At 73.4% G+C, this 52,597-nt stretch carries 59 protein-coding genes (2 of these 59 cut by a window edge); 32 read left to right on the forward strand and 27 right to left on the reverse strand.

What is annotated here, in order from left to right:
• The 3 genes in view from ACYF6T_RS01330 to ACYF6T_RS01340 are tightly spaced (at most 34 nt apart) and all read right to left on the reverse strand, a layout consistent with a single transcriptional unit that may run on beyond the window.
• Positions 1-240: the 5' end (the start) of an aldehyde dehydrogenase family protein gene (locus tag ACYF6T_RS01330; RefSeq protein ID WP_461692655.1), read on the reverse strand. Its footprint begins 1,197 nt before the window's first position; the window shows 240 of its 1,437 coding nt (coding positions 1-240); it begins with the start codon at positions 238-240; its stop codon lies beyond the left edge, outside the window.
• Positions 241-274: 34 nt separating this feature from the next.
• Positions 275-1,453 (reverse strand): 4-hydroxybenzoate 3-monooxygenase, encoded by a 1,179-nt coding sequence (locus tag ACYF6T_RS01335; RefSeq protein WP_461692657.1) that lies wholly within the window; start codon positions 1,451-1,453, stop codon positions 275-277.
• A gap of 16 nt (positions 1,454-1,469) precedes the next feature.
• A complete protein-coding gene (locus ACYF6T_RS01340; protein WP_461692659.1) occupies positions 1,470-2,504 on the reverse strand; it encodes a LacI family DNA-binding transcriptional regulator in 1,035 nt (344 codons plus the stop codon).
• Positions 2,505-2,611: 107 nt separating this feature from the next.
• Here ACYF6T_RS01340 and ACYF6T_RS01345 point away from each other — a divergent pair, with 107 nt between their 5' ends.
• Together ACYF6T_RS01345 and ACYF6T_RS01350 are read left to right on the forward strand one after the other, a co-directional pair.
• Positions 2,612-3,304, forward strand: coding sequence for a TetR/AcrR family transcriptional regulator (locus ACYF6T_RS01345; protein WP_461692660.1), 693 nt, complete (start codon positions 2,612-2,614; stop codon positions 3,302-3,304).
• Positions 3,301-4,434 (forward strand): FAD-dependent oxidoreductase, encoded by a 1,134-nt coding sequence (locus ACYF6T_RS01350; protein ID WP_461692661.1) that lies wholly within the window; start codon positions 3,301-3,303, stop codon positions 4,432-4,434. Before ACYF6T_RS01345 ends, ACYF6T_RS01350 begins: the two co-directional genes overlap by 4 nt.
• Positions 4,435-4,505: 71 nt before the next feature.
• Here ACYF6T_RS01350 and ACYF6T_RS01355 read toward each other — a convergent pair whose 3' ends face one another.
• Positions 4,506-5,186 carry a TetR/AcrR family transcriptional regulator gene (locus tag ACYF6T_RS01355; RefSeq protein ID WP_461692663.1) on the reverse strand — a complete coding sequence of 227 codons (681 nt, stop codon included), beginning with the start codon at positions 5,184-5,186 and terminating at the stop codon, positions 4,506-4,508.
• 99 nt (positions 5,187-5,285) lie between these two features.
• On the opposite strand from ACYF6T_RS01355, the gene ACYF6T_RS01360 reads away from it, so the two are divergent.
• Positions 5,286-5,849 carry an NAD(P)H-dependent oxidoreductase gene (locus ACYF6T_RS01360; protein WP_461692664.1) on the forward strand — a complete coding sequence of 188 codons (564 nt, stop codon included), beginning with the start codon at positions 5,286-5,288 and terminating at the stop codon, positions 5,847-5,849.
• Positions 5,850-6,207: 358 nt separating this feature from the next.
• Here ACYF6T_RS01360 and ACYF6T_RS01365 read toward each other — a convergent pair whose 3' ends face one another.
• Positions 6,208-7,113, reverse strand: coding sequence for a LysR family transcriptional regulator (locus ACYF6T_RS01365; RefSeq protein WP_461692666.1), 906 nt, complete (start codon positions 7,111-7,113; stop codon positions 6,208-6,210).
• Positions 7,114-7,230: 117 nt separating this feature from the next.
• Here ACYF6T_RS01365 and ACYF6T_RS01370 point away from each other — a divergent pair, with 117 nt between their 5' ends.
• Positions 7,231-7,422, forward strand: coding sequence for a hypothetical protein (locus ACYF6T_RS01370; RefSeq protein ID WP_461692668.1), 192 nt, complete (start codon positions 7,231-7,233; stop codon positions 7,420-7,422).
• 27 nt (positions 7,423-7,449) lie between these two features.
• Here ACYF6T_RS01370 and ACYF6T_RS01375 read toward each other — a convergent pair whose 3' ends face one another.
• Positions 7,450-8,331, reverse strand: a complete 882-nt coding sequence (locus ACYF6T_RS01375; RefSeq protein WP_461692669.1) for an LLM class F420-dependent oxidoreductase — start codon at positions 8,329-8,331, stop codon at positions 7,450-7,452.
• A 318-nt stretch (positions 8,332-8,649) separates the two neighbouring features.
• Between ACYF6T_RS01375 and ACYF6T_RS01380 the strand changes: the two genes are divergently transcribed.
• Positions 8,650-9,618 carry an alpha/beta hydrolase gene (locus tag ACYF6T_RS01380; RefSeq protein WP_461692671.1) on the forward strand — a complete coding sequence of 323 codons (969 nt, stop codon included), beginning with the start codon at positions 8,650-8,652 and terminating at the stop codon, positions 9,616-9,618.
• A 61-nt stretch (positions 9,619-9,679) separates the two neighbouring features.
• Here ACYF6T_RS01380 and ACYF6T_RS01385 read toward each other — a convergent pair whose 3' ends face one another.
• Together ACYF6T_RS01385 and ACYF6T_RS01390 are read right to left on the reverse strand one after the other, a co-directional pair.
• A complete protein-coding gene (locus tag ACYF6T_RS01385) occupies positions 9,680-10,759 on the reverse strand; it encodes an endonuclease/exonuclease/phosphatase family protein (protein ID WP_461692673.1) in 1,080 nt (359 codons plus the stop codon).
• Positions 10,760-10,782: 23 nt separating this feature from the next.
• Positions 10,783-11,433: a M15 family metallopeptidase gene (locus ACYF6T_RS01390; RefSeq protein WP_461692675.1), complete on the reverse strand. Its 651-nt coding sequence runs from the start codon at positions 11,431-11,433 to the stop codon at positions 10,783-10,785.
• 87 nt (positions 11,434-11,520) lie between these two features.
• On the opposite strand from ACYF6T_RS01390, the gene ACYF6T_RS01395 reads away from it, so the two are divergent.
• The 3 genes from ACYF6T_RS01395 to ACYF6T_RS01405 are packed head-to-tail and all read left to right on the forward strand — an operon-like array spanning position 11,521 to position 14,412.
• Complete coding sequence (locus ACYF6T_RS01395) at positions 11,521-12,216, forward strand: response regulator transcription factor (protein ID WP_461692677.1); 696 nt, start codon at positions 11,521-11,523, stop codon at positions 12,214-12,216.
• On the forward strand, positions 12,209-13,348 hold the full coding sequence (locus ACYF6T_RS01400; protein WP_461692678.1) for a sensor histidine kinase: 1,140 nt from the start codon (positions 12,209-12,211) through the stop codon (positions 13,346-13,348). The genes ACYF6T_RS01395 and ACYF6T_RS01400 overlap by 8 nt, the downstream gene beginning before the upstream one ends.
• Positions 13,349-13,398: 50 nt before the next feature.
• A complete protein-coding gene (locus tag ACYF6T_RS01405; RefSeq protein ID WP_461692680.1) occupies positions 13,399-14,412 on the forward strand; it encodes a helix-turn-helix domain-containing protein in 1,014 nt (337 codons plus the stop codon).
• Between the two features lie 24 nt (positions 14,413-14,436).
• On the opposite strand, the gene ACYF6T_RS01410 is transcribed toward ACYF6T_RS01405, so the two are convergent.
• Positions 14,437-14,976 carry a 2'-5' RNA ligase family protein gene (locus ACYF6T_RS01410; protein WP_461692682.1) on the reverse strand — a complete coding sequence of 180 codons (540 nt, stop codon included), beginning with the start codon at positions 14,974-14,976 and terminating at the stop codon, positions 14,437-14,439.
• 139 nt (positions 14,977-15,115) lie between these two features.
• On the opposite strand from ACYF6T_RS01410, the gene ACYF6T_RS01415 reads away from it, so the two are divergent.
• Entirely contained in the window at positions 15,116-15,574 is a 459-nt protein-coding gene (locus ACYF6T_RS01415; protein ID WP_461692683.1) for a MarR family winged helix-turn-helix transcriptional regulator, read from the forward strand.
• 167 nt (positions 15,575-15,741) lie between these two features.
• On the forward strand, positions 15,742-16,956 hold the full coding sequence (locus ACYF6T_RS01420; RefSeq protein WP_461692685.1) for an MFS transporter: 1,215 nt from the start codon (positions 15,742-15,744) through the stop codon (positions 16,954-16,956).
• Positions 16,957-16,969: 13 nt separating this feature from the next.
• Here ACYF6T_RS01420 and ACYF6T_RS01425 read toward each other — a convergent pair whose 3' ends face one another.
• On the reverse strand, positions 16,970-17,881 hold the full coding sequence (locus ACYF6T_RS01425; protein WP_461692687.1) for a LysR family transcriptional regulator: 912 nt from the start codon (positions 17,879-17,881) through the stop codon (positions 16,970-16,972).
• A gap of 77 nt (positions 17,882-17,958) precedes the next feature.
• Here ACYF6T_RS01425 and ACYF6T_RS01430 point away from each other — a divergent pair, with 77 nt between their 5' ends.
• The 6 genes from ACYF6T_RS01430 to ACYF6T_RS01455 all read left to right on the forward strand — a co-directional run bounded on the left by ACYF6T_RS01430 (position 17,959) and on the right by ACYF6T_RS01455 (position 23,245).
• Positions 17,959-19,281: an MFS transporter gene (locus tag ACYF6T_RS01430; RefSeq protein ID WP_461692689.1), complete on the forward strand. Its 1,323-nt coding sequence runs from the start codon at positions 17,959-17,961 to the stop codon at positions 19,279-19,281.
• Entirely contained in the window at positions 19,278-19,547 is a 270-nt protein-coding gene (locus ACYF6T_RS01435) for a hypothetical protein (protein WP_461692690.1), read from the forward strand. Before ACYF6T_RS01430 ends, ACYF6T_RS01435 begins: the two co-directional genes overlap by 4 nt.
• 113 nt (positions 19,548-19,660) lie before the next feature.
• Complete coding sequence (locus ACYF6T_RS01440; RefSeq protein WP_461692691.1) at positions 19,661-20,131, forward strand: hypothetical protein; 471 nt, start codon at positions 19,661-19,663, stop codon at positions 20,129-20,131.
• Positions 20,128-21,318 carry a CaiB/BaiF CoA transferase family protein gene (locus ACYF6T_RS01445; RefSeq protein ID WP_461692692.1) on the forward strand — a complete coding sequence of 397 codons (1,191 nt, stop codon included), beginning with the start codon at positions 20,128-20,130 and terminating at the stop codon, positions 21,316-21,318. Before ACYF6T_RS01440 ends, ACYF6T_RS01445 begins: the two co-directional genes overlap by 4 nt.
• Positions 21,319-21,345: 27 nt before the next feature.
• On the forward strand, positions 21,346-22,512 hold the full coding sequence (locus ACYF6T_RS01450) for an acyl-CoA dehydrogenase family protein (protein WP_461692693.1): 1,167 nt from the start codon (positions 21,346-21,348) through the stop codon (positions 22,510-22,512).
• Positions 22,505-23,245 carry a GntR family transcriptional regulator gene (locus ACYF6T_RS01455; RefSeq protein WP_461692694.1) on the forward strand — a complete coding sequence of 247 codons (741 nt, stop codon included), beginning with the start codon at positions 22,505-22,507 and terminating at the stop codon, positions 23,243-23,245. Before ACYF6T_RS01450 ends, ACYF6T_RS01455 begins: the two co-directional genes overlap by 8 nt.
• Positions 23,246-23,260: 15 nt before the next feature.
• Here the strand turns inward: ACYF6T_RS01455 and ACYF6T_RS01460 are convergent, their stop codons facing one another.
• Positions 23,261-23,968 (reverse strand): SDR family NAD(P)-dependent oxidoreductase, encoded by a 708-nt coding sequence (locus ACYF6T_RS01460; protein ID WP_461692696.1) that lies wholly within the window; start codon positions 23,966-23,968, stop codon positions 23,261-23,263.
• A gap of 103 nt (positions 23,969-24,071) precedes the next feature.
• Here ACYF6T_RS01460 and ACYF6T_RS01465 point away from each other — a divergent pair, with 103 nt between their 5' ends.
• The gene (locus ACYF6T_RS01465; RefSeq protein ID WP_461692698.1) at positions 24,072-24,920 is read left to right on the forward strand and encodes a helix-turn-helix transcriptional regulator; all 849 of its coding nucleotides are present in this window, start codon (positions 24,072-24,074) and stop codon (positions 24,918-24,920) included.
• Positions 24,921-24,927: 7 nt separating this feature from the next.
• On the opposite strand, the gene ACYF6T_RS01470 is transcribed toward ACYF6T_RS01465, so the two are convergent.
• The 3 genes from ACYF6T_RS01470 to ACYF6T_RS01480 are packed head-to-tail and all read right to left on the reverse strand — an operon-like array spanning position 24,928 to position 27,487.
• On the reverse strand, positions 24,928-25,605 hold the full coding sequence (locus ACYF6T_RS01470; RefSeq protein ID WP_461692700.1) for a 3-oxoacid CoA-transferase subunit B: 678 nt from the start codon (positions 25,603-25,605) through the stop codon (positions 24,928-24,930).
• Positions 25,602-26,297, reverse strand: coding sequence for a 3-oxoacid CoA-transferase subunit A (locus ACYF6T_RS01475; RefSeq protein ID WP_461692702.1), 696 nt, complete (start codon positions 26,295-26,297; stop codon positions 25,602-25,604). Before ACYF6T_RS01475 ends, ACYF6T_RS01470 begins: the two co-directional genes overlap by 4 nt.
• Complete coding sequence (locus ACYF6T_RS01480; protein ID WP_461692703.1) at positions 26,294-27,487, reverse strand: thiolase family protein; 1,194 nt, start codon at positions 27,485-27,487, stop codon at positions 26,294-26,296. The genes ACYF6T_RS01475 and ACYF6T_RS01480 overlap by 4 nt, the downstream gene beginning before the upstream one ends.
• Before the next feature lie 70 nt (positions 27,488-27,557).
• Between ACYF6T_RS01480 and ACYF6T_RS01485 the strand changes: the two genes are divergently transcribed.
• Positions 27,558-28,457: a LysR substrate-binding domain-containing protein gene (locus tag ACYF6T_RS01485; protein ID WP_461692705.1), complete on the forward strand. Its 900-nt coding sequence runs from the start codon at positions 27,558-27,560 to the stop codon at positions 28,455-28,457.
• Between the two features lie 25 nt (positions 28,458-28,482).
• On the opposite strand, the gene ACYF6T_RS01490 is transcribed toward ACYF6T_RS01485, so the two are convergent.
• Positions 28,483-29,505, reverse strand: a complete 1,023-nt coding sequence (locus ACYF6T_RS01490; protein WP_461692707.1) for a LacI family DNA-binding transcriptional regulator — start codon at positions 29,503-29,505, stop codon at positions 28,483-28,485.
• Between the two features lie 230 nt (positions 29,506-29,735).
• Between ACYF6T_RS01490 and ACYF6T_RS01495 the strand changes: the two genes are divergently transcribed.
• The 5 genes from ACYF6T_RS01495 to ACYF6T_RS01515 are packed head-to-tail and all read left to right on the forward strand — an operon-like array spanning position 29,736 to position 36,477.
• Positions 29,736-31,652, forward strand: coding sequence for a glycoside hydrolase family 127 protein (locus ACYF6T_RS01495; protein WP_461692708.1), 1,917 nt, complete (start codon positions 29,736-29,738; stop codon positions 31,650-31,652).
• A 53-nt stretch (positions 31,653-31,705) separates the two neighbouring features.
• Entirely contained in the window at positions 31,706-32,932 is a 1,227-nt protein-coding gene (locus ACYF6T_RS01500; RefSeq protein WP_461692710.1) for a sugar ABC transporter substrate-binding protein, read from the forward strand.
• 7 nt (positions 32,933-32,939) lie between these two features.
• The gene (locus ACYF6T_RS01505; RefSeq protein ID WP_461692712.1) at positions 32,940-33,899 is read left to right on the forward strand and encodes a carbohydrate ABC transporter permease; all 960 of its coding nucleotides are present in this window, start codon (positions 32,940-32,942) and stop codon (positions 33,897-33,899) included.
• A complete protein-coding gene (locus ACYF6T_RS01510; RefSeq protein WP_461692714.1) occupies positions 33,896-34,705 on the forward strand; it encodes a carbohydrate ABC transporter permease in 810 nt (269 codons plus the stop codon). The genes ACYF6T_RS01505 and ACYF6T_RS01510 overlap by 4 nt, the downstream gene beginning before the upstream one ends.
• Positions 34,706-34,746: 41 nt before the next feature.
• A complete protein-coding gene (locus ACYF6T_RS01515; protein ID WP_461692715.1) occupies positions 34,747-36,477 on the forward strand; it encodes an RICIN domain-containing protein in 1,731 nt (576 codons plus the stop codon).
• Positions 36,478-36,490: 13 nt separating this feature from the next.
• Here ACYF6T_RS01515 and ACYF6T_RS01520 read toward each other — a convergent pair whose 3' ends face one another.
• The 3 genes from ACYF6T_RS01520 to ACYF6T_RS01530 all read right to left on the reverse strand — a co-directional run bounded on the left by ACYF6T_RS01520 (position 36,491) and on the right by ACYF6T_RS01530 (position 38,964).
• Positions 36,491-37,066, reverse strand: coding sequence for a PadR family transcriptional regulator (locus ACYF6T_RS01520; RefSeq protein ID WP_461692717.1), 576 nt, complete (start codon positions 37,064-37,066; stop codon positions 36,491-36,493).
• A gap of 40 nt (positions 37,067-37,106) precedes the next feature.
• Positions 37,107-37,877 carry an SGNH/GDSL hydrolase family protein gene (locus tag ACYF6T_RS01525; RefSeq protein WP_461692719.1) on the reverse strand — a complete coding sequence of 257 codons (771 nt, stop codon included), beginning with the start codon at positions 37,875-37,877 and terminating at the stop codon, positions 37,107-37,109.
• A gap of 223 nt (positions 37,878-38,100) precedes the next feature.
• Positions 38,101-38,964 carry a fructosamine kinase family protein gene (locus ACYF6T_RS01530; RefSeq protein WP_461692720.1) on the reverse strand — a complete coding sequence of 288 codons (864 nt, stop codon included), beginning with the start codon at positions 38,962-38,964 and terminating at the stop codon, positions 38,101-38,103.
• A gap of 204 nt (positions 38,965-39,168) precedes the next feature.
• Here ACYF6T_RS01530 and ACYF6T_RS01535 point away from each other — a divergent pair, with 204 nt between their 5' ends.
• Positions 39,169-39,795 carry a DedA family protein gene (locus ACYF6T_RS01535; RefSeq protein ID WP_461693229.1) on the forward strand — a complete coding sequence of 209 codons (627 nt, stop codon included), beginning with the start codon at positions 39,169-39,171 and terminating at the stop codon, positions 39,793-39,795.
• A 10-nt stretch (positions 39,796-39,805) separates the two neighbouring features.
• On the opposite strand, the gene ACYF6T_RS01540 is transcribed toward ACYF6T_RS01535, so the two are convergent.
• Complete coding sequence (locus ACYF6T_RS01540) at positions 39,806-40,453, reverse strand: phosphoribosyltransferase (protein WP_461692722.1); 648 nt, start codon at positions 40,451-40,453, stop codon at positions 39,806-39,808.
• Positions 40,454-40,601: 148 nt separating this feature from the next.
• On the opposite strand from ACYF6T_RS01540, the gene ACYF6T_RS01545 reads away from it, so the two are divergent.
• Complete coding sequence (locus ACYF6T_RS01545) at positions 40,602-40,886, forward strand: hypothetical protein (RefSeq protein ID WP_461692723.1); 285 nt, start codon at positions 40,602-40,604, stop codon at positions 40,884-40,886.
• Between the two features lie 48 nt (positions 40,887-40,934).
• Positions 40,935-41,390, forward strand: a complete 456-nt coding sequence (locus tag ACYF6T_RS01550) for an archease (RefSeq protein WP_461693230.1) — start codon at positions 40,935-40,937, stop codon at positions 41,388-41,390.
• Between the two features lie 3 nt (positions 41,391-41,393).
• On the opposite strand, the gene ACYF6T_RS01555 is transcribed toward ACYF6T_RS01550, so the two are convergent.
• The 7 genes from ACYF6T_RS01555 to ACYF6T_RS01585 form a co-directional block, all read right to left on the reverse strand.
• Positions 41,394-42,158 carry a hypothetical protein gene (locus ACYF6T_RS01555; RefSeq protein ID WP_461692724.1) on the reverse strand — a complete coding sequence of 255 codons (765 nt, stop codon included), beginning with the start codon at positions 42,156-42,158 and terminating at the stop codon, positions 41,394-41,396.
• A 63-nt stretch (positions 42,159-42,221) separates the two neighbouring features.
• Entirely contained in the window at positions 42,222-43,736 is a 1,515-nt protein-coding gene (locus ACYF6T_RS01560; RefSeq protein ID WP_461692726.1) for an FAD-dependent monooxygenase, read from the reverse strand.
• Positions 43,733-44,200: a TIGR03668 family PPOX class F420-dependent oxidoreductase gene (locus ACYF6T_RS01565; protein ID WP_461692727.1), complete on the reverse strand. Its 468-nt coding sequence runs from the start codon at positions 44,198-44,200 to the stop codon at positions 43,733-43,735. The genes ACYF6T_RS01560 and ACYF6T_RS01565 overlap by 4 nt, the downstream gene beginning before the upstream one ends.
• Positions 44,201-44,218: 18 nt before the next feature.
• Positions 44,219-45,094: a universal stress protein gene (locus ACYF6T_RS01570; RefSeq protein WP_461692729.1), complete on the reverse strand. Its 876-nt coding sequence runs from the start codon at positions 45,092-45,094 to the stop codon at positions 44,219-44,221.
• Positions 45,095-45,141: 47 nt separating this feature from the next.
• The gene (locus tag ACYF6T_RS01575) at positions 45,142-45,687 is read right to left on the reverse strand and encodes an NUDIX hydrolase (protein WP_461692731.1); all 546 of its coding nucleotides are present in this window, start codon (positions 45,685-45,687) and stop codon (positions 45,142-45,144) included.
• A 33-nt stretch (positions 45,688-45,720) separates the two neighbouring features.
• On the reverse strand, positions 45,721-46,152 hold the full coding sequence (locus ACYF6T_RS01580; RefSeq protein WP_461692733.1) for a hypothetical protein: 432 nt from the start codon (positions 46,150-46,152) through the stop codon (positions 45,721-45,723).
• 522 nt (positions 46,153-46,674) lie between these two features.
• The gene (locus tag ACYF6T_RS01585; protein WP_461692735.1) at positions 46,675-47,202 is read right to left on the reverse strand and encodes a DUF2231 domain-containing protein; all 528 of its coding nucleotides are present in this window, start codon (positions 47,200-47,202) and stop codon (positions 46,675-46,677) included.
• Positions 47,203-47,304: 102 nt separating this feature from the next.
• Here ACYF6T_RS01585 and ACYF6T_RS01590 point away from each other — a divergent pair, with 102 nt between their 5' ends.
• Complete coding sequence (locus tag ACYF6T_RS01590; protein ID WP_461692736.1) at positions 47,305-48,030, forward strand: helix-turn-helix transcriptional regulator; 726 nt, start codon at positions 47,305-47,307, stop codon at positions 48,028-48,030.
• Between the two features lie 216 nt (positions 48,031-48,246).
• Here ACYF6T_RS01590 and ACYF6T_RS01595 read toward each other — a convergent pair whose 3' ends face one another.
• Complete coding sequence (locus ACYF6T_RS01595) at positions 48,247-48,474, reverse strand: hypothetical protein (RefSeq protein ID WP_461692738.1); 228 nt, start codon at positions 48,472-48,474, stop codon at positions 48,247-48,249.
• A 301-nt stretch (positions 48,475-48,775) separates the two neighbouring features.
• Between ACYF6T_RS01595 and ACYF6T_RS01600 the strand changes: the two genes are divergently transcribed.
• The 5 genes from ACYF6T_RS01600 to ACYF6T_RS01620 all read left to right on the forward strand — a co-directional run.
• Entirely contained in the window at positions 48,776-48,934 is a 159-nt protein-coding gene (locus tag ACYF6T_RS01600; RefSeq protein WP_461692739.1) for a hypothetical protein, read from the forward strand.
• Positions 48,931-50,232 (forward strand): copper resistance CopC/CopD family protein, encoded by a 1,302-nt coding sequence (locus tag ACYF6T_RS01605; protein WP_461692741.1) that lies wholly within the window; start codon positions 48,931-48,933, stop codon positions 50,230-50,232. Before ACYF6T_RS01600 ends, ACYF6T_RS01605 begins: the two co-directional genes overlap by 4 nt.
• A gap of 62 nt (positions 50,233-50,294) precedes the next feature.
• Entirely contained in the window at positions 50,295-51,356 is a 1,062-nt protein-coding gene (locus ACYF6T_RS01610) for a cupredoxin domain-containing protein (protein WP_461692742.1), read from the forward strand.
• 105 nt (positions 51,357-51,461) lie between these two features.
• Entirely contained in the window at positions 51,462-51,965 is a 504-nt protein-coding gene (locus tag ACYF6T_RS01615; protein ID WP_461692744.1) for a hypothetical protein, read from the forward strand.
• Positions 51,953-52,597, forward strand: partial view of a cupredoxin domain-containing protein gene (locus ACYF6T_RS01620; protein ID WP_461692746.1) — the 5' portion only. Its footprint extends 27 nt past the window's final position; 645 of the gene's 672 nt are visible here — the first part of the coding sequence; its start codon is at positions 51,953-51,955; the stop codon falls past the right edge of the window. The genes ACYF6T_RS01615 and ACYF6T_RS01620 overlap by 13 nt, the downstream gene beginning before the upstream one ends.

Here is a 52,597-nt window from a genome sequence, read left to right on the forward strand (position 1 = left end):
CTCGTCGGCGTGCGCGGCGAACAGGTCGCCGGCCCGGCGCAGCACCCCGGCGCGGACGAAGTGCGGGGCGCGGGCCCATTCCGTCTGGGCGGCGCGGGCGGCCTGCGCGGCGGGGGCGACGTCCTCGGCGGCGGCCAGGGTGACCGAGCCGAGCGTGTCGCCGGTGGCGGGCTCGGTGACGGTGTGTGCGGCGCCCGACAGGGTGCGGGGCTGCCAGGTCTTCGGGTCGAGCAACGGCATGACGGCTCTCCGATCGATCACCGGCGGGACGGGCTCACAGGGTGAGCGGGAGTCCCGTGTAGTTCGCCGCCAGTTCGGCGGCCGCGTGACGGGATGCGGTGATCCGGCGCAGACGTGCGATCTGCATCCGGTGCTCGAACGCGTCCCCGTCTGGTTGAGCGTGCAACATCTTAGTCATGTCATACGAGAAACGCGTGGCCTGCCACACGCGTTCCAGGCACATCTGCGAGTAGCGGTCGAGGAGGTGTCCGGAGCCCGTGCGGTGCAGTTCGGTCAGGGCGCGGGCGAGAACCCGGACGTCGGAGACGGCCAGGTTGAGGCCCTTGGCGCCGGTCGGCGGCACGATGTGGGCGGCGTCGCCGGCCAGCAGGAGCCGGCCGTGCCGCATCGGTTCGTGGACGTGACTGCGCATCGGGGTGACGGACTTGGCGGTGATGGGGCCGCGGTGCAGGGTCCAGTCGGCGTCGACGGCGAAGCGGGCGTCGAGTTCGTCCCAGATGCGGTCGTCGGGCCAGTCGGCGGGGGCGGTGTCGTTGGGGACCTGGAGGTAGAAGCGGGAGACGCGCGGGGTGCGCATGGTGTGCAGGGCGAAGCCGCGCTCACCGCGGGCGTAGATCAGTTCGTCGCAGGAGGGCGCGACGTCGGCCATGATGCCGAGCCAGGAGTAGGGGTAGGTGCGCTCGTACGTCCGGCCCACCGCCGCCGGGACGGTGGGGCGGGCGATGCCGTGGAAGCCGTCGCAGCCGGCCACCCAGTCGCAGGTCAGGGTCTGTTCGCGGCCTTCGTGCAGGAAGCGCACGACGGGTGTGTCGCTCTCCGGTTTCTCGATCGCGAGCGCCTCGGCCTCGAACAACAGCGGTGGTCCGCCGGCCAGTTGGAGGGCGATGAGGTCTTTGACGATCTCCGTCTGGGCGTAGATGGTGACGGTGCGGCCGCCGGTGAGGGCAGGGAAGTCGATGTGGTGGCGCTCGCGCTCGAAGCGCAGCTCGATGCCCTGGTGCGTCATCCCCTCGGCGGCGAGCCGCTCGCCGGCGCCGCACGCGCGCAGGGCGTCGACCGTGCCCTGCTCCAGCATGCCGGCGCGCTGGCGCCGCTCGCAGTACTCCCGGGTGCGGGCCTCCAGGACGACGCAGTCGACGCCCTCGCGGTGCAGCAGCCGGGCGAGGAGCAGTCCGGCGGGGCCGCCGCCGATGATGCCGACCGTGGTGCGCATGGGCGCCTCCCTGGCTTCAGCTGGACTCGCGGTGCACCACCGTGGCTCCCAGCACCTTGTGCGTCTCGGGCGCGGCGCCGGGGTTGCGCACCGCGCGGTCGACGAGTGCGGCGAGGTCGCGGCCCGAGGGCAGTTCGATGTGGACCGTGCTCAGCCGCGGCCGCAGCAGCCGGCCGAGCATCAGGTCGTCGGCGCCGATCACGGCCGTGTCCGCCGGGATCCGTACGCCCTCGTCCTGCAGGGCGCGCATCAGCAGCATCGCGTACTCGTCGTTGTACGCGAACACGGCGTCGAGGTCGAGGTCGCGCCAGCGGGCGGCGAGCCGTGCGGCGCTCTCCTCCGTGTAGGCGAGGGGCAGTTCGGTGACGGTGGCGTCCGTGCCGTGCAGGGCGGCGCGCACGCCGGCCAGGCGGGGCAGGGAGAAGGTCTCCAGGCCCTGTTCCTCGGGGACGACGACGCCGATGCGGCGCCGGCCGCGGTCGTGGAGGTGGCCGCCGGCGCAGTGCCCGACCGCCTCGTGGTCCATGAGCAGGGCGTGGGCGCCCTCGACGGACTCGGGGCCGAGGGTGACGACGGCGCGGGCGCCCGAGCGCTTGAGGACCGTCACGCCCTGCGGGCCGAGCCCGGCGCCGGGCACCAGGACGGCGACGGGGCGCAGTTCGGCCCAGGCGCGGGCGGCCTCGTCGCCGTGCAGGCCGACGGTGCCGTACTGGACGACGGTGTAGTCGAGGCGGCCGAGCGCCCACTGGAGTTCGTTGATGAACTGGCCGTAGAGCGGGCCGACGGGGACGCTCGGGGCGGGCATCAGCACCATGCGGCTGTGGCCGGCGCGCAGACTGCGGGCGGCGGCGTGCGGCACGTAGCCGAGTTCCTTCGCGGCCTCGTGGACGCGGCGGCGCGTGGGTTCGCTGATCCGTACGGCGCTGGTGTTGTTCAGGACGTAGGAGACGGTCGCGCGCGAGACGCCGGCCAGGCGGGCCACGTCGGCGCTCGTGGGCACCGGGCTCGACGCGGCGGACGCGGGCGAGGACGGGTTCGGTATCTGCACCATGACGTACGGCATCTTTCCAGAACCTGTGGCCCGGACCACACCCAGGCCACACCGAACACGTTCGTGACGAACTTGTTCGCAACGAACACGTTCGTTACAGTCGACGTATGAGCGACCGCCCCGACACCCCCCGCAGCCGCCGCGAACGCCCCGCGAAACCCGCCCTGACCAGGGAGGGCATCGTGTCCGCCGCCGTCGCCATCCTGCGCGCGGAGGGCCTCCAGAAGGTGACCATGCGCCGGCTGGCGCAGGAGCTCGACACCGGACCCGCCTCGCTGTACGTCTACGTCCGCAACACGGCGGAACTGCACGCGGCCGTCCTGGACGAACTGCTCGGCACGGTCGGTCCCGCACCGGCCGAGGGCACCTGGCAGGAGCGGCTGGAGAAGGTGCTCACCGCCTACACGGCGATGCTGTACGAGCACCCGGGCCTCGCCCGTTCCGCCCTGACCGCACGGCCGAGCGGCCCGCACTACCTGAACCTGATCGAGACGCTGCTGGCCCTGCTCGACGAGGGCGGCGTCCCGCCCGCGCAGGCCGCGTGGGGCGTGGACCTGCTGCTGCAGACGGCCACCGCGACCGCCGCGGAGCACGTCGACGAGGCACCGGAGGAGGACTGGGACGCCCTGCGGCGCGCCCTGCACGACGCCGGGGCGCACGACCGTCCGCACATCGCCGCGCTCGCCGGCCACCTGCTGTCCGGCTCCGGACCCGAGCAGCGCCTGCCCTGGGCGTTCCGGGTGCTGATCACCGGCATCGAGCGGACCCCGTACCCGACTGACCCACAGGAGCATCCATGACCCCGCACCACCCCCTCGCGATCGTCGGCGCCGGTCTCGGCGGTCTCACTCTCGCCCGTGTGCTGCACGTGCACGGGATCGAGGCGGCCGTCTTCGACCTGGACGCCTCCCCCGCCGCGCGCACCCAGGGCGGCATGCTCGACCTGCACGAGGAGTCCGGCCGGCACGCGCTGCGCACCGCCGGTCTGTACGAGGAGTTCCGCGCCCGCGTCCACCGGGGCGGCGAGGCCATGCGCGTGCTCGACAAGGACGCCGTGGTCCGCATGGAGGAGGCGGACGACGGCACCGGCGGGCGCCCCGAGATCGACCGCGGCGACCTGCGCGAGGTGCTGCTGGCCTCGCTGCCCGAGGACGCCGTCCGCTGGGGCGCGAAGGTCGCCGCGGCCCGCCCGCTGGGCGGGGGCCGGCACGAGGTGGCGCTCGCCGACGGCACCGCCTTCACCACGGACCTGCTGGTCGGGGCCGACGGCGCCTGGTCGCGGATCCGCCCCCTGCTCTCCCCCGCCGTGCCCGCGTACACCGGCGTCTCGTTCGTCGAGGCCGATCTGCGGGAGGCGGACGTACGCCATCCGGTGAGCGCCCAGGTCGTCGGCGGCGGCATGCTCTTCGCGCTCGGCGCCGGGCGGGGCTTCCTCGCCCACCGCGAGACCGACGGCAGCCTGCACGTGTACGCGGCCCTGGAGGCGCCCGAGGAGTGGCTCGACGGCATCGACTTCGGTGACACCGAGGCGGCCAAGGCGGCCGTGCTGGAGCACTTCGCGGACTGGGACAAGAGCCTGCGGGCGCTGGTCGCGGACGCCGACGGCGCGCTGGTGCCGCGGCGGATCCACGCCCTGCCCGTCGGGCACCGCTGGGAGCGCGTGCCGGGCGTGACACTGCTCGGGGACGCGGCGCACCTGATGTCGCCGTTCGCGGGCGAGGGCGCCAACCTCGCCATGCTCGACGGGGCGGAACTGGGCCTGGCGCTCGCGGCGCACCGGGGCGACACGGAGGCCGCGCTGGCCGCCTACGAGGACGAGCTGTTCCCGCGCAGCGAGCGCGCCGCCGCCGAGTCGGCCGGCAACGGTGTCCTGCTCTTCCGTGCCGACGCCCCCCAGGGCCTGGTCGACGCGTTCACGGCCTGGCGCTGAACGGGGCGAGCGGGCGCCCGGCGTCGCGAGTCAGCGGGCGAGGACGGGGCTGAGCGAAGTGGGTGTGCGGCTCAGTGAGGCGGCTCGGTGGCCGTCACCCGGGCCACCAGGTCCACCCACCCGGCCTCCAGCCGCTCCAGCGGCATCCCGCAGTCCTTGGTCAGGTGGTGGATCAGGGCGGGGTCGAGGTATCCCAGCAGCGTCCGCGCGAGCAGGTCGCAGTCGGCTTCCGGGGTGATCTGCCGCAGCAGGATCGTCACGTGGGTGCTCAGCGCCCGCACCGACGGGTGGGCGTAGCGACGGGTCGGCTCCGACTGGGCGGCCAGCTGCAGTTCCAGCTGCTCGGCCGAGCGGTAGAGCACCGCCACGCCGAACGCCCGCAGCCGCTCCAGGGGCGGCGCGCCGGGCCCCAGCGGCGGCGGGCCGCCGAGGAAGTCGGCCTGGAGCTGCCGGGCGGAGTGGTCCAGGAGCGCCATCAGCAGCCCGGTGCGATCGCCGAAGCGGCGGAAGACGGTTCCCTTGCCCACCTGGGCGGCGGCCGCCACGGCCTCCATGGTCACCCCGGCCACGCCGTGCTCGGCGATCAGCCGCGCCGCGGCCTCCAGCAGCCGGGCCCGGTTGCGCGCGGCGTCCGCGCGCAGGCACGGCTCCTCCTCGTGCGTGCTGAGCTGCAGCAACTCGGCCTGACCCAAGGGCTCTTGCGGCGTCGGGAAGGGCGGCAGGGTGGCGGACATGAAGACAGCGTAAAGCATCGGGAACAAAACTGGACCGCGGTCCGGTTAGGGTGCTAGAAATTAAACGGACCCCGGTCCGGATCGTTACGGCAGTGTTTCAGCATCTTGGAGTTCCGCATGTCTGTTCGCATCCTTGCGCTCGTCGGCAGTCTTCGCGCCGGTTCGCACAACCGCCAGCTCGCCGAGGCGGCCGTCAAGCTCGCCCCCGAGGGTGCCGAGGTCGTGCTCTTCGAGGGCCTGGCCGACATCCCCTTCTACAACGAGGACATCGACGTCGAGGGCAACGTCCCCGCCGCCGCGGCCAAGCTGCGTGAGGCCGCCCAGGCGTCCGACGCGTTCCTGCTCTTCTCCCCCGAGTACAACGGCACCATCCCCGCCGTCCTGAAGAACGCCATCGACTGGCTGTCGCGTCCGTACGGCGCCGGCGCCTTCGGCGGCAAGCCGGTCGCCGTGGTCGGCACCGCCTTCGGCCAGTACGGCGGCGTGTGGGCCCAGGACGAGACCCGCAAGGCCGTGGGCATCGCCGGCGGCAAGGTGATCGAGGACCTCAAGCTCTCCATCCCGGGCTCCGTCACCCGCTTCGCCGAGACCCACCCGGTCGACGACGCCGAGGTCGCGGCCCAGCTGACCGAGGTCGTCGCCCGTCTGCACGGCCACGCGGGCGAGGCCGCCGCCGCCTGATCCCACGCACCAAGGGGTCCCGAAGGGGCCGGAGCCGACACGCTCCGGCCCCTTTCCGCCGTCACATACGGGACGGGAGCCGACACAACCCGACATCCAGACCCACCGCCACCGCCGCACGACCGCACCCGGCTCACCGCCGCCAAGGTATGGCCGCGTCTCATCCACCGCCGTCGGCTCACTCCGCACCCGTGGACGAGAGCCGGCCGCCCCGGCACCAGAGCGCGTCTGACACGGCCCCCGTAGCAGGGCTGCATCTCACGCCACCGCCACCGCCACCGACGTACGACCGCGCCCGGCTCACCGCCACCGCCGTACGACCGCGTCTCGTCCACCGTCGCCCACGCGAAGTCGTGTCTCAGGCCACCGCCGCCGATGCCAGTTCGCGTAGCTGTTCCAGCGCCGCTGTCACCGCGGGGCGGGTCCGGCCGCCCTCGCGGGTGCAGGTGAGGAGGCTGCGGTGCAGGTTGCCCGTGCAGCGCACGCGGACGATCGGCAGGTGGGGGGTGAGCTGGGCGAGCCGCGGGATCAGGGCGACGCCGAGCCGGTGGGCGACCAGGCCGGCGATGACGTTCCAGTCCAGGGCGTGGTGGACCACCGCGGGGCTGAAGCCGGACTGACCGCACGCGGACAGCACATGGCGGCTGCACGGGCTCTCCGGCACCGGGGCGATCCAGTCCTCGTGCGCCGCCTCGACCAGGTCGATGCGCTCGCGTCCGGCGAGGGCGTGATCCTCGGGTACGACGAGGTCGAACGGGTCGTCCAGCAACGGCTGCTGGTCGAAGCGGGCGTCGCTCAGGGGCGGGTTGTCGGGGGTGGCCTCGACGACCGCGAGGTCGGTCTGCCCCTCGAAGAGCAGGTCGAAGCTCTCCAGCACGCCGGTCTCCTGGATGTGCACGGACAGCCGCGGATGACGCTCGTGCAGCCGGACCGCCATCGGGGCCAGCAGCACCGACACGGCCACCGGGAAGCCGCTGACGCGCAGGGGTCCGGCGGGGGCGCCCTGATCCGCGCGCAGGTCCAGCTCGGCCTGCTCCCACCGGGCCTGGATCGCGTCGGCGTGCGCGAGCAGGCTCTCGGCGGCCGGCGTGAGCCGCACCCCGCGACCCTGCGGTTCGAGCAGGTCGACGCCCAGGTCACGGGCGAGCTGCCGGATCTGCTGCGAGGCGGCGGAAGGGGTGAAGTGCAGGGCGCGGGCGGCCGCGGTGACCGTGCCGTAGTGCGCCACCGCCCTGAGGACGTGGAGCCGTCGCAGGTCAATCATGAAGCCCACGCTTCAAGGTGCGGTCCACAAAGTCAACCTGGACGTGAACGAATCCTCCGCTGCACCCTTGGCAGTGTCGCGACGGCCGACCAGCCCCGAACGGACGAGGAGTTCCCCATGACCAGCACCACCGGCACCGCCTGCCCGCACTGCGGCTGGCCCGACGGCGCCGAGCCGTTCCGGGTGGTGTCCCGGCACGTCACGGCGGCGGGGAGCACCCTGTGGACCCGGTGCGCCTGCGGCTCGCTCCAGGTCCGCATGGTCGACGGCTGCGGCACCCGCGTCGTCTCCCGCAGCCGTCCCGCCTGACCAGCCCGACCGTCTGACGGCCCGGCCTCAGTCCAGCGCGGCCAGGCGCGGCACCAGCGGGCCGACGAACCGTTCCATCCAGGCCGCCGTCTCGCCCAGCCGGGGCGCGAGGATCACGGTGTCGATGCCCAGCTTGGTGTAGCCGCCGATGTCGCGCAGGAACGCGTCGAGGTCGCCCTCGGTGGCGTGCTCGCCGCCGTAGGTCACCGTCTTGCGGATGGCGTCGTAGTCGCGGCCCTCGGCGTCGCAGTGGCCGCGCAGCACGTCGAGCTTGTGCCGGACCTCCTCCGGCGAGGTCGTGAACAGGTTGCAGGCGTCGCCGTACCGGGCGACCAGGCGCAGCGTCTTCTTCTCGCCGCTGCCGCCGATCATGATCTCGGGGCGGGGGCTGCTGACCGGCGCCGGTACGCAGAGGGTCTCGGCCAGCCGGTAGTGGGTGCCCTCGAAGGGGCCGTTGTCGTCGGGGTCCCACATCTGCAGACAGATCCGCAGGACCTCCTCCAGCCGCTCGAACCGCTCGGCGAGCGGCGGGAAGGGCACGCCGAGCCCCTCGTGCTCGCGGTCGTACCAGGCGGCGCCGATACCGAGGGTGGCACGGCCGCCGGAGAGCACGTCGAGCGTGGTGGCGATCTTGGCGAGCAGCCCGGGGTGCCGGTAGGTCACACCGGTCACCAGCGCGCCGAGACGGAGCGTGGAGGTGTGGGCGGCCAGGTAGCCGAGGGTCGTGTAGGCCTCCAGCATGGGGTCCTCGGCGCCGCCGTTGAACTCCATCTGGAAGTAGTGGTCCATGACCGACAGCCAGCTCACCCCCGCCGCCTCGGCCGCGGCGCCCGCCGCCGCGAGCTCGGCGCCGAGGGCCGGCCCGCCGCCGGGGTGGTTGAACCGGTTGATGTGCACGCCCACGCGCATGGCTGTCTCCGTCCGTCCAGACCTCACCGCCGTCACAGGCGACGCTAGAACTTGGAGCGCTCTCGAAGTCAAGCGCTGGCGGGCGCGCCGTGGGGTTCGCGGCCGGCGAAGGCGCGACTGACGGACCGGAGCGCGGCTGACACCGGAGCGCGGCTGACGGACGAGGGTGCAGCTGACGAACGGATCGGGGCATCCGGATCTTCAGGGGCACCCGCCGTCCGGCGGGGAGGTCCCGCCGGACGGCGGCGGTGCGGCGGGGGCGCGAGCGTCCACGATGACCGTACGAGCCGCCACACAGCGCACCACAGGAGGAGTCGTATGACCCAGGTCCCCCCGCCGTTCGACCCGGAGCTCGCCGCCGTATTGGAGCTGCTCAGGGAGACCGTGCCGTCCACCTTCACGCTCGCGGACATCGAACAGGCGCGCTCCGGGCCGGGCATCGAGATGCTCGCCGACCTGGACGTGACCCTGGACGGCTTCTTCGAGGCGGAGGACCGCCAGGTGCCCGGCCCCGAGGGCGCGCCCGACGTGTCGCTGCTGATCTGCCGTCCCCGCCGCGCCGAGGGGCCGCTGCCCGTGCTCTACCACGTCCACGGCGGCGGCATGGTCCTCGGCACCAACCGGGTCGGCGTGGACGCGCCGCTGGCGTGGGCCCGTGAGCTGGGCGCGGTCGTGGTGTCGGTGGAGTACCGGCTGGCGCCCGAGCATCCGCATCCGGCGCCGATCGACGACGTGTACGCCGGATACCTGTGGACGGCGGAGCACGCCAAGGAGATCGGCGGCGACCCCGAGCGGCTGGTGATCGTCGGGGCGAGCGCGGGCGGCGGCCTCACGGCGGCGCTCGCGCTGCGGCTGCGGGACTCCGGCGGGCCGCGGCCGTACGGGCAGATGCTGCTGTGCCCGATGCTCGACGACCGCAACGACACGCCCTCGGCCCGCCAGATGGCGGGGGTCGGCGTGTGGGACCGGGCCTCCAACGAGACCGGCTGGACGGCGCTGCTCGGCGACCGGCGCGGTGGCCCGGACGTGTCGCCGTACGCGGCGCCCGCCCGCGCCGAGGACCTGTCGGACCTGCCGCCGGCCTTCCTGGACGTCGGTTCCGCGGAGACCTTCCGGGACGAGGTCGTCGCCTACGCCTCCCGGCTCTGGCAGGCCGGTGGGGCGGCCGAACTGCACGTGTGGCCGGGCGGCTTCCACGGCTTCGACGGCTTCGCCCCGCAGGCGGCCCTCTCCCAGGCGGCCCGGGCGGCCCATCTGGACTGGCTGCGCAGGCTCCTGGCGGCGTGAGCCCGCCGAACCCGGCGCGGGAAACGCGCCGGACCGTCCGCGGCGGGCGCGCCGGGCGCGTTCACCAGCTGATTCCGGCCGCCACCGGCAGGTGGTCGCTTCCGGTGGCCGGCAGGAGCCAGGAGCTGTCCGGTCGCACGCCGCGCACGAGGATCTGGTCGATCCGGGCCACCGGGAACGTCGCCGGCCAGCTGAAGCCGAAGCCGTCGCCGGCCGCGTCCTGGGCCGAGCGCAGCTGCGCGGTGAGGCCGTCGAAGGCGCGGTCGTCCAGGGTGCCGTTCAGGTCGCCGAGCAGCACCATCCGCTTGTTCTTCTCGGCGGCGACGGCCTTGCCGAGCGCGTCCAGGCCGCGGTCGCGGGAGTCCGTCCAGAAGCCGCCGCGGGGCATGACCCGTACGGATCCCAGGTGGGCGACGTACACCGCCAGCGGCCCGTGGTCGGTGGCCACGGTGGTGCGCAGGGCCCTGTTGTAGGACAACTTGACGTCGGCCGGCTTGGTGGCCCCCAGCGGGCCGGCGTCCATCGCGGTGTCGACCGGCCGGGTGTCCGACAGCGGCAGTTTGCTCCACACCCCGACCGTGCCCAGCACCACGTGGTAGGGATACGCCGTCGCCAGCTCCTTCTCGTACGTCGTCGCGGCCTGCGCGGTCAGCTCCTCCAGCGCCAGCACGTCCGCGTGCGCGGCGACCAGGTCGCGGGCGGTGCCGGCCGGGTCGGGGTTGCCGGCGTCGACGTTCTGGCTGACCAGGGTGAGGTCCGCGCCCGCGTGGGACTTGTCGCCGAGCAGCCCGCCGAAGAGGTGCAGCCACACCACGACCGGCACCAGCAGCGCGGCGAGGGCGGAGGCGGAGCGGCGCCACAGCGCCAGGGCCAGCAGCGGCGGGACGAACACGCCGAACCACGGCAGGAACGTCTCCACGAGGCTGCCGATGTTGCCGACCCGGTTCGGGATGCTCGCGTGCAGCAGCATCAGCAGGCCGAGCAGCACGGCCAGCGCCGCGAGGACCAGGCCGCGCCGCCACGGTTCCGGCCGGGAGCAGACGCGGACGATCCGGCCGAGGCCCGCGCGGAGGCCACCGGAGCCGGTGGCCCGGGCAGCGGTGCCGCCCGGCCCGGCCTGCGCCGGGTCCACTCGCGTCATGGTCTGTCCTCGTTCGCTGTCGGTCACTGCTGCATCCTCGGGTCCTGGGTGGGGTCGGCATACATACGCGGGCAGCCGTGGTCGGCCGCCTCGGGGCGCAGTTCGTAGTGCCAGGGTTCGTTGCGGTAGATCTGGCACAGCCCGTACGCGGCGCCGTGCCGGGACAGCCATGCCGTGGCGTCGGAGCGCCCGATGTCGACGGCGTCCCCCGAGACGTGCGGAGACGTCGTCGGGGTGGCCACCCACTTGGCGGCCTCCTCCTTGGAGCCGTACCTGGCGACCGCCTCCTCCAGCAGCCGGTTCTGGTACGCGGCGGAGCGCCAGCCGCTGTTGACGTAGAAGGCGACGTGGTCGTCGGCGGCGTCCGTCGCGGCCTGGCGCAGGGCCTTGAGCAGCTCCGGATCGAGCCTGGCCACGGCCGGAACCGTGTCGTCGAAGACCGTCACGCCGTCGGGCACGGCACCGTCGGCCTCGCCGAGCGCGTCGTGGTGCCCGCCGCGGCGGGGGGCGGACAGTGACGCCGAGGAGGAGGACGAGGAGGAGGCGGTGGACTTCGGTAACTCGTAGGCGAGGGCGGCGATGACCGCTGCCGCCACGAGGGCCGCCAGGGCGACGACGAGCAGCCGGTGCAGGCGCCGGGTGGCCGTTCGTGCCGGTGGTGGGGGGGAACGCATGCCGCCAGTGAAGGCGGGGCGGTGTTGCCGGCACGTATGCGGTTTTCGATACGCCGACGATATGCGCCCTCTCCTAGCATCGAGGGCATGCGTGTGCTGATTGTCGAGGACGAGCCCTATCTGGCGGAGGCCATCCGCGACGGACTGCGTCTGGAGGCGATCGCCGCCGACATCGCGGGGGACGGCGACACCGCTCTGGACCTGCTCGACGTCAACGCCTACGACATCGCCGTCCTCGACCGCGACATCCCCGGGCCGTCCGGTGACGAGATCGCCAAGCGCATCGTCGCTTCCGGCAGCGGCATGCCGATCCTCATGCTCACCGCGGCCGCCCGGCTCGACGACAAGGCCTCCGGGTTCGAACTCGGCGCGGACGACTACCTCACGAAGCCGTTCGAGTTGCAGGAGCTGGCGCTGCGGCTCCGGGCGCTCGACCGCAGGCGGGCCCACAGCAGGCCGCCGGTGCGGGAGATCGCGGGCCTGCGCCTGGACCCGTTCCGCAGGGAGGTCTACCGGGACGGCCGTTTCGTCGCGCTGACCAGGAAGCAGTTCGCCGTGCTCGAAGTCCTCGTCGCCGCCGAGGGCGGTGTGGTCAGCGCCGAGGAGCTCCTGGAACGGGCGTGGGACGAGAACGCCGACCCGTTCACCAACGCCGTGCGCATCACCGTCTCGGCACTGCGCAAGCGTCTCGGCGAGCCCTGGATCATCGCCACCGTGCCGGGCGTCGGCTACCGCATCGACGCGCAGCCGGGATCGGCACCCGAGGGAGGCGAGCGTGGATAGGCCGCCCGGCCTGAGCGTGCGCCTCAAGCTCACCCTCAGCTACGCCGGATTCCTCATGCTGGCGGGCGTCCTGCTGCTCGCGGCGGTGTGGCTGTTCCTGCTGCGCTACGTCCCCGACCGCGCGATGCTCATCAACCCCGACGACCGGCCGAACGGTGTCTTTCCCATCCGGTCCGTGCTCCTGGACGTCTTCGCTCCCCGGGCGGCCGCGGTCCTGGCGTTCCTGCTGGTCTTCGGCCTGGTGGGCGGGTGGATCCTGGCCGGGCGCATGCTGGCTCCGCTGACCCGCATCACGGACGCCACCCGCAGGGCCACGCACGGATCGCTCTCGCACCGGATCCGGCTGCCGGGCCACCACGACGAGTTCCGCGAGCTCGCCGACGCCTTCGACGCGATGCTCGCGCGGCTCGAAGCCCATGTGGCGGAACAGCAGAGGTTCGCCGCCAACGCCTCGCACGAGCTGCGCACCCCGCTGGCGATCTCCAAGACGCTCATCGACCTGGCCCGCACCGATCCGGACCACGACACCGGCGAGCTCATCGAGCGGCTGCACGCCGTCAACACCCGGGCGATCGACCTCACCGAGGCGCTGCTCGTGCTCAGCCGCGCCGACCAGCGGTCGTTCCCCCGGGAACGTGTCGACCTGTCCCTGCTGGCGGAGGAGGCCACCGAAACGCTGCTGCCCCTCGCGGAGAAGCACGGCGTGAGCGTCGAGACCGGCGGCGACATCGCCCCCGCGACCGGATCGCAGGCGCTGCTGCTGCAACTGACCACGAACCTCGTGCACAACGCGATCGTCCACAACCTGCCGGAGAAGGGCACCGTGTGGGTGACCACCGAGGTCCGGCCCGCGACCGTGGCGCTCACGGTCGAGAACACCGGCGACAGACTCGGCCCGGAGCTGGTGTCGAGACTCACCCAACCGTTCCAGCGCGGCACCGAGCGCATCCACACCGACCACGCGGGGGTCGGGCTCGGGCTGGCCATCGTCAAGTCCATCACCCGCGCGCACGACGGGACGCTCACCCTCGCTCCGCGCCCGGACGGCGGGCTGCGCGTCACGGTGCGGCTTCCGGCGATGCCGACGGCAGCGGGCGTGCCCCGGGCGTCCGCCCTCGGGCGGGGCGCCTGACGCGGTGACGGCCGCTCCCCTCCGCGCGCCGTGTGCCGCACCATGTGCGTATGAAGGAGCTGGCCGGACGACTGACCGCGCTGGACCCGGACGCGGGTGCCGCGGTGCGGGTCATCACCTACTTCGACCGACTCGCCGAGAGCCGGGCCGGTCTGGAGACGCTGGTGCGCGGGGCGGCCGTGCTGGCGGGCTGCCCGGCGCGGCTCGTCGACGCGGGCCGGCGGGTCCGGGTGCGGGTCGAGCCGGACGGGACGCGCAGGGACGACGACGCCGCGCCGGACCCGGCCTGGCCGTGCGCCGCGCTGGAGCCCGGCGCCGCCCCGGGGCTGTGGCTGGAGCGGACGGCCACGGAACCGAACGTGGTGGACGCGGTGATCCTGGAGCGGGCCGCCGGCGCGATCCGGCTGGTCTTGGAGCGCACCCGCGGTCGCGCCCCGGCCTCCCCCGCCGAGGACCCGGCCCTGGTCGAGACGCTCCTCGACGCGCACGTGCCGGAGCCGGCCCGGCTGCACGCCGCCCGCGGGCTCGGCATCGACCCGGCCGATCCCGCCGTACGCCTGCGCGCGCTGGCCCGCTCCGGTGCCCGGCCCCGCATCCGGGTGGAGGGCCGCACGACCGGTGCCGCACTCCCCGACGGCCGGCTGGGCGTGGGGTACGCCGTTCCGGTGCTCGACCTGCCGCGGTCGTGGGCCGCCGCCCGCACCGCCCTGCGGTTCACCGCCGAGGGCACCGCGCGCGATCCCGGCCCGCGCGTGGTGTACGCCGACGAGCTGGGCGGCGTCGCCCTCCTCGCCGACCTCGTCGTACCGGGCGCCGAACCGCCCGCCGACGTCCGCTGCCTGGAGGCGGCGGCCGCTGCCGCGCCGTGGCTGCTGGCCACCCTGCACGCCGTCGCGTCGACGACGAGCCAGCGGGCGGCGGCCGCCGAAATCAACGTGCACCACTCCACGCTCCAGGAGCGGCTCACCCACGCCGAGCACCTGCTGGGCTGGCCGCTGCGCACCCCCCAGGGACGGCTCCGACTCCACCTGGCGCTGACGATGCGGCACCTGGCGCGGTCGTAGCGGTCACCGCTTCCGAGCGTGTGATCACTCCGGCGTGTGACGCCCGAGCGCGAAGGACGCCCGGGGTTCCCACCGTGTGCCGGTGTAGGCGACGAGTTCGACCGACGTCACCCGCGTCGTGAAGGGCAGTCGGCCCGTGATGTCCGCCTCGGGCTCGTCCAGTACGGCGTCGTCCTGGCCCTGGGCCACGGTCAGGTGCGGGACGGCCTCGCCGTACTTGCCGCCGTACGGCGGTGCCTCGGGCCAGCGCTCGGTGACCGCCTCGGTCAGCCGCCGGAACGGGGTGTTAGGGGAAGGGGCGAGATACAGCACGCCGGGGAAGCGTCCGCAGTGCTCGAAGCGCACGTCGAAGGGCCGGTGGCGGGCGAGCACCTCGGCGACGGCCGCGCGGGTTACGTCGTCGACGCGGCCGGCGTCGAGGAACGGGAAGAGCACGGTGACGTGGGCGGGGACACCGGCGCGGGCCGCCGGGTCGAAGCGCTCGCGCCAGCCGCGGACCGCGGTCTCCGCCTCGGGGACCAGCACCACGAGCGCCGTCTGCCCGGCTCGGAAAGGATCTGTCACGTCCTGTGGTGTACCAGGCGGCAGCCGGGGTCCGCGACCCCCAACAGCCCTTGTGCACGCTCACTACACGCACACGCCGACTTTTTCGGCCATGCCCTATCCTGGATGCGAGCCACACCGGGACGGAGGACCCAGCCCCATGACCGCGACGGATCCGGCGCTCACCGCCCTCGCCCAGGGCTGGTGCGCTCTCTCGCTGCTGCACGGCAGGATCGAGGCGCACATCGAGCGCGCCCTGCAGGCGAAGCACGATCTGAGCGTGCGGGAGTACTCCCTGCTGGACGTCCTGAGCCGGCAGCACGACGGCGAGGGCGGCCATCTGCAGATGAAGCAGGTCGCCGACGCGGTGGTGCTCAGCCAGAGCGCGACGACCCGCCTGGTCACCCGCCTGGAGGACCGCGGGCTGCTGAGCCGGTACCTGTGCCCCACCGACCGTCGCGGCATCTACACCAACGTCACCGAGGCCGGTCTCGCACTGCTGGAAGAGGCCCGCCCCACGAACGAGGCCGCGCTGCGCGAGGCGCTGGACGAGGCCGCACGGGACCCGGAGCTCGCCCCGCTGGTCCGGGCGGTCGAGACGCTCCGCGTGCCCGCCTGACACCGAGCCCCCGCCGGCCGCTGCGCCACGGGGGCTTTCCCCCGCCCTTTTACTTGCGCACGGCGAATAACCGCTCACACCATCAGGTGCGCTTGCATATATACCGCGTCTGCAACTATTGTCGACGCCTGTAAGCATCACACGCAACAGCTTGGAAGGTACTTCCCATGCCTCTCGCCCTCCTGGCCCTGGCCATCGGGGCCTTCGGGATCGGCACCACGGAGTTCGTGATCATGGGCGTGCTGCCCGAGGTCGCGGATGACTTCGGGGTCTCCATCCCCACCGCCGGCTGGCTGGTGTCCGGCTACGCCCTCGGCGTCGTCCTCGGGGCACCCCTGCTGACGGTGCTGGGCACCAAGGTCTCCCGCAAGAAGATGCTCATGGCCCTCATGGGGCTGTTCGTCGTCGGCAACGCCCTGTCCGCCTGCGCCCCGGACTTCGCCGTCATGCTGACCGGCCGGGTGGTGGCTTCGCTCGCGCACGGCGCCTTCTTCGGCATCGGCTCCGTGGTGGCCGCGAACCTGGTCGCCCCGGAGAAGAAGGCCTCGGCGATCTCCCTGATGTTCACCGGCCTGACCGTCGCGAACATCGTCGGTGTGCCCCTGGGCACCTACGTCGGTCAGGCTGCCGGCTGGCGGGTCACCTTCGCGCTCGTCGCCTCGCTGGGCATCGTCGGCCTGCTCGGCGTGGCGAGGCTGGTCCCGGAGACGGGCACGGCCGGGGGCGGCGACGTGCGGGGCGAGTTCGCGGCCTTCCGCAACGTGCAGGTGTGGATCGCCATGGCGATGACCGTGCTCGGCTTCGGCGGTGTCTTCGCCGCCATCACCTACATCACGCCGATGATGACCGAGGTCGCCGGTTACCCGGCCGGCGCGGTGACCTGGCTGCTGGTCCTGTTCGGGGTCGGGATGTTCCTGGGCAACCTGATCGGCGGCCGCTTCGCCGACCGCGCCCTGATGCCGATGCTGTTCACCGCCCTCGGCGCGCTGTCGGTGGTCCTGCTGCTGTTCACGGCGACCGCGCACCACAAGGTCCTGGCCGCCGTCACCCTGACGCTGGTGGGCGCCCTGGGCTTCGCGACCGTGCCCCCGCTGCAGAAGTGGGTGCTCGACCAGGCCTCGGCCGCCCCCACGCTGGCCTCGGCCGCCAACATCGGCGCCTTCAACCTCGGCAACGCGCTGGCCGCCTGGCTGGGCGGTGTCGTCATCGCGGCCGGCCTCGGCTACACCGCCCCGGCCTGGGTCGGCGCCGTGCTCTCCGGCAGCGCCCTGCTGCTGTCCTTCCTCGCCGCCGCCCTCGACCGCCGTACCGGCTCCGCCGGGCGGGTCGTGGCCGCGTCCGCGCCGGTGGCCGAGGCGGCGCCGGCGGCGGCCCGGCGCTGACGCGGGACGACCGTCAGTGCGCCCACCTCGGCGTCCAGGTGTCCCGGTCGGCCGGCACGGTGCCGAGGTGGGCGCGCAGCAGGGCGAGGTCCGGGTGCGGGTCGTCCGCGCGCCACAGCAGCGAGTGCGGGTAGACCGGCGTGGGACGGCGGACGGGGATGCGGCGCAGGTCGTGGTCGGCCGGCCAGACCATGCGGGTCTGCTCGCCGACGAAGGTCGCCAGGGCGGGTGAGTCGGCGATGGTGTCCAGCAGCGGCTCGGTGCCGAAGTCGGGCCCGGTCACCTCGATGGTGAGGCCGAACGCGGCGGCGAGGTCGTCGTAGAAGACCGCCCACTCGGTCCCCGCGACATTGCCCGGCATCCAGATGCGGTGGCCCGCCAGCCGGGCCGGCGTCACCTCGCGGGCGGTGGCGAGGGCGTGGCCCGGCCCGGTGAGGATCTGCACCGGCTCGTCGTGGACACGGGCGGCCTCGATGCCGTCGGGCAGGGGGCGGGTCAGGGCGCGGAAGGACGCGTCGACCGTGCCGGAGCGCAGGGCGGCGATGGCCGCCTCCGCATCGAAGAGGGTGACCACGTCGAGGGCGACCTCGGGATGCGCGCGGTGGAAGTCCCGCAGCAGGTCGGCGGGGGCCAGCCGGCGGCCGATCACGTCGACGCGCAGGGCCCGCCGCCCGGGCCGCACGGAGGCCGCCGCCCGTTCCGCGGCGCGCAGGAGATCGCGGGCGTGCGGCAGGAAGACCTGCCCGTCGACGGTGGGCACGGCTCCGCGGGAGCTGCGTGTGAACAGCCGTACGCCGAGGTCCCTCTCCAGCGCGGCGACGCGCTTGGAGACGGCCTGCTGGGTGACCGACAGCACGAGGGCGGCCTCCCGGAACTGTCCGGTGTCCGCCACGGCCACGAAGGTGCGCACCGCGTCGAGATCCATGGACCCCTTTCTACAACGCCCGGTTGTCGGAGACGGGTGTGTCGGTTGTTTGCCCTCGCGTCGCGCGAGGCGCTTTGATGGCGCGGGTCCGAACGGCGTGGGAGGCGGGTGTGGGCACCGGACGGCCGCTGGGCCGGGATTTCGCGTGGCTGTGGACGGCGTACGCGGTCAGTGCGCTCGGCACCTGGCTCGCGTTCGACGCGTTCTCGCTGATCGCCGTGCTCGTGCTGCACGCGGGGGCCACCGAGGTCTCGGTGCTGTCGGCGGCGGGGCTGGCGGTGGGGGCGGTGGTCGCCGTGCCGTTGGGACCGTGGGTGGAGTTCCGCCGCAAGCGGCCGGTGATGGTCGCGATGGACCTGGTACGGTTCCTGGCGCTGCTGACCGTGCCGGCCGCGTTCGCCCTCGGCGCGCTCACCTTCGTACAACTGCTGGTTGTGTCGGTCGTGGTGGCGGCGGCCGACATCAGCTTCGGTGCGGCGAGCGGCGCGTTCCTCAAGGCGCTGCTGCCGCCGCAGGACCTCCTCGCGGCGAACGCGCGCTTCGAGGCCACCTCCTGGACGACGACCGTGCTGGGACCGCCCCTCGGCGGGGCCGCGATGGGCCTGTTCGGACCGATGACGACGATGGCGGCCAACGCGGTCAGCTTCCTGCTCTCGGCGCTGGGCATCCGCGCGATCGGAGGCGGCGAGCAGCGCCCGGAGCCCGCCCGGCGGACGACGTCCGGCGGTCTGCTCGAAGGGTGGCGTTACATCCTGGGCCACCCGGCGCTGCGTCCGCTGTTCCTCAACACCGCTCTCTACAACGCCCTGATCATGCTGGCCCTGCCCCTGCTGGCCGTGCTGATGGTCGGCCATCTGGGCTTCTCCGCCTGGCAGTACGGTCTCGCGTTCTCCCTGCCCTCCCTGGGCGGCCTGGTCGGCTCGCGGCTGGCCCGGCGGCTGGTGGCGCGCTTCGGACAGCACCGGGTCCTGCGCGTGTCGGGGGTGCTGCGCGCCTGCTGGCCGCTCGGGCTCGCCTTCGTGCGGCCCGGCGTCGCGGGGCTGGCGATCGTCATGGCCGTGGAGCTGGGGGTGATCACCAGCTGCGCCGTCTTCAACCCGGTGTACGCCACCTGCCGGCTACAGCTGACGGACGCGGACCGGATCGCCCGTACCCTCTCCGCCTGGTCGGTCACCAACAAGCTGACCACCGCCGCGCTCACCGCGCTGGGGGGCGTCGTCGCCGACCTGATCGGCACGCGCACCACCATCGCGGCCGCCGGCGTCCTCGTACTGGCCACTCCCCTCCTGCTGCCCCGGGAGGAATTCCCGGCGAGCGCCGCGGGCAGGGTGAGGAAGGACCCATCGGGAGGACGCTCGGGGGCCGCGACGCCCCTCGGGGAGAACGGAGACCCAACGTGACGACGACGCACCGCCCGGCCGGACCGGCCGCCGACCCGTCCCTCGCGCAGATCGAGCGCCTGGACGAGGAGATCATCGCGCTCCTGGTCCGCCGCCGCGCGATGACCCGTCAGCTGCCCCCGCCGGCCCGCGCCCGCGTCACCGACCCCGCCTTCGAGCAGACCGTACGCGGCATGACGGCCCGCTACCGCAGGGAACTCGGCGGCGCCGGCGAACTGGTGGCCCGCGCGGTCATGGTCCTGTGCGACCCCAGCCGCCGGTCCTGACCCGGCACCGCCCCGCGCCGACGCGGGCCGCGGGGCGGTGCCTGCCCAGCAGGGACCTCGTGCGGTGACCGGACCCGGCGGGGTGCGGGTGCCCCGTTGACAGGCCGTTCGATTTGGCCGTACAAATCTGCGGACAGGACCTGCCGGTCGTACGGCGGGCCGGCACCGGACGCGCGGAGGCGCAGTTGACCGTCGCCCGAGCCCTCGCCCGGTGGGCCCACGGCCACCGCCCCGCCCTGCTCGACGACTATCCCGGCTTCGGCAGCTTCACCGACACGGCCGTACGGCGGCCCGAGGCACGGCAGTTGCTGGAGCGGGTGCGCGTCGAGCGGCTGCCCGTGGAGACCGGCACGCTGCTGGACGGGCGGGTCGCCCTGCGCGTCGGCCTCGCCGGCGGCGGCGAGGCCCGCACCCAGCTGGCGCTGCCGCCCGGCGCGCCCGAACGGCCGCTGTCCGGCGAGGAGGTGCGCGCCAAGGCCGCCGCGTGCGAGCCGGACGTGCCCGGCCTGCTGGAGGGGCTGACGTGGGCGGGCGCACGCGAGGTGGTGCGGACGTCCTTCCCGTACGCGGACCAGGAGGCATGACCGTGCAGCAGCTCCCCCTTTCCGGCATCACCGTGGTCAGCCTGGAGCAGGCCGTCGCCGCCCCGTACGCGACCCGGCAGCTCGCCGACCTCGGGGCCAGGGTCGTCAAGGTGGAGCGGCCCGGCGAGGGCGACTTCGCCCGCCGCTACGACACGACCGTGCACGGCCACTCCAGCTATTTCGTCTGGCTCAACCGCTCCAAGGAATCCCTCACGCTGGACCTCAAGGACCCACGCGGCCAGGAGATCCTGCACCGGCTCCTCGACGACGCCGACGTGCTGGTGCAGAACCTCGCACCGGGCGCCGCCGGCCGCCTCGGCCTCGGAGTGGCGGCGCTCGCCGAGCGCTGGCCGCGGCTGATCCCGTGCACGATCTCCGGTTACGGCACGAGCGGGCCCTGGGCCGACCGCAAGTCGTACGACCTGCTGGTGCAGTGCCAGACCGGCCTGGTCTCGCTCACCGGCACCCCCGAGGAGACGGCGCGCGTCGGCATCTCCGTCGCCGACATCGCGGCCGGCATGTACGCCTACACCGGCGTCCTCACCGCCCTCTACACCCGCGCCACCACGGGCCGCGTCCACCCCGTGGAGGTGTCCCTGTTCGAGGCGCTGGCGGAGTGGATGAGCCAGCCCGCCTACTACACCCGCTACGGCGGCACCCAGCCCGCCCGCCTCGGCACCCAGCACGCCACGATCGCCCCCTACGGCGCCTTCGCCACCGCCGACGACCGGCAGATCCTCTTCTCCATCCAGAACGAACGCGAATGGGCCCGCCTGTGCGCCGAGTTCCTCGGCCGCCCGGACCTCGTCGCCGACCCGCGCTTCGCCACCGGCTCCGACCGCGTCGCCCACCGCGAGGAGCTCAACGCGATCGTCGCCGAGCGCCTGGCCCGCTCGACCGCCGACGAGGCCCTGAAGGACCTGGAGGAGATCGGCATCGCCTGCGCGGGGGTCAACGACGTCGCCGCGTTCCTCGACCACCCGGTGCTGGCCGCCCGCGACCGCTGGCAGGAGGTCGCCCTGCCCGGCGCCACCATGCGGGCGCTGCGGCCCCCGGCCGACCTCGCGGGACTGCCCCCGCGCATGGACCCGGTGCCGGACGTGGGCGAGCACACCGAGGCGATCCTCACCGCACTCGGCCACACCCCCGCCGACATCGAGGCGCTGCGCGCCGACGCCGTCATCTGACCGACCCGGCCCGGGAGTTGAAGTGCGATGAGTGTCCTCGACATCCTCTCCGACGACGAGCGGCTCGTGGTACGGACCGTGCGCGAGTTCGTCGACAAGGACGTCAGACCGGTCGTCCGGGAACTGGAGCACGGCGACACCTATCCCGAGCACCTGATCGAGCGGATGAAGGAGCTCGGCGTCTACGGCCTGGCGATCCCCGAGGAGTACGGCGGCACCCCGGTCTCCACGCCGTGCTTCGTGCTGGTCACCGAGGAACTGGCGCGGGGCTGGATGAGCCTGGCCGGGGCGGTGGGCGGGCACACCGTGGTCGCCAAACTCCTGTTGAACCACGGCACTGCGGAGCAGAAGGAGCGCTATCTGCCCCGGCTGGCCACCGGCGAGATCCGTGCCACGATGGCGCTGACCGAGCCCGGGGGCGGCTCCGACCTGCAGGCGATGACGACCGTCGCGCGCCGCGAGGGCGGGGAGTACGTCGTCAACGGGGCGAAGACCTGGATCACCAACTCCCGCCGCTCCGGCCTGATCGCGCTGCTGTGCAAGACAGACCCGGCCGCCGAACCCCGCCACAAGGGCATCTCCGTCCTGCTCGCCGAGCACGGCCCGGGCCTGGTCGTCTCCCGCGATCTGCCCAAGCTCGGCTACAAGGGCGTGGAGAGCTGCGAGGTGGTCTTCGAGGACTACCGGGCGCCGGCGCGGGCCCTGCTCGGCGGCGCGGAGGGCCACGGCTTCGCGCAGATGATGAAGGGGCTGGAGACCGGGCGGCTGCAGGTCGCCGCGAGGGCGCTGGGTGTGGCGCGGGCGGCGCTGGAGGACTCGTTGCGCTACGCCCAGGAGCGGGAGAGCTTCGGCAAGCCGATCTGGCGCCACCAGGCGATCGGCACCTACCTCGCCGACATGGCCACCAAGCTGACCGCCGCGCGCCAACTGACCCTGTACGCGGCCCGCGAGGCGGACGCCGGGCGGCGGGTCGACATGGAGGCGGGCATGGCGAAGCTCTTCGCGTCCGAGACGGCGATGGAGATCGCCCTCAACGCCGTTCGCATCCACGGCGGTTACGGCTACTCGACCGAGTTCGACGTGGAACGGTACTTCCGCGACGCGCCCCTGATGATCGTCGGCGAGGGCACCAACGAGATCCAACGCAACGTGATCGCCGCCCAGTTGGTCGCCAGGGGCGGCCTCGATGGCTGAACGGCGGCGGCAGAGCGCCTACGTCCGGCTCGCGCGCGAGCTGCGGGCGGCCATCCTGCGCGACGACTACCCCGACGGCGTCCGGCTGCCGACGGAGGCCGAGCTGGCCGACAGGTACGGGGTGAGCCGGCAGACGGTGCGCCGGGCGTTCCACGACCTCGTGGCCGAAGGGCTGGTCCACCGGGTGCCCGGGCGCGGCACGTTCGCGACCCCGCGCGAGGAGCAGTACCTGCGCCAGTTCGGCTCGGTGGACGACCTGATGGGGCTGTCCCTCGACACCCGGATGGACCTCGTCACGCCCCTGCACCGCCGGGACGACGCCGAGGCGGCGGGGCGGCTCGGCCTGGACACCGACCGGGTGCACACGCTGGCCTTCCTGCGGCTGCACGAGGACACCGCCTTCTGCCACACCTCCGTGTGGCTGCCGCCCGCCGTCGGGCGGCTGCTGGAGTCGGTGCCGGAGCTGACCCGGCCGGGCCCGCCGTGCACGTTCACCGTCATCGGGCTGCTGGACCGGCGGCTGCCCGAGCCGATCGCCGAGGCCGAGCAGAGCATCACCGTCGCCGCGGCCGCACCCGGGATCGCCCGGCACCTGGGCTGCGCACCGGGCCACGCCCTGCTGCGCGTCGACCGCGTCTACCGGTCGGCCGACGGCCGGCTCGTCGAGCTGGCCGTCAGCCATTTCCTGCCGGAGCACTACGCCTACCGCGTGCGGCTGCGGCGCAGTGCGTAGGCCCCGGCCCGGCGTTCACCAGGGCAGGGTGCCCTCGGCGTCGAAGTAGCCCCCGGTCGGGCCGTCGGGACCGATCTGGGCCATGCGGACGATGATCTCGGCGCCCTCCTCCACGGTCTGGGTGCCGGTGTTGCCGTTCAGGTCGGTCTTGGTGAAGCCGGGCTCGACGGAGTTGATCCGCATGGCCGGAAACGCCTTCGCGTACTGCACGGTGAGCATGTTGACCGCGGTCTTCGAGGTCGGGTAGGCGATGCCCGGGTAGAAGTGCGCGGGGTGGTCGGGGTTCGAGAGGTTGGTCAGGGAGGCCAGGCCGCTGCTGACGTTGACCACGACCGGTGCGGCCGAGCGCCGCAGCAGGGGCAGGAAGGCGTGGAGGACGCGGACGACGCCGAAGACGTTCGTCTCGAAGAGGTGCCGCATCTGGTCGGCGGTCACGGTCTCGGCCGTGGGCACGGCGTTGTTCTCGTCCCGGGCCTCGATCCCGGCGTTGTTGACCAGCACGTCCAGCCCGCCGTCGGCGGCGACGGCCTTGGCGGCGGCCTCCACGGAGGCGTCGTCGGTGACGTCGAGCTGGACGAACCGGGCGCCCAGCTCCTCGGCGGCCCGGCGTCCGCGCTCGGCGTCGCGGGCGCCGACGTAGACGGTGTGCCCCGCGGCGATCAGGCGGCGGGCGGTCTCGTAGCCGAGACCCTTGTTGGCTCCGGTGATGAGTGTTGTCGTCATGTCCCCCAGCCTGCGTCCGGGCCGCGGGGCCTGCCAGAAGACCCTCCTTCCTGGGACTGCGGGTACCAGGCACATCCGCGGCCCGAGGTGTTCACTGGGAGGCATGGCAGCGACGGAACTCGGACAGGCCCTGCGGCGCTGGCGCGACCGGGTCGCCCCGGAGTCGGCCGGGCTGCCGGCGGGCGGGCACCGCAGGGCGGCGGGGCTGCGGCGCGAGGAGCTGGGCCTGCTCGCCGGGATCTCGGTGGACTACGTCACCCGCCTGGAACAGGGCCGCGCCGTCAACCCGTCCGCGCAGGTCGTCGAGGCGCTGGCGCGGGCGCTGCGGCTGTCGGAGGACGAGCGGGCGTATCTGTTCAGGCTGGCCGAACTGGTGCCTCCGGGCCCTGATCTGGTGCCGGCGTACATCCCGCCCAGCGTCCAGCGCCTGCTGGACCGGCTGGTGGACACCCCCGTCGGGGTCTCCGACGCGGCGCTGACCCTGCTGCACACCAACCCGATGTACGCGGCGCTGATGGGCGACCCGTCCGGACTGCGCGGCTTCGAACGCAACGGCGTGTGGCGCAACTTCCTCGGCGCCCCGACCCGGGTGCGGCACACGCCCGCCGAGCGGCGCACCTTCGAGGCCGGGATGGTCGCCGAACTGCGCGCGACCGCCGCCCGCTATCCCGCCGACCGTCAACTACAGCGTCTGATCGCCGAGTTGCGCGCCAAGAGCGAGCGGTTCGCCGAGCTGTGGGAGGCGGGGGTGGTGGGCCGGCTGGAGTCCTCCCGCAAGACCGTCGAGCACCCGCAGGTGGGTCTGCTGACGCTGGACTGCGACGTGATGCGGGTGGAGGGCAACGACCTGCACATCCTCGTCTACTCGGCGGAACGGGGCACCGAGGCCGCGGAGAAGCTGGAGCTCCTGCGCGTCCTCGGCACCCAGGACCTGGCGCCCTACGGCACGTGAGGGCCGGTCACACCGCCACGTCGTCGAGCCGGGCGGCGAGGTCGGCGGCCGTGCTGCCCCAGCTCTCGCGGATGACGGCGCCCCCTGGGGTGATGTCGAAGGTGGCGTGGTCGGTGTAGACCCGGCTGACGCAGCGGGTGCCGGTGAGCGGGTAGGTGCAGGCGGGGACCAGCTTGGGCTCGCCCGTCTTGGTGAAGAGGGTCATCATCACGTAGACGTCCTTGGCGCCGATGGCGAGGTCCATGGCGCCGCCCACGGCGGGGATGGCGTCGGGCTTGCCGGTGTGCCAGTTGGCGAGGTCGCCGGTGGTGCTGACCTGGAAGGCGCCGAGCACGCAGACGTCGAGGTGGCCGCCGCGCATCATGGCGAAGGAGTCGGCGTGGTGGAAGTACGCCGCCCCCGGCAGCTCGGTGACGGGCACCTTGCCGGCGTTGGTGAGGTCGGGGTCGATCTGGTCGCCCACGGCGGCCGGACCCATGTTCAGCATGCCGTTCTCGGTGTGCAGCACGACCCCGGAGTCCGCGGACAGATGGTCGGCGATCTTGGTGGGCTGGCCGATGCCGAGGTTCACGTAGGAGCCCTGGGGGATGTCGCGGGCGATGACGGCGGCCAGCTCGTCCATGGTCAGCGGTCCCCGGTCGAGGTGCTCGACCGCGTCGGCCGTGGTGGTCGTCGAGATGCTCATCGTGCTCCCTGGACGGTGTAGCGCCGGGCCTCGACCGGGACGATCCGGTCGACGTAGACGGACGGGGTGACGACCGCTTCGGGGTCCAGCGCGCCGAGTGCCACGACCTCGTTGACCTGCACGATCGTGGTGGTGGCGGCGGTGGCCATGACGGGTCCGAAGTTGCGGGCGGTCTTGCGGTAGACGAGGTTGCCCATCGGGTCGGCCCGGTGCGCGGAGATCAGCGCGTAGTCGCCCTTGATCGGGTACTCCAGCACGTAGTCGCGGCCGTCGATGGTCCGCGTCTCCTTGCCCTCGGCCAGGGGCGTGCCGACCGCGGTGGGGCAGTAGAACGCGCCGATGCCCGCTCCGGCCGCGCGCATCCGCTCGGCCAGGTTGCCCTGCGGCACGACCTCCAGCTCGATCTTCCCGGCGCGGTAGAGCTCGTCGAAGACGTAGGAGTCGGACTGCCGGGGGAACGAGCACAGCACCTTGCGCACCCGCCCGGCCTTCAGCAGCGCGGCGAGCCCCACCTCGCCGTTGCCGGCGTTGTTGGACACGATGGTGAGGTCCTTCGCGCCCTGCCGGATGAGGGCGTCGATGAGGTCGAAGGGCATGCCGGCCAGGCCGAAGCCGCCGACCAGGACGGTGGAGCCGTCCTCGATGCCCGCGACCGCCTCGTCGCAGCTCTCCAGCACCCGTGCGCGGCTCATGCCCCGGCCTCCGTGTTCTCCAGGACGACGGCCAGGCCCTGGCCGACGCCGATGCAGATCGCGGCGACGCCGTAGCGTTCCCCGCGCTCGCGCAGGACCGCGGCCAGCGTGCCGAGGATGCGCCCGCCCGAGGCGCCGAGCGGGTGGCCGAGCGCGATCGCGCCACCCTTCTGGTTGACCAGTTCCGCGTCGCGCAGACCCTCGGCGAGCCAGGCGTCGACGCAGACCAGCGACTGTACGGCGAACGCCTCGTTGAGCTCCACCGCGCCGACCTGGGACCAGCCGATGCCGGCCCGCTTGAGCGCCCGGTTCGCCGCCTCGACCGGGGCGTAGCCGAAGTCCTGCGGGTCCAGGGCCATCGCGCCGCGGCCGGCGATGCGGGCGATCGGGTCGCGGCCGATGGCGGAGGCGGCGCCCTCGCTGCCGAGCAGCACCGCCGAGGCGCCGTCGGACAGGGGCGAGGCGTTGCCCGCGGTGATCGTGCCGTCGGGGCAGAACGACGGCTTGAGCCCGGCGAGCACCTGGGCGTTCGAGGCCGGGCGGATGCCCTCGTCGCGGGTCAGCTCCGCCACGGGCGTGACGAGGTCGTCGTAGAAGCCGCTCTCCCAGGCCTGGTGGGCGAGCTGGTGGGAGCGCGCGGCGAACTCGTCCTGGCGTTCCCGGCTGACGCCGTAGCGCTGCTGGAGCTGCTCGTTGCACTCCCCCAGCGAGATGGTCCACTCCTTGGGCATCCGCGGGTTGACCAGCCGCCAGCCGAGCGTGGTCGACACGGCCGTCACATCGCCCGCGGGGAAGCCCTTGGCCGGCTTCGGCAGCACCCAGGGCGCCCGGGTCATGGACTCCACCCCGCCGACGAGGACGATGTCGGCGTCGCCGGTCTCGATCGTGCGGGAGCCGGTGATCGCCGCGTCGAGGGAGGAGCCGCACAGGCGGTTGACGGTCGTGCCCGGCACGCTGGTGGGCAGGCCGGCCAGCAGGGCGGCCATCCGGCCGACGTTGCGGTTCTCCTCACCCGCGCCGTTGGCGTTGCCCCAGACCACCTCGTCGACCGCGGCCGGTTCGAGGTCGGGGGTGCGGGCGAGGAGCCCGGTGATGGCCGTGGCGGCCAGGTCGTCGGGGCGTACGCCGGACAGCCCACCGTTGAACTTGCCGAAGGGCGTGCGGGTCGCTGCGTAGAGGAAAGCACTCACGGTGCCACCGTAGGCGCGCGGGCCGATAAGGTTAAGTATCAGTATCGCGGCCGATTGAGAGGCGGACGATATGGATCTCCGTCATCTGCGCTACTACGTCGCCGTCGCCGAGGAGCGCCACTTCGGCCGTGCCGCCGAGCGGCTGCACATGGCCCAGCCGCCGCTGTCCCAGGCGATCCGCCGGCTGGAGGGCGAGCTCGGGGTGCAGCTGCTGCACCGCACCACGCGCCGGGTGGAGCTGACCGAGGCCGGCCGCGCCTATCTGGAGCGGGCGCAGGCGATCCTGGCCGACGTCGACGAGGCCGCGCACCTGGCCCGCCGGGTCGCGGCCGGGGTCGTCGGGCGGGTCGCGATCGGGTGCGTGGGGTCGGCGACGTACAGTCTGCTGCCCACGTTGTCGCGGCATCTGTCCGCGGAGCTGCCCGGGGTCGACTTCTCCTTCCGCGGCGAGATGCTCGCTCCGGACCAGGCCCAGGCCCTGCGGGCGGGCACCATCGACGTGGCTTTGCTGCGCCCGCCGGCGGCGGACCCCTCCCTGGTCGCGCATCCCCTGCGCCGCGACGGGCTGGTGGTGGCGCTGCCGGCCGACCACGCCCTCGCGGACCGGCGCGGGGTGCGCGCGGCGGAGCTGGCCGGCACCGATCTGATCGTGCACTCGGCCGACCGCCGGTCGGTGATGTACGACGTCGTCCTGCGGCTGCTGCGCGAGGCGGGCGTGGAGCCGCGCATCCGGCACGAGGTCGGTGAGACCTCGACGCTGGTGACGCTGGTCGCGGGCGGGCTCGGGGCGGCCGTGGTACCCGAGCCGGTGACGGCGCTGACCCTGCCCGGCGTGGTTTACCGCCCGCTGGTGGAGCCCACGACGACGGTCGAGCTGGCCGTCGCCCACCGCGCCGACCGCTCGGAACCGCACCTGGTGCGCACGGTCGAGGTCATCCGGCGACTGCTCCGCCCCGCGGCCGGCGGCTGAGTGCCCCGTCGTCACCCGCCCGCGCTCAGGTGGACTCCCGCACGACGAGCCGGCACGGCACCGTGTGCACCCCCGGGCTCGCGCCGGTGTCGATGGCCTCCAGGAGTTTCAGCGCGGCGATCCGGCCGATCTCGGTGAGGTCCATGTCGATGGTGGTCAGGGGCGGGCGGCAGGCCAGGGCCATGGTGTCCCAGTTGTCGTACCCCACCACGGCGATCCGGCCCGGCACGTCGATCCCCCGCTCGCGCAGGGCGTCCGCGACACCGCGGGCGATCTGGTCGTTGCCGCAGAAGACGGCGTCCGTGTCGGGTGCCGTGCGCAGCACCGCGTCGGCGGCGCGCCGGCCCCAGGCCTCGCTCCACTCGCCGAAGTGCACGCGCCCGCTGGCCGGTCGCAGTCCGGAGCGCTCCAGCACGTCGACGGCGTGCCGGGCCCGGTCGCGGGCGGCCGCGTGGTGTTCGGGGCCGGTGACATGGGCGATCCGGGTGCGGCCGGTGGCCAGCAGGTGCTCGACGGCGAGACGGGCGCCGCCCCGGTCGTCCGTGACGACCGACGTGTCGGCCGGGTCGGTGGAGGGCGAGAGGGCGTAGACGACCGGGATGCCCTCGACGCCCCGCAGCGGCGGGCGCGGGTCGGTGCGGCGCCCGGTGACGATGATGCCGTCCACCCGGCGGTCCATGAGGTTGCGCAGGTGGTGCTGTTCCCGGATGGTGTCGCCCCGGGTGTCGCACAGCAGCACCGAGATCTTCCCGGCGCCCAGCGCGTCCTCGGCGCCCAGCAGCACGGGTGTGCTGAACCGCCCGATGCCGTCGGTGGTCATCAGGCCCACCGTCCAGCTGCGCCCGGTGTGCAGGCTCTGGGCGTGCTGGTTGGGCCGGAAGCCGAGCGTCTCCACCGCGTCCAGCACGCGCTGCCGGGTCTCCGGCCGCATCCGCCCGCTGCCGCTCAGCGCCTTGGAGGCCGTGCCCACGCTGACGCCGGCGAGCGCGGCAACGTCGGCGAGCTTCGCCCGGCCGGCGAAAGGGGAGCGCGGAGCGGCTTCGGTCACGAGCAATCCTTTTCTCTGTCGTCGTCCTGGGCGGGGTGGCGCGCCCCATGGTCGCAGGCGGGCCCGGGTGTCGACCAGCCCCCACGGCGTAGCAGCCTGCGCGGCCATTCCTTGACCCACGAGAGAAAACCCGCGCAGGACCCTTGACCGCGCCTCCGTCGCTCCACTCTACTCTTCGGCTAGGAAAACGGTTGCTCAACCTTTGCCCAAGCGTCCACGTCCGGAGAGCCATGCCCCGCATCCGCTCCACCCAGCCCGCCCCCGCCGGCCCGGTCCGCCCGGGCCCCGGCTCCCACACCGCCCTGCGCCCCGCCGCCGCGGAGGTCGACGACGGCTTCTGGCACCACCGCCGCCAGGTCAACGCCCGCACCTCCATCCCCCTCGGCCCGAGGCTGCTGGAGTCCGCGGGCAACCTGCACAACCTGCGTCTGGCGGCGGGCCAGGCCGACGGCGCCTTCCAGGGCGCGTACCCGTTCGTGGACACCGACGTCTACAAGTGGCTGGAGGCCGCCTCCTGGCAACTGGCCCAGGACCCCTCGGCGCCGCTGGAGGCGGACGTCGACCGGATCGTCTCGCTGGTCGCCGCCGCCCAGCAGTCCGACGGCTACCTCAACACCTGGTTCCAGCTCGTCAAGGGCGGCGAGCGCTACCAGGACCTGCGCTGGGGCCACGAGCTGTACTGCGCGGGCCATCTGATCCAGGCCGCGGTGGCCCACCACCGGGCCACCGGGCGCACCGAACTCCTCGACGTGGCACGCAGGTTCGCCGACCACGTCGACTCCGTGTTCGGCCCGCCGGGCAGCGGCAAGGAGATCGACGGCATCGACGGCCACCCCGAGGTGGAGACCGCCCTGGTGGAGCTGTACCGGGAGACCGGCGAGCGCCGCTACCTGGACCTGGCCGGCTACTTCGTCGACCGGCACGGCCACGGCCTGCTCGACGGCGACGCCTACTGCCAGGACCGGGTGCCGGTACGGGAGGCGACGAACGTCGAGGGGCACGCCGTACGGCAGTTGTACCTGCTGGCGGCCGTCGCGGACCTGGCCGCCGAGACCGGGGAGTCCGAACTGCGGTCCGCCGCCGAGCGGTTGTGGCACGCCATGACGACCACCAAGACGCACCTGACCGGCGGACTCGGCGCCCACCACGCCGGAGAGGACTTCGGCGACCCCTACGAACTGCCCAACGAGCGCGCCTACTGCGAGACCTGCGCCGCCATCGCCTCCGTGCAGTGGAGCTGGCGGATGGCGCTGCTCACCGGCGAGGCCCGCTACTCCGACCTGGTCGAACGCACCCTGTTCAACGGCTTCCTGGCCGGGGTGTCGCTGGACGGCGAGCGCTGGCTGTACGTCAACCCGCTCCAGGTGCGCGACGGCCACACCGACCCGGGCGGCGACAAGTCGGCGCGCCGCACGGGCTGGTTCCGCTGCGCCTGCTGCCCACCGAACGTGATGCGGCTGCTGGCCTCCCTGGAGCACTACCTCGCCTCCGGCGACGGAGACGGCCTGCAGATCCACCAGTACGTCACCGGCCGCTACAGCGCCGGACCGATCACCGTGCGCGCCGAGACGGACTACCCCTGGCACGGCACCGTCGCCCTCACCGTCGAGGAGACACCGGCCGACGGCCCCTGGACGCTGTCGCTGCGCATCCCGCAGTGGTGCCGGGAGTTCCGGGTGCGGTGCGGACAGGAGTCGTACGACTCCCCCGTGACCGACGGCTGGCTGCGGCTGGAGCGGACCTGGGCGCCGGGCGACCGGGTGGTGCTGGAGCTCGCGATGGAGCCCCGGCTGACCGCGGCCGACCCGCGCGTGGACGCCGTGCGCGGCTGCGTGGCGATCGAGCGCGGGCCGCTCGTGTACTGCCTGGAGCAGGCCGACCACCCCGGCGGCGGCCTGGACGACATCGTCCTGGACCCCGGCCGGCCGCTCGCCGTCAAGCACCGCCCGGACCTGCTCGGCGGGGTGACGACCATCGTCGCCGCCGGACGGCGCCGCACCGCCCCGGACGCGGGCTGGTGGCCGTACACCCCGGCGGACGAGGTCGCCCAACAGGGCGGCGAGCCATTGGAGTTGACCGCCGTCCCCTACTACGCCTGGGCCAACCGCGAGGACGGCAGCATGCGCGTCTGGCTCCCCACCTCCTGAAACCCGCCCTACGACAACGAGGTCACCCCGTGATACCCACCCGCCGTACCCTCATGGCGGCGCTCGCAGCCGTCGGCACCCTCGCCTCCCTCACCGCCTGCGCAGGCGGCTCCAGTTCCTCCTCGGACTCCTCCTCGGGCGGTTCCGCGGGGACGTACACCTTCTGGGACCCCTATCCGCAGTTCGACGCCTCCTCGGCCTGGGGCAAGCTGGTGACCGCGTGCGGCACCAAGGCGGGGGTGAAGCTGAAGCGGACCGCCTACGACACCACCGACCTGGGCAACAAGGCCCTGCTGGCCGCCCAGCAAGGCAACGCGCCCGACGTGATGCTGGTCGACAACCCGGTCGTCTCCACGCTGGTGGAGGCGGGCATCCTCAACAAGACCAGCGACCTGGGCCTGGACACGTCCTCGATCCAGAAGAACATCATCGGCGCGGGCACCATCGACAACGCCTCCTACGGGGTGCCCATCGGCGCCAACACCCTCGCCCTGTACTACAACAAGAAGATCCTGTCCGCGGCCGGCGTCGACCCGGCGTCGATCAAGGACTGGTCCTCGCTCACCGCCGCGCTGAAGAAGGTCACGTCGGCCGGGAAGAAGGGCATCACCTTCTCCGCGATCAACACGGAGGAGGGCAGCTTCCAGTTCCTGCCCTGGTTCTGGGGCGCCGGGGGCGACCTCACCAAGCTGGACTCGGAGCAGGGAGTGGCGGCGCTCTCGCTGTGGAAGCAGTGGGTGGACGCGGGGTACGCGCCCAAGGACGTGCTGCAGAACACGCAGACCACCAGCTGGCAGGAGTTCGCCACCGGCGACTACGCGTTCGGGGAGAACGGCACCTGGCAGCTGGGCAACGCGGACAAGGCCGGCTTCCCCTACGGCGTCCTCAACATCCCCGGGCGCAACGGCGGTTCGGCGCCGGTGCCGACGGGCGGCGAGTTCGTGACCGTCCCGGTGCAGAAGGACACCGGCCGCTACGACGTCAGCAAGAAGATCGTCACCTGCCTCACCAGCGACGCGAACCTGCTGCCGACGGACACCACCCTGATGTACGTGGCGCCGACGAGCGCGGTACAGGCCGAGCAGGTCGAGCGGAACCCGAAGCTCAAGCCGTGGGTGACCGCGGTGGCGGCGGCCCGGGGCCGCACCAGCGGCGGCCTGGGCACCAAGTACCCGACGATCTCCCAGCCGATGTGGACGGCCGTCCAGGCCTCGCTGTCGGGCGGCAAGAGCCCGCAGGACGCGCTGGACGCGGCCCAGTCGAGCGCACGGAAGGGCTAGCACCGGCATGACCATCGCCCGGGTCGACCGTCCGCGGCGGGCGACGGCCGCCGCGGCGGGGGCGAGCGGCACCGCAGCCCGCGCCCGCCGGCGCAGGAGCCGGCTGACCGCGTTCGCCTTCGTCACCCCGCTGATCGCCTATCTGGCCGCCTTCTACCTCTATCCCCTCTACCGCAACCTCGACCTGAGCCTGCGCGACTACACGGTCCGCTCGTTCGTGGCGGGCGACGCGCCGTTCTCCGGCTGGGCCAACTTCCGCACGGTGCTGGACGATCCGACGTTCGGCCCGGCCATGCGGCACACCATGGTCTTCACCTTCGTGTCGATCGTCTTCCAGTACGCCATCGGGCTCGCCCTCGCGGTCTTCTTCAACCGGCACTTCCGGCTCTCGACCGTGCTCAGAGCGCTGTTCCTGATCCCGTGGCTGCTGCCGCTGATCGTGTCGGCGTCGACGTGGTCGTGGATGTTCAACAGCGAGTCGGGCGTGGTGAACTACTTCCTGCACTTCCTCGGCGTGGACCCGGTCGGCTGGCTGACCTCGCCCGACTGGGCGCTGACGTCGGTGATCGTGGCGAACATCTGGATCGGCATCCCGTTCAACCTGGTCATCCTCCACAGCGGGCTGCAGAACATCCCGGCGGAGCTGTACGAGGCGGCGGCGCTGGACGGGGCGGGCGCCTGGCAGCAGTTCCGCCGGATCACCTTCCCGCTGCTGCGGCCGGTGTCGGCGATCACCCTGCTGCTCGGGCTGGTCTACACCCTCAAGGTGTTCGACCTGATCTGGATCATGACCAAGGGCGGTCCCGGCGACGCCTCCTCGACGCTGGCCACCTGGTCCTACCAGCTCGGCTTCGGCACGCTGCTGCCCAAGTTCGGCCCCGGTGCCGCGGTCGGCAACCTCCTCATCCTCATCGCGCTGGTCTTCGGCCTGCTGTACGTCCGCGTCCAGAGGAGGCAGGAGGCATGAAGGCACGCGGCCACACCCTGATCGGTCTGCTGCTGACCGCCCTGATGCTCTTCCCGGTGTACTGGATGCTCAACGTGTCCCTCACCCCGCAGCAGGACATGCGCAAGGACCCGCCCGACCTGCTCCCGCTGCACCCCACCTTCGAGGGGTACCGGGCGGTTGTCGACGACCAACTCCCCTACCTCGGCACCAGCTTGCTCATCGGCCTCGGCACGGTCGCCCTGACCCTGGTCATCGCCGCCCCGGCCGGCTACTCCCTGGCCAGGCTCCGCCCGCGCGGCACCGGCGCGCTGAGCCTGGCCCTGCTGATCGCCCAGATGATCCCCGGCATCGTGATGGCGATGGGCTTCTACGGCATCTTCCTCGACCTCGGTCTGCTCAACTCCTGGTGGGGCCTGATCATCGCGGACTCCACCATCGCCGTGCCGTTCGGTGTCATGATCTTCACCGCGTTCATGTCGGGCATCCCCGGCGAGCTGATCTCCGCCGCCCGGATCGACGGCGCCGGCACCTGGCGCACCTTCCGGTCGGTCGTCCTGCCGCTGAGCCGCAACGCCATCGTCACCGTCTCGCTGTTCGGCTTCCTGTGGGCCTGGTCCGACTTCGTCTTCGCCAACACCCTTGACGGCGGCGGCGAGCTGCGGCCGATCACCCTCGGCATCTACAAGTACATCGGCAACAACAACCAGGAGTGGAACGCGATCATGGCCACCGCCGTCGTCGCGTCCGTCCCCGCAGCCGTGCTCCTGGTCCTCGCCCAGCGCTATGTGGCCGCCGGTGTGACCGCGGGCGCGGTGAAGGACTGATCCTCCCCCAACTCCCTCTTCTTCCTGAGGAGATCCCTGCCATGAGCCGCACCTCCCGCAGAGCCGCCCTGGGCGCGGGCGTCCTCGTCGCCGCCCTCGGCGCCGCCACCCCCGTCCAGGCGGTGCCCACCTCCGCGACCACCCTGGTGGTGAACGCCAACCAGACCCTGCGCCCGGTCACCCACGTGGCCTCGGGCAGCCTCTACGGCCTCGACACGGCGAGCATCCCGGCCGACAGCCTGGTCCAGCCGCTGAAGCCGAACACCTTCGTGCAGATGGCGCCCGGCGGCAGCCAGCTGCCCAACGGCGAGCCCGCCCCCGGCGGTGACGCCCTCGTCGTCGCGCCCGAAGCCGCCAGGGCGGGCGCCAAGGTGGTCGTGCGGATGCCCGACTGGTATCCGAACTTCCCCTACAAGTGGGTCAGTTGGAGCGACTGGCTGTCCGCCGTGGACAAACAGATCGCGTCCGTGCGGTCCTCCGGCGCCACCAACATCGCCGCCTACGAGCTGTGGAACGAGCCCGACGGCACCTGGGACACCACCCACGCGGGGGCCTTCGACGACGGCTGGGCGCGGACGTACAAGGAGGTGCGGTCGAAGGACACCTCGATGCCCATCCAGGGGCCGAGCTTCGCGACGTACTCCGACAGCAAGATGAAGACGTTCCTCCAGGACGCCATCGCCAACAACGCCGTACCGGACATCGTCGCCTGGCACGAGCTGCAGAGCAGCGCGAACATCGCCGCGCACGTGGCCGACTACCGCGCCCTGGAGAGCAGCCTGGGCCTCAGCCCGCGGCCGATCGCCATCGAGGAGTACGGCGCCCCCGGCGAGGTCGGCGTGCCCGGGCCGCTCGTCGGCTACGTCGCCAAGTTCGAGCGGGCCGGTGTGCACGACGCCGAACTCGCCTTCTGGAACCACTACGGCACCCTCGGCGACACCCTCACCGACACCGGCGGCTCCCCCAACGGCGCCTACTGGATGTACAAGTGGTACGGCGACATGTCCGGAAACATGCTCGTCACCACGCCGCCCGCCCAGACCGGCATCGACGGCTTCGCCGCCCGCAACGGCGCGGGTAACCAGATCAGCGTCGTCGCCGGCGGCTGCACCGGCTCATGTGCCGTCACGGTCAACGGCCTGTCCTCGCTGCCGGCCTTCGGCAGCACCGTGCACGTCAGGCTGGAGTACACGCCGTCCAAGGGCCGCACCACGGCCGTCTCCGGGCCGATCACCGTCTCGGACACGGACTACACCGTCAGCGGCGGCTCGATCACCGTGCCGATCACGATGAACGCCTCCGACGGCTACCACCTGGTGATCACCCCGAGCGGCACCGCCACCTCGCTGGCCGGGCGCTACCAGATCACCAACAAGAACAGCGCTCTGGCCCTGGACACCAGCGGCGCGGGCACGGCCCAGGGCACCGCCGTCGTCCAGGCGACCCCGGCCGCCGGCACCGACCAGAACTGGACCCTGACGGCCGCGGGGAACGGCCTCTACAAGATCAAGCAGCAGTCGAGCGGACTGCTCCTCGGCATCACGGACATGAGCACCGGCGACGGCGGCACGGCCCTGATCTGGGGCGACAACGGCACCGCCGACCACCTGTGGCAGCTCATACCCGACGGCGGCGGCTACTACAAGATCGCCAACTACCACAGCGGTCTGCTGCTCGGCGTGAACGGCATGAGCACCTCCGCCGGCGCCCAGGTCCTGCAGTGGGACGACAACGGCACGGCCGACCATCTGTGGAAGCTGACCGCCCGCTGAGACCGGCGGCGGCTCAGTGCACGGCGGCGGCTCGCTGGTCGAGCCGCCGCAGTGCCGTCTCGGCCCACTGGAGGTTGGCCCGCTCCAGCGCCAGCCCGCCCTGCAGGGTCAGGTAGGGGCCGACGCGGTCCGCGCTGTCGAAGAACTCGTCCTCGGTCCGCCCGTCCAGCAGCCGCTCGCGCAGCCGCTCGTACCGGGCCAGCTTGGCGACGGAGCGTTCCCTGCGCTCGACGATCGCGGCCCGTACGGCCGCCATGGCTCCGGCGTCGCCGATGTCGACGCACTGGACCCTGACCATCAGCTCGTCACGGATGGCCGTCGGCTTGGCCGGCGCCTCGGCCACGTAGGCGCGCAGCACCTCAAGGCCGGCCTCGGTGAGCGAGAACAGCCGCTTGTTGGGCCGCCGTTCCTGCTGCACCACGCGCGCCGAGACGAGCCCCTCGCCCTCCATGCGCTCCAGCTCCCGGTACAGCTGCTGCGGGGTGGCCATCCAGAAGTTGGCGACGGACGCCTCGAAGCCCTTGGCGAGGTCGTACCCGGAGGCCTCGCCCTCCAGCAGGGCGGCCATCACCGCGTTGCGCAATGCCATGACCTCAAGCTAGCACCGTGTTGACTAGTCAACACGGTGTCTACCGGGCCCTCACCGGCAGCGGTACGGGCCGCTTGGCCTGGCGTCCGTCGCCGGACGAACGCCCCCGCACCCTGCGCACGAGCCAGGGCCCGAGGAAGGCACCGGCCCAGCGCAGTTCGCCTCCGAGTCCGGCGACCGGCGGCGGTCCGGTCAACGGCCGCGTCCAGCTGTCGTCGCTGCCCGGCACCTGGAGCGCGTGAGCGACCGCGGCGGCGATCCGGGCGTGACCGAGCGGGCCGGCGTGCAGCCGGTCGGGGCTCCACAGCCGGGGATCGGTCACGACCGGGTGCGGGGCGGTCTCCGCCACGGCCACGCCGTGCCGCCGGGCCGCCTCCCGGATGCGGTCGTTCAGGGCGGTGACCCTGGGCGCGAGCGGCCGGGCCAGCGGGGTGATCCGGGCGACGTCGGGAAAGGTGAGGGTGGCGACGCGGGCCCCCCGTCCGGTGAGCGCGGCGAACATCGCCTCCAGGTGGCCGGCCACCTCGTCGGCGTCGAAGCGGGGCCGCAGCAGGTCGTTGACGCCGGCGACCACGGTGGCGAGGTCGGGCTCCCACGCGAGGGCGGGCGCGAGCTGTTCGCTCCGCACCTGCCCGGCGAGGCGCCCGCGCACGGCCAGGTTGGCGTACAGCAACCGCGGGTTGTCGCGGGCGAGCCGCTCGGCGAGCCGGTCGGCCCAGCCGCGCAGCCCGCCGGCGTCGTCGACGTCTCCGAGCCCTTCGGTCTGACTGTCGCCCAGCGCCACGTACCGCGTGTATCCGGCGACCGGCATGCTGGCCCGCCTTCCGTCGTCACCACCGGGGATGAGGGTGCTCTCTACTAGCCAACTTATCCCCTAGTCGCATTGTTGACTACCGGGGTGGACGGAAACCTCGGCCCGCCGGTCCCGTCGGTCAAGGGGGCGTCGTACGGGGCAGTTCGACGGCGCACGGTCGCCTACGTCGGCCCGGAGCGCCCTCGCTGTCCTCGCCGTCGCCCCGGGCCGTACGGCCGGATCACCGCGCCAGTGCCGCCCGAGCCGTGTCCAGGGCCTGTTCGGCGTAGCCGCGGCCGAACAGCACGGCGTGTACGAGCAGCGGGAAGAGCTGGTGCAGGCCGGCGCGGTCCGCCCAGCCGTCGGCGAGCGGCGCGGTCTCCTGGTAGCCGTCGAGGACCTGACGCAGGTGCGGGCAGCCGAAGAGGTGGAGCATCGCCAGGTCGGTCTCCCGGTGTCCGCCGTGCGCGGCCGGGTCGATCAGCCAGGCCCGCCCCTCGCTGCCCCACAGGACGTTGCCGTTCCACAGGTCGCCGTGCAGCCGCGCCGGCGGCTCGGCCGGGCCCGCCAGTTCGGGCAGCCGTGCGCAGACCCGCTCGACCACGACCGCCTCGGCGGCCGCGATGGTGCCGGCGTCCACCGCCCGCCGCAGATACGGCAGCACCCGGTGCTCGGCGTACCAGCGCGGCCAGTCGGTGCCCGGCACGTTGCGCATCGGGGCGAGCCCGATGTACGCCTCCCCGGGACCGCCGGGCGGCGGGGAGCCGAACGCGGGCGCGCCCGCCGCGTGCAGGGCGGCCAGTTCCCGCCCGAAGCGCAGTGCCGCGGCGGCCGTCGGACGTCCCTCGGGGACGCGGTTGGTCACCAGCCACCGCCCGTCGTGGCCGTGCACCGACGGCACCGGGACCGCGTCCGCCTCGGCCAGCCACCGCAGCCCGGCCGCCTCGGCCGCGACGGCACGGGGGTCGTCGCCCCGCTTGACGACGACCGACAGGCCGCCGTCCAGGGTCACTTCGGCGACGGCGCCGGACAGCCGGCGCTCGCCGCGCACCGTGCGCCCGGTGATCCGCGCCGCCGCGGCACCGGGCCCGCCGTCGTCGGTCATATGATCGGTTTCCGGGAGAGCGGTGGGGCCTTGTGCACGGCGATCAGGGTACGCGGCCAGGGCAGGGAAGGCGTGTCGCGCGCCCGCGCACGATGCTGGAAGGCGGATCACCACGATGCCGGAGTGCGGATCACCGGCCGACGAGAGGACCCCCCGGTGGGGACAGCAGGCCAGACGGTGCTGACGACGCTCGCCGTCAACCCGATGAACGGCGGCTCGGTGCTGACGGCGTTCGGCGCGCTGGGCGTCCTCGTGGTCATCTTCGCGGAGTCGGGTCTGCTGGTGGTGGGGTTCTTCCTGCCCGGCGACACCCTGCTGATCCCGGCCGGTGTGCTGTGCGCGAGCAGCGGCGACCACGGGCCGCGCCTGGTGCTGTGGCAGGTCCTGCTGTGCGCGGCCGTCGGCGCCGTGGCCGGCGGACAGGTGGGCTACCTCATCGGGCGGCACGGCGGACGGGCGCTCGTGAACCGCACCTCCAGCCGGCGCCTCAAACGCGGGATGGCGCGCGCCGAGGAACTGCTGGGCCACTACGGCCACGGCAAGGCGATCGTGCTGGGCCGCTGGATCCCGTTCGTGCGGACCGTGCTGCACCCGGCGGCCGGGGTGCTGGGGATGCCGTCGCGCAGCTTCACCCTCTGGCAGGTGGCCGGGGGCCTGGTGTGGTCGCAGAGCCTGGTGCTGGCCGGCTTCGCCCTGGGCGCGTCGGTGCCGCATCTCGACCGCTACCTGCTGCCCCTGGTCGGCGTGGTGGTGGTGCTGTCGCTGCTGCCGATGCTGGGTGAGCTGCGGCGCTCCCGGCGCACCCGGCAGTCCTCGCCGAGGTCGTCCTGAGCGGGCGTGCTCAGGCCCTGCTGTGCAGGGCGTGCAGGACGTCGTCGTCCGTCAGCTGGTCGAACTCCTCGTAGCACAGGCCGACGGCCAGGAAGCCGGCCGGCCGCTCCAGGCACAGCACCTCGTCGGCCTCGGCGCGCATCAGGTCCGCGGCCTCGGGCGAGCCGACCGGCACGGCCAGCACGACCCGGCCGGGCGACCGGCGCCGCAGATGGCGCAGGGCGGCCCGGGCCGTGACGCCCGTGGCCAGGCCGTCGTCGACGACGATGACGGTACGGCCGGCGAGGTCGGGGGCGGGGCGGTCCTGCCGGTAGCGCTCTTCGCGGCGGCGGAGTTCCGCCCGCTCCCGCACGACGACCGCTTCGAGATCGGCCTCGCCCAGGCCCAGCCGGTCCAGGGCGTCCTCGTCGTAGAGCGGTTCGTCATCGCCGACGAGCGCGCCGACGCCGTACTCCTCCTGGAGCGGCGCGCCGATCTTCCGCACCACCAGCACGTCGAGCGGGGCGTCGAGGGCCCGCGCCACCTCCCGGGCCACGGCGACGCCGCCGCGGGGCAGGGCGAGGACGACGGGGTCGGGCAGGGCGCCCTGCTCCTGTCGCGTCCGCAGCCGCGCGGCCAGCTCCCGTCCGGCCTGGCCGCGGTCGTGGAACCGCGTCACGATCGCCACCCCTTTCCACTTTCTCTTCCTCGGGACCCGACGGGCGCCGTACGTCCTTCCGTATGTCCTGCCGCATGTCCTGCCGTATGTCCTGACCGGTCACGGGTACCCGCACGGATAGAAAACTCTTTCGAGGAGATGAACTCGGATGCGTTTCTTCGGACTGCTCCTCCTCGCCGCCACCGGCGCCTTCACCGCCCTGGCGATCGCCGACAACCTCTCCGGCGGCCCGGAGTACCGCGTGTCGGTGCTCGACCACCACATCGCCACCATGAACACGCTGGCGATCTTCAGCTCCGGTCTCGCGCTGGCGCTGATCTTCTGCCTGGGGCTGACCCTGGCGGTCGGCGGGACGACGCACCGCCGCCGTCGCCGGGAGCGGGCGTACGAGCGCGGCGAGGCCACGTCGGCCGGCCCGAGGACGGCGCCGTAATGCCCTGACGTGTGCATGCGTGCCCCGACGGCTGGGCAGGCGCTGGGAATGGTCGGCGACTGGGACGACGACGGGCAGGGACGGCGGCTGGGCTCCAACGGCCACCGGTCGGTGCCGTACACCGACGACATCCGCATCGACGCGTGGGGCGCGAGCCGTGAACGGTGCATGGCGGAGGCCGTGCTCGGCGTGGTGGAGTGCTTCGCGGACGTGACCGCGGTGCGGCCCAGAGCGGTGGCGCGCGTGCGGCTGGCCGAGAACAGTGACGACGACCTGCTGGCCGCGCTGCTGGAGGAGGTCGTGCACCGGCTCCGGGCGCTCGGGGAGGTGCCGGTCGACGTGGAGGCGGAGGCCACCGAGGACGGGCTGGACGTGCGGCTGGCGGTCGTCGGGCTGACGGAGGTCGGGGCCGCCGACGCCCGCACGGGGTCCGTCGCCTGCCACGAGCTGCGCATCGGGCCGGACCCGTACGGCTGGTCGTGCGCGCTGACGCTGGGCCGTTGAGGCTCAGCGGTCCCGCAGGCGCACGAGGTGGTGGAGCACCGGTGTCGCACAGGTGCGGTTCTCCTTCAGGGTCGGCTGCAGGAAGCGGTAGAAGCTCGGCTTGCTGAACTGGCGCAGCGCGAAGGCGGGCAGGCTCAGGTCCCAGCGGGCGTGGGCGACGAAGCAGTAGTCCGAGGCGCCGGCGTCGAGGGGCTCCAGCAGGACGGAGTTGTCCAGGCCGGTCTCGGCCGCGTACCAGCCCGCCAGGTGCTCCCACAGCTCGGCGGTGCGGCGCGGGTCCTCGCCCACGAAGTAGTGGAACAGGAACAGGCCCTGCTGGGCGCGGTCGACGTCGGTGACGCACTTGCCGCAGCGGGCGGTCATGACGTGCAGGTCCGCGGAGGCGTCTGCCAGGCGGCGGCGCAGGTGCCGGTAGGCGACGGTGTCCTGGACGGCGCCGATGTCCCGCGGAGACCTGGTCTCCACGAGGACGACGACGTCGTAGTGGGCGCGGTGCAGTCCCTCCGGCGGGATCCAGCCGGAGGGCGGGCCCACGGCCGCGGCCGCGTAGACGCTCGCGCGCTTCACCTCGGACAGGCTGGCGAGGTCCTCGGCCTCGGCGCGCAGCATGTCCAGCAGCAGCGCCTTGCTCCGGCTGTGCCCCGGCCGGCCGACGCCCCCCGCCGGCGGCTCGACCGCGGCGGCGAGCTGGAGGTAGCCGGAGGGCGGCGGCGTGGTGAGCGGCGCCGGGCGGAACTTGGGGCGCGGATGGACGAGGGTGACGCTCATGGGATTCTCCCGCGGGGCGGTGCGGTCCCTGGCCGTCGGTGCGCCTACCCGGGCGGCGGTCGGCTACGCGGACCGGGCTCGGGCGACCCGGGCGCCGCACCAGTGGTCCAGGGCCGCGCCGAGTTCCCGCCGGCGCCCGGCCGGGTCGGTGGTGTCGGTGGCCCAGGCGACGTACCCGTCCGGGCGGACCAGGACCAGGGGCGGTACGGCGGCGGCGCGTGCGGACGCCACGGTGTGGACGTCGACGAGACCGGCCCGGTCCTCCAGCGGCACCGGTGCGGCGGGATCCGTGGTCAGCAGGACGAACCCGCCCGTGCGCAGGGCCTCGTACAGCCGTCGGGGCGCCTGTGCCCCGGACAGCGGCAGGTCGGGGACGCGGGCGCCGGTGGCGGGGTGGGCGCCCGGCGGCGCCGGGTAGCGGACGGCGATGCCGGAGACCGCGCCCGCCGCACGGTCGGTGACCGGGCCGAGGCGCAGGGCGGTGCGGGCGGCGAGGTCGCGCAGCACGTCCAGCGGTGCGGGACGCAGGACGGCGAGGCGGGCGAGCGCCCCGGTCATGCGCACCACCTGGCGTCCGACCGGATGCCGTTCGGCGTGGTAGCTGTCGAGCAGGGTCTCGTCCGCGTGGCCCCGCACGGTCGCGGCCAGTTTCCAGCCGAGGTTGAAGGCGTCCTGGAGGCCGAGGTTCATGCCCTGGCCGCCGGCCGGAGAGTGGGTGTGGGCGGCGTCGCCGGCGAGCAGGACGCGACCCTGGCGGTAGTGCGGGACCTGGCGTTCGTCGTTGTGGAAGCGGGACAGCCAGCGGGCGTCGTGCATCCGGAAGTCGGTGCCGAGGACGCGGCGGGTGTCCTCGCGGACCTCCTCCAGGGTCACCGGCGCGTCGTCCGGGAGCTGGCGGTGGCGGTACCAGGTGATGACGCGGTACCAGCCGTCGCCGTAGGAGGCGAGGAAGGCGAAGCCGTCGCCCGTGCCGTCGACGGTGAACACGTCGGGCGGCGGCTCGGCGAGCCGCACGTCCGCGAGGACCAGGGACCGCATCACCGACGAGCGCCCCGGAAACGGCATGCCCACATCGCGGCGCACCGTGCTGTGCACGCCGTCGGTGCCGACGAGGTAGGCGGCGCGCAGCGTGCGCTCCTCGCCGTCGCGGGCGCGCAGCCGGGCCTCGACCCCGGTGTCGTCCTGCCGCAGCGAGACCAGTTCGGTGCCCCACCGCACACGCGCACCCACGGCTTCGGCGCGTTCGCGCAAGACGCGTTCGGTCTCGTACTGCGGGACCGCGAGGACGTACGGGAACCGGCTGGGCAGCCTGGTCAGGTCGAGGTCGGCGCCGCCCAGGGCCCGTACGGTGTCGATCGGCGTGCCCCGGGCGATCAGCTCGTCGGCCGTGCCGCGGGCGTCGAGGACTTCGAGGGTGCGGGCGTGCACGGCGAAGGCGCGGGTCAGGCCGGACTGCTCGGTGCGCCGTTCCACGAGGGTGGTGTCGGCGCCGGCCGCGGCGAGTTCCGCCGCCAGGAGCAGCCCGGTGGGGCCGGCGCCGACGACGAGTACGTCCGTGTCCGGTGCGGTACGGGTCATGCGGTGTCCTCCGCGTCATCGGGTCCGGCGTGCCAGCCGCTCCAGCGCAGGACGGTGACGGCGGTCACCGGTCCTTCGGGCGGCCGGTGCCGGTACTGGGGGTACTTGCGGGCGAGCAGGGCGATCGCCGCCGCGTACCGTGCGCGGTCGGTCTCGTGCGGCGCGCCGGGCGGTATCACGCGGGCGCCGCCGTCGGCCCGCGCCCACCACAGGCGCTCCCAGTCCTCGTCGTAGGCGTCCACGAGCAGGCACACGGCCGGGTGGACGGCGATGTTGCGCAGGCGGGCCAGCCGTGTGGTGGTCTTCGGTTTGCCGTCGACGGCCATGACGATGTGGTCGCCCTCGCCCACGGCGAAGACGACCGGCACCAGGTGCGGCCGGCCGCCGGCGTCCACGGTCGCCAGCCGCGCGACCCGGGCGCCGGTGAACAGCCGCCGCGCCCGGTCGGCCTCCATCCGCGGCATGGTGGTCTCCCCCGCCGGTCAGGGCCGCCGGCTCGTGGGGACGACGGCGACGGGGCAACCGGCATGGTGCAGGACCGCGTGCACGACCGACCCCAGCGGCAGGCCGAGGCGGCCCTCGACGGGGTGGCGGGGCACCACGACCAGGCCGGCCTGCCGGGAGGCGTCCACCAGGGCGGCGGCGGGCGAGTCGACGGTGAGCTCGGTGTCGACGTGCACCTTCGGGAACTCGGCGACGGGCCGGGCAACGTGGTCGAGCAGCGCGCGGTGCGCCTGGCGTTCCTCGTCGATGCGGTCCACCTGCGGCACCATCGCACCGGCCCGCACCAGCGGTGTCCAGGCGTGCACCACCCGCACCGCGGCGCCACGCAGCTCGGCCTCGGCGAGCGCGAACCGCACGGCCTCCTCGTCCCGGTCGTCACGGACCCCGACCACGACGTCACCGTGCGGCGGACGCTGGGGACGTCCGCGGACGACGACCACGGGCCGCTGCGCGTGCGCGGCCGTCTTCAGGCTCACCGACCCCAGCAGCAGCCCCGCGAACCCGCCGCGTCCCCGGGTGCCGACCACGACCAGGTCGGCGTCCTCGGCCGCGGCGAGCAGCGCCTCGGCGGGCCGGTCGTGCGAGAGCACGGTCTCCGTCCGCAGGCCGGGGCGGGTGGCGGCCAGGGACCGCCGGACGTCGTCCAGCAGCCCGGTGGCGCCCTCCAGGACCTGCTCGGTGACACCCATGCCGGTCTCGGCGCCGCCGAGTTCGGTGCCGGGTCCGACGGCGTGCACCAGCCACAGCGCCCAGCCCTGCGACGCGGCCTCGTCGGCCGCCCATTCGGCGGCCGGCCGGGCCTGCTCGGTGTCGTCGATGCCGGCGACGACGGTTCCCTGGCGTACGTCGGTCATGGCGCCCTCTCCGTGTCTCGGCAGGGCCGGTCGCTGCGTACCGCCCCCTACTGTCGCCGCGTACCCGACAACCCGGTTCCGACACGGCAGGCGCCCTGTGCGAGCAGGCGCCGCATCCGCGTCCGGTCCTCGGGGAACCACCCGTCCCAGGGCCGGTCCAGCGCGTGCCAGGCTGCGGGCTGCCCGTCCTCCGCCGCCAACGGCGTCCGCCGGTCGACGACGGCCAGGAAGGACAGGCCGGGGACGGACTGCCAGGCGGGGCGGTAGGAGCGCAGGGTGACGGCGGCGGGCGTGGGGAGGAGGTCGGCCCGTACGCCGGTCTCCTCGAAGAGTTCGCGCGCGGCCGCCTCGCGAGGGGTCTCGCCGGGCTCCACCTTGCCGCCCGGCGCCACCCAGCCGCGCCACGGGTGCCGTACCAGCAGGACGTGGGTCAGGGCGGTGTCGAAGGCCCACACATCGGCCCCGAGCGGGCCGGTGAGCGCCGGGTCTGGGCGCAGCAGCTCCTCCAGGGCGTCGTCGTAGCGGGTGAGGGCCTGGCGGGCGTCGCGGATCGCGGCGGCGAGGGTGCGTGGGTCGATGGGGTGGCTCGTCATCCGGGGGACGGTACGGGCAGCCACTGACAGTGGTCAGCTGCCGCCCACCCCGAGGGCCGCGAGCAGGACCAGGACCAGGGTGGTGGCGCCGAGGAGGCCGTGGGCGACGACCACGGGGACCGGCAGATGGCGTTCGGCTGGGGTCGTGTCGTCGGCGGTGGGGGTGGGGGCGGCGGTGCGGTACACCGGGATCCAGCGGCCGAAGAGGGTGAAGCCGAGGAGGGCCACGGCGACGAGGAGGCCGAAGCCGGTCCAGGCCAGGGCGCCGCGGTCGGCGGCGAGGTAGACGATCCACACGACCAGGCCGGCCGCCGCGAGCAGGAAGTGACCGAAGACGAGGGGCGCCGGGAAGCGGGTGGTCCGCGTCTGCTGCTGACGCAGGCCGCCGCGGGCGATCCAGCGGGCCAGCAGGACGAATCCGCCGAGGGCGGTGACGATCCAGGCGACGAGAGCGGCGATGTCCATGTCGGACTCCGGAAGGGGGCAGCGGGTGGATTTGGGGGGTTGGTTTGGGTGGGTTTGGGGTGGGCCGGGGGGTCGGCTCAGGGGGTCCGGGCTGGGGTGGATCAGCGGGTGAGTCTGGAGGTGGATCGGCGGGTGGACCCGGGGCTGGGTCTGGCGGTGGATCGGCGAGTGGATCCGGCGTTGGGTCTGGGGGATCCGACGGGTGGATCCAGGGTTGGGGCCTGAGAGATCGGCGGATGGCCCCAGGGTTGGCCTGGCGGTGGATCAACGGGTAGATCCGGGATCGGGCCTGGCGGTCGATCAGCGAGTGGATCCGGCGTTGGGTCTGCGGGATCCGACCGGTGGATCCAGGGTTGGGGCCTGAGAGATCGGCGGATGGCCCCAGGGTTGGCCTGGCGGTGGATCAACGGGTAGATCCGGGATCGGGCCTGGCGGTCGATCAGCGAGTGGATCCGGCGTTGGGTCTGGGGGTGGATCAGCGAGTGGGGCTGGAGGTGGATCGGCGGGTCGTTTGAAGGTGGGTCAACGGCTGGTGCGGAAGCCCTCGGCCTGCACGGACTCGCCGGCCACGCGGACGCCGTAGCGGTAGGCGAGCTTGCCGCCGAGGTAGCCGGAGACGCCGAGGAGGGCGAGGGCGGCGGCGGAGAGCGCCAGCTGCCCGTCGCCGACGCTCTGCCCTCCCGCGTAGCCGCCGCCCTGCCGCCAGGCGAAACCGGCCGCGTAGGCGGCGGTGACGGCGAGGTTCAGTGCCATGTGTGTCAGGCCGGTCCGGAAGGCCGGCGTGCCGGTGGGGATCGCGAACAGGTCGAGGAATCCGACACAGGCCGCGGCCAGCGCGCCGAGCACACCGACGGCGATCAGCCAGGCGGACCCGTGGGTGAGGAACCCCGGCCGGTCGACGATCTTCGAGGCGATGTCGAACACCAGGCTGGAGACCCACGCCCCGATCGGCACGGTGACCAGGATCGGATGGAACGGGTGCCCGTACGGCCCCGCCAACGCGCCGCTGACCGGCTGCTTCGCCTGCCTGAGATCGCTGTCGGCGGTCATCCGGCACCTCGCCTTCGAGCTGCGCGTGAGCTATTTCACCAACGATTGTTGGTCTTATTCGGCCGGGGGTCAAGGCGTCGCACCCGGGGTTACGGTGACCCCGTGACGTCCGATCCCCTTCCCGGCGGCGACACGATGGCCGCGCTCGCCGTCCTCGGCGACGAGTCCAGGCGGCGGCTGCTCGACTTCGTACGGCGGTCCCGGCGCCCGGTGACCCGCGAGGAGGCGTCCGCGGCGGTCGGCATCTCCCGCAAGCTCGCCGCCTTCCACCTCGACAAGCTGGTGGCGTCGGGGCTGCTGCAGGCCCGGCACGGCGGGCACGGGCCGCGCCGGGTGGGTCGCGCGCCGAAGGTGTACGAGCCCAGCCCGCACGCCCTGTCGGTGAGCCTGCCGCCCCGCCGGCACGAACTGCTGGCCTCGATGCTGGCCGAGGCGGTGACCGGGCAGCGCCCCGAGGAGAGCGCGCGCGAGGCCTCCATGCGGGTCGCCCGGGAGCGGGGCGAGGAACTCGGCGCGGAGGTGCGGGCGGGTGACGTCGCGGCGGTGCTGGAGTCGCTCGGTTTCGAGCCCGCGGACGACGGCCCCGGGCGCACGGTGCTGCACAACTGTCCCTTCCACCCGGTCGCCCGGCAGGCACCGGAACTGGTGTGCGGGATGAACCACGCGTTCCTGTGCGGGTACTTGGCGGCCTCCGGCCACGCCGACACCGCCGCCGTGCTGACCCCTCGCGCGGGACTGTGCTGCGTCGAACTGCGCACCGGCACGGCACGCGAGGGCGCGGGGGCACCCGACGCCGGCCCCGACGCCGAGTGCGCCCGCGACGCCTGAACGCGCGGGCATATGCACAAGCGGCGATTCGGTGAAGGAAGAAATGCCCCGCGCGTTCGAATTCACGGTCTCTTCATTCCCTTCACCAAACGCATTGCGGGCATTGGGGCGTCGAGGTCCGTTCTCACAACCCGGCCCAGGTCGAATATGAGGCAATGAAACGACCGATTAACTGACGCGTAGTCGACGGGAATCGTCGCGTCGGTCCACTCCTGGTCACTGCCGTTCACGCACCGCGTCAGGAGGGGCCATGTCCTTCTTCGCCAGGGCATCCTGGCCAGGAGACCATCGCGACGAGATCGTCGCCGGAACGCTCGTCGCGGCGGTGATCGTCGTCCTCGGGTACGCCTCGGGCATCGGCGCACCGGCGCCGACCGACCTCGACGTCTCCGCGCCACCGAACAGCGGGGCGGTTTCGGCCGCTCCTTCGGCCGGTTCCGCCACCGGGGAATCCGGAACTTCCGGCGGCGGATCGGCCGGAGGTTATGCGAGCGGGGATTACCCGGTCGGGGATTACGTGTCACAGGGCGACGATGCCGGATATCCGGCCGCCGGAGGCTCTTCGGACACGACGGGTCACGCGGGGCACGGCACGGGCGGCACGGGGGCGTCCGGCCCCTCCCCCGAACCGTCCGCGCCGGCGTCCGGCTCGCCGTCCCCGACGCCGTCCCCGTCCGCTCCGGCGGACTGCCAGGACGGTGAAGTACGCCTGGTACAGCCGCTGTTGAACGGTGTGGTCACCCCCGTGACCGGCCTCCTCGACGGCCTGCTCGGCGCGGCCTCCGCATCGCCCTCCCCCTCCTCCTCGCCCTCGCCCTCGGCCTCCGCGTCCGCCGGCGCCCTGTCGTCGCTGTGCGTCGGCGTGGCGTCCTCGCCGTCGGTGCTGTCGGAGGTGCTGCCGTGAAAGGCCGTGTCTTCGGCGTCGTCGTGGCGGCGCTGCTCACCCTCGGGCTCTGCGCGCCGGCCGCCTCGGCCCACACCGAACTGAAGTCGTCCACACCGGGGAACGGCACCCGGATCGCGCACACGCCCGCCACGGTACGGCTGGTGTTCAGCGAGCCGGTCGATCCGGCCGACGTCCGCGTCCGCGCGGACGGGGAGCGGCTGAGGGTGTCGCGGGCGGCGCGCGCGGAGAACGCGGTCGAGGTCGCCGTACCGAAGGAGACGAGCGACCGCCTGACCCTTGTTTGGCAGGTACGTGACATGGAGGACGGGCATCCCACGTCCGGGACGCTGTCCTTCCCGCTCACGGCGCGTGCCGGACAGGCCCCCGCGCAGGCCGCCCCGCAGCCGTCGCGGGCCGTGCGCACGGCCTGGCAGGTGACACGCTGGGCCGGCTACCTCGCCCTCGCCGTGTACGTCGGCGGGCTCGCGTTCCTGGCGCTGCTGTGGCCGCAGGGCGCCCAGGACGGCAGGACCCGCCGCCTGCTCGCCCTCGCCTGGGCGGCGGGGCTGGCGACCGCCCTGATCGCGCCGGGCCTGGAGGGGGCGTACGGATCGATGGGCACACTCGGCGATGTGCTCCAACGGTCCACCTACGCCGACCTGTTGAGCACCGAGACCGGCATCATGGCCGCCTGCCGGCTGCTGCTGTGGGTGCTCGCCGCGGTCGTCCTGGCCGCACTGTTGCAGGGCGGCGAGCGGTCGGCCCGGTCGCCCGGGTGGCGGGTCGGCGCACTCGTGGTCGCCCTCGGGCTGCTGCGCACGACCGGCATGACCGGCCACGACTCCGAGGGAACGCACCCGGGTTGGGGTGCGGTGGCCGACCTGGTGCACCTGCTCGGCGTCTCGCTGTGGCTCGGCGGGCTCACCCTGCTGCTGCTCGGCGTGCTGCCGCGGCGGCGGCCCGAGGAGCTGTCGGCCGCCGTGGCCGGCTACTCGGCGCTGGCCGGGGTCTGCGTGGCGGCGATCGCCGGGGCCGGCGCGGTGCTGGCCTGGCAGGTCGTCGGCTCCTTCGGGGCGCTGCTCGACACCGGGTACGGGCGCCTGCTGCTGATCAAACTCGCCGTGCTGGGGCTGGTGTTGCTCATCGCCCAGCGCAGCCGGGGCTGGGTGCGCACCCGGCTCGACATCGCCGTACTGCTGCGCGGCGACCGTGCCGTCGTACGGCCCTTCGTCTACTCGGTCGCGGCCGAGACGGGGCTCGTCCTCGTGGTCCTCGCCGCGACGAGTGTGCTGGTCATCTCCGCCCCCGGCCGGTGACCGGCAGCCGTTGTCCCACCTCTCTCACCTCACCTCTCACCTCACAAGGGAGACGCACCACCATGCACACAGAAGAAGTCACCGCACCGCCCGCGCCCCGTCGGCGCTCCCGAGTGGGCAACCGGGTCCTGCTGGCCACCGGCCTGGGCGCCGGCATCGCGGCCGTCGCCTGCCTGGGCGTGCTCCAGGCGTCCGGCGGGGCCGCCGCTCCGGCGAACGCGGCGCCCGCGGCCGAGGCCCAGGACATGAGCGGCATGAGCGGCACGGCCGACGCCCAGCCGGCCGCCGACAGCGCCACCGCCGACCACACCATCGAGATCAAGGACTACAAGTTCGCCCAGCCGTCCCTGACGGTGAAGGTCGGCCAGACCGTGAAGTGGGTCAACGAGGACACCGCTCCGCACACGGTCACCACCACCAGCGGTCCGCAGAAGTTCGACTCCGGCACCCTGAACAAGGGGGACAGCTGGTCGTTCACCTTCACCAAGGCCGGGACGTACGAGTACTACTGCGCGGTGCACCCGGACATGACCGCGTCCGTCACCGTGGTCGCCGACGACGGTGGCAGCGGCTCGGGCGGCTCCACGGGTGGGTCGACGGGCGGCTCCACGGGTGGGTCCAGCGGCGGGTCGACCGGCGGCTCGACGGGTGGGTCCACCGGAGGGTCGACGGGTGGCTCCACCGGGGGCTCCACGGGCGGCTCGACGGGCGGTTCGACCGGCGGGAGCGGCGGTTCCGGAGGGTCGAGCGGCGGTGACGGCGGCGACGAGCAGTGCGTCAGCGTCCAGCAGGTGCTGCTGCCGATCCTCCAGCACCTCGACAAGGCCCACCTGGAGGAGTCGCCCGGCCAACAGGTCCAGGACGCACTCCAGTTGGACAACTACATCAAGATGCACACCGTCTGGGTCGAGTCGATCCTCACCCCCGCCGTCAACGGCGCCGGCTCGATCGGCGACGACACCCTCACGGTGCTGCTGCAGCACATCAACTCCGCGCACCTGGAGGAGTCCCTGGGCCAGCAGGTCGCCGACCTCCTCGACCCCGACGCGTACGTGAAGATGCACACCGTCTGGGCCGAGCACATGCTCGCCCCCACCGAGGACTACCTCACCGGCTCCTGCTGACGCCGGCCGGCAGGAGGTGACGGGCCGGCCGAGTCGCAGTCGGCCGGCCCGCCACCGCCCTCATTGTCCCCACTCACCGCGCCCCGCGCCCACCGAGGTACCCACATGACCGCCGAAACGCTCCCCGTCCCCACCCTGCCGGGCCCCGCCTGGCTCCCCGGACCCGGCACCTACACCACCGCCCCGGACCGCTGCATCACCGAACTCACCGCCCGGCTGGGCCCGTTGACCACCCTGCGCCGCCGCCTCACCCCCGTCGACGCGAGCCTCACGGTCGCCCCCGCGCCCGAGGACTGCGTGCTGAGTCTGGAACTGGGCGGCCGGGTGCTCGGCGGGCGGAGCCTCACCTTCGTCAGCACGGCCCTCAAGCCCGCGGCGGACGGCACCCGCATCCACGCCTCCGGCGAACTCGCCCTCGGCGACGCCTCCGTCCCGGCCCCGCTGGTGCTGCGGGTCGTCGAGCGCGCCGAGGCGCTGCTCCTCGTCCTCGGCACGATCCGGCTGCCGTACCGCCCGGTGCGCCGCACGCTCGGCCTCGCCCTCCCCCGCACCCGCCCCGCAGACCGCATCCGGCTGCTCGTCGCCGCGGAGTTCGCATGCCCCGCCTGACCCTCGTGCGCGCGCTGCTCGCCGCCACCGCCGTCTTCCTGTTCCTGCCCGCGCCGTCCGCGCGGGCGGCCACGAGCCACCAAGTCGCCATGTCCGGCTACGCGTTCAGCCCGCGCTCGCTGACCGTCACCGCCGGGGACACCGTCACCTGGACCAACCAGGACCAGGCACCCCACGACGTCAAGACCACCTCGGGCCCCGAGTCGCTCCACTCCCCGATGCTGGACAAGGGGGGCAGTTGGAGCCACACCTTCACCACGCCGGGCACCTACTCCTACGTCTGCACCGTGCACCCCGGCATGACGGCCCAACTGGTCGTCAAGGCGGCCCCGGTGCCCACGCCCACAGCGCACCCGACCGGCCACGACCACGCGGCCGCGGCACCCACCGTCGTCCGCTCCCCGCGGCGCACGGCGACGTCCGCCGCCGCGAAGCCGACCGCGCACGCCGAGCACGGCGGCGCGGCGTCCGCGCACGCTTCCAGCGCCGCCCCCTCCCCCGCGCCGGGTACCGCGGCCGCCGCCCGGCAGCCCGTCGAGACGACCGCCTCGGCCGCCCGCCCGCTCGATCCGCTGCTCCTGCTCGCCGGAGTCGTGGCGGGGGTGGCGGTGCTGTGCCTGCTCCTGGTCGGC

It is taken from the genome of Streptomyces sp. 7R007 (assembly GCF_054850255.1).

Coding starts and splice junctions, on each gene's coding strand:
- ACYF6T_RS01550 (WP_461693230.1), top strand. CDS start 40,935: ATGGTCGGCGACTGGGACGACGACGGGCAGGGACGGCGGCTGGGCTCC.
- ACYF6T_RS01345 (WP_461692660.1), top strand. CDS start 2,612: ATGAGCGACCGCCCCGACACCCCCCGCAGCCGCCGCGAACGCCCCGCG.
- ACYF6T_RS01520 (WP_461692717.1), bottom strand. CDS start 37,066: ATGGCATTGCGCAACGCGGTGATGGCCGCCCTGCTGGAGGGCGAGGCC.
- ACYF6T_RS01380 (WP_461692671.1), top strand. CDS start 8,650: ATGACCCAGGTCCCCCCGCCGTTCGACCCGGAGCTCGCCGCCGTATTG.
- ACYF6T_RS01570 (WP_461692729.1), bottom strand. CDS start 45,094: ATGACCGACGTACGCCAGGGAACCGTCGTCGCCGGCATCGACGACACC.
- ACYF6T_RS01360 (WP_461692664.1), top strand. CDS start 5,286: ATGTCTGTTCGCATCCTTGCGCTCGTCGGCAGTCTTCGCGCCGGTTCG.
- ACYF6T_RS01470 (WP_461692700.1), bottom strand. CDS start 25,605: ATGAGCATCTCGACGACCACCACGGCCGACGCGGTCGAGCACCTCGAC.
- ACYF6T_RS01535 (WP_461693229.1), top strand. CDS start 39,169: ATGAACGGCGGCTCGGTGCTGACGGCGTTCGGCGCGCTGGGCGTCCTC.
- ACYF6T_RS01575 (WP_461692731.1), bottom strand. CDS start 45,687: ATGACGAGCCACCCCATCGACCCACGCACCCTCGCCGCCGCGATCCGC.
- ACYF6T_RS01445 (WP_461692692.1), top strand. CDS start 20,128: ATGACCGTGCAGCAGCTCCCCCTTTCCGGCATCACCGTGGTCAGCCTG.
- ACYF6T_RS01370 (WP_461692668.1), top strand. CDS start 7,231: ATGACCAGCACCACCGGCACCGCCTGCCCGCACTGCGGCTGGCCCGAC.
- ACYF6T_RS01530 (WP_461692720.1), bottom strand. CDS start 38,964: ATGACCGACGACGGCGGGCCCGGTGCCGCGGCGGCGCGGATCACCGGG.
- ACYF6T_RS01505 (WP_461692712.1), top strand. CDS start 32,940: ATGACCATCGCCCGGGTCGACCGTCCGCGGCGGGCGACGGCCGCCGCG.
- ACYF6T_RS01395 (WP_461692677.1), top strand. CDS start 11,521: ATGCGTGTGCTGATTGTCGAGGACGAGCCCTATCTGGCGGAGGCCATC.
- ACYF6T_RS01565 (WP_461692727.1), bottom strand. CDS start 44,200: ATGCCGCGGATGGAGGCCGACCGGGCGCGGCGGCTGTTCACCGGCGCC.
- ACYF6T_RS01420 (WP_461692685.1), top strand. CDS start 15,742: ATGCCTCTCGCCCTCCTGGCCCTGGCCATCGGGGCCTTCGGGATCGGC.
- ACYF6T_RS01495 (WP_461692708.1), top strand. CDS start 29,736: ATGCCCCGCATCCGCTCCACCCAGCCCGCCCCCGCCGGCCCGGTCCGC.
- ACYF6T_RS01485 (WP_461692705.1), top strand. CDS start 27,558: ATGGATCTCCGTCATCTGCGCTACTACGTCGCCGTCGCCGAGGAGCGC.
- ACYF6T_RS01515 (WP_461692715.1), top strand. CDS start 34,747: ATGAGCCGCACCTCCCGCAGAGCCGCCCTGGGCGCGGGCGTCCTCGTC.
- ACYF6T_RS01385 (WP_461692673.1), bottom strand. CDS start 10,759: ATGACGCGAGTGGACCCGGCGCAGGCCGGGCCGGGCGGCACCGCTGCC.
- ACYF6T_RS01555 (WP_461692724.1), bottom strand. CDS start 42,158: ATGAGCGTCACCCTCGTCCATCCGCGCCCCAAGTTCCGCCCGGCGCCG.
- ACYF6T_RS01375 (WP_461692669.1), bottom strand. CDS start 8,331: ATGCGCGTGGGCGTGCACATCAACCGGTTCAACCACCCCGGCGGCGGG.
- ACYF6T_RS01465 (WP_461692698.1), top strand. CDS start 24,072: ATGGCAGCGACGGAACTCGGACAGGCCCTGCGGCGCTGGCGCGACCGG.
- ACYF6T_RS01365 (WP_461692666.1), bottom strand. CDS start 7,113: ATGATTGACCTGCGACGGCTCCACGTCCTCAGGGCGGTGGCGCACTAC.
- ACYF6T_RS01425 (WP_461692687.1), bottom strand. CDS start 17,881: ATGGATCTCGACGCGGTGCGCACCTTCGTGGCCGTGGCGGACACCGGA.
- ACYF6T_RS01545 (WP_461692723.1), top strand. CDS start 40,602: ATGCGTTTCTTCGGACTGCTCCTCCTCGCCGCCACCGGCGCCTTCACC.
- ACYF6T_RS01355 (WP_461692663.1), bottom strand. CDS start 5,186: ATGCTTTACGCTGTCTTCATGTCCGCCACCCTGCCGCCCTTCCCGACG.
- ACYF6T_RS01450 (WP_461692693.1), top strand. CDS start 21,346: ATGAGTGTCCTCGACATCCTCTCCGACGACGAGCGGCTCGTGGTACGG.
- ACYF6T_RS01430 (WP_461692689.1), top strand. CDS start 17,959: ATGGCGCGGGTCCGAACGGCGTGGGAGGCGGGTGTGGGCACCGGACGG.
- ACYF6T_RS01460 (WP_461692696.1), bottom strand. CDS start 23,968: ATGACGACAACACTCATCACCGGAGCCAACAAGGGTCTCGGCTACGAG.
- ACYF6T_RS01580 (WP_461692733.1), bottom strand. CDS start 46,152: ATGGACATCGCCGCTCTCGTCGCCTGGATCGTCACCGCCCTCGGCGGA.
- ACYF6T_RS01560 (WP_461692726.1), bottom strand. CDS start 43,736: ATGACCCGTACCGCACCGGACACGGACGTACTCGTCGTCGGCGCCGGC.
- ACYF6T_RS01510 (WP_461692714.1), top strand. CDS start 33,896: ATGAAGGCACGCGGCCACACCCTGATCGGTCTGCTGCTGACCGCCCTG.
- ACYF6T_RS01390 (WP_461692675.1), bottom strand. CDS start 11,433: ATGCGTTCCCCCCCACCACCGGCACGAACGGCCACCCGGCGCCTGCAC.
- ACYF6T_RS01525 (WP_461692719.1), bottom strand. CDS start 37,877: ATGCCGGTCGCCGGATACACGCGGTACGTGGCGCTGGGCGACAGTCAG.
- ACYF6T_RS01350 (WP_461692661.1), top strand. CDS start 3,301: ATGACCCCGCACCACCCCCTCGCGATCGTCGGCGCCGGTCTCGGCGGT.
- ACYF6T_RS01340 (WP_461692659.1), bottom strand. CDS start 2,504: ATGGTGCAGATACCGAACCCGTCCTCGCCCGCGTCCGCCGCGTCGAGC.
- ACYF6T_RS01335 (WP_461692657.1), bottom strand. CDS start 1,453: ATGCGCACCACGGTCGGCATCATCGGCGGCGGCCCCGCCGGACTGCTC.
- ACYF6T_RS01500 (WP_461692710.1), top strand. CDS start 31,706: ATGGCGGCGCTCGCAGCCGTCGGCACCCTCGCCTCCCTCACCGCCTGC.
- ACYF6T_RS01615 (WP_461692744.1), top strand. CDS start 51,462: ATGACCGCCGAAACGCTCCCCGTCCCCACCCTGCCGGGCCCCGCCTGG.
- ACYF6T_RS01610 (WP_461692742.1), top strand. CDS start 50,295: ATGCACACAGAAGAAGTCACCGCACCGCCCGCGCCCCGTCGGCGCTCC.
- ACYF6T_RS01455 (WP_461692694.1), top strand. CDS start 22,505: ATGGCTGAACGGCGGCGGCAGAGCGCCTACGTCCGGCTCGCGCGCGAG.
- ACYF6T_RS01415 (WP_461692683.1), top strand. CDS start 15,116: ATGACCGCGACGGATCCGGCGCTCACCGCCCTCGCCCAGGGCTGGTGC.
- ACYF6T_RS01585 (WP_461692735.1), bottom strand. CDS start 47,202: ATGACCGCCGACAGCGATCTCAGGCAGGCGAAGCAGCCGGTCAGCGGC.
- ACYF6T_RS01475 (WP_461692702.1), bottom strand. CDS start 26,297: ATGAGCCGCGCACGGGTGCTGGAGAGCTGCGACGAGGCGGTCGCGGGC.
- ACYF6T_RS01405 (WP_461692680.1), top strand. CDS start 13,399: ATGAAGGAGCTGGCCGGACGACTGACCGCGCTGGACCCGGACGCGGGT.